The organism is Aurantiacibacter zhengii, assembly GCF_003584125.1.
GTDB classification, from domain to species: Bacteria; Pseudomonadota; Alphaproteobacteria; order Sphingomonadales; family Sphingomonadaceae; genus Alteraurantiacibacter; species Alteraurantiacibacter zhengii.
In genome coordinates this window covers 112,260-166,489 of record NZ_QXFL01000007.1, presented here as the reverse complement: position 1 = coordinate 166,489, position 54,230 = coordinate 112,260, and the positions used below count along the sequence as shown (strand labels likewise).

General features: G+C 60.2%; 65 protein-coding genes and 3 pseudogenes (2 of these 68 cut by a window edge). 23 read left to right on the top strand and 45 right to left on the bottom strand.

From position 1 onward, the window contains the following. Together D2V07_RS15085 and D2V07_RS15080 are read right to left on the bottom strand one after the other, a co-directional pair. Positions 1–817, bottom strand: the beginning of a protein-coding gene (locus tag D2V07_RS15085; protein ID WP_119587748.1) for a cytochrome c/FTR1 family iron permease. It extends 1,124 nt beyond the left edge of the window; only the first 817 of its 1,941 coding nucleotides appear in the window; its start codon is at positions 815–817; its stop codon lies beyond the left edge, outside the window. Further along, positions 814–1,476: a cation transporter gene (locus D2V07_RS15080; protein ID WP_119587747.1), complete on the bottom strand. Its 663-nt coding sequence runs from the start codon at positions 1,474–1,476 to the stop codon at positions 814–816. The genes D2V07_RS15085 and D2V07_RS15080 overlap by 4 nt, the downstream gene beginning before the upstream one ends. A gap of 85 nt (positions 1,477–1,561) precedes the next feature. Here D2V07_RS15080 and D2V07_RS15075 point away from each other — a divergent pair, with 85 nt between their 5' ends. The 9 genes and pseudogenes from D2V07_RS15075 (at position 1,562) to D2V07_RS18600 (ending at position 10,593) form a co-directional block, all read left to right on the top strand. Continuing rightward, positions 1,562–2,008 carry a MerR family transcriptional regulator gene (locus D2V07_RS15075; RefSeq protein WP_119587746.1) on the top strand — a complete coding sequence of 149 codons (447 nt, stop codon included), beginning with the start codon at positions 1,562–1,564 and terminating at the stop codon, positions 2,006–2,008. Positions 2,009–2,201: 193 nt separating this feature from the next. Continuing rightward, the gene (locus tag D2V07_RS18435) at positions 2,202–2,549 is read left to right on the top strand and encodes a hypothetical protein (protein WP_147367032.1); all 348 of its coding nucleotides are present in this window, start codon (positions 2,202–2,204) and stop codon (positions 2,547–2,549) included. Positions 2,550–2,676: 127 nt separating this feature from the next. Continuing rightward, entirely contained in the window at positions 2,677–3,864 is a 1,188-nt protein-coding gene (locus tag D2V07_RS15070) for a TolC family protein (RefSeq protein WP_233548450.1), read from the top strand. Between the two features lie 11 nt (positions 3,865–3,875). Continuing rightward, positions 3,876–4,256 carry an HlyD family secretion protein gene (locus tag D2V07_RS18935; RefSeq protein WP_233548449.1) on the top strand — a complete coding sequence of 127 codons (381 nt, stop codon included), beginning with the start codon at positions 3,876–3,878 and terminating at the stop codon, positions 4,254–4,256. Positions 4,257–4,271: 15 nt separating this feature from the next. Continuing rightward, a pseudogene (locus D2V07_RS15065) lies at positions 4,272–5,024 on the top strand (efflux RND transporter periplasmic adaptor subunit); the annotation flags it as partial. 43 nt (positions 5,025–5,067) lie between these two features. Then, the gene (locus D2V07_RS15060) at positions 5,068–8,331 is read left to right on the top strand and encodes an efflux RND transporter permease subunit (protein WP_147367033.1); all 3,264 of its coding nucleotides are present in this window, start codon (positions 5,068–5,070) and stop codon (positions 8,329–8,331) included. 163 nt (positions 8,332–8,494) lie between these two features. Further along, positions 8,495–9,124 (top strand): cation diffusion facilitator family transporter, encoded by a 630-nt coding sequence (locus D2V07_RS15055; protein WP_119587744.1) that lies wholly within the window; start codon positions 8,495–8,497, stop codon positions 9,122–9,124. Then, positions 9,121–10,143: a sodium:calcium antiporter gene (locus D2V07_RS15050; protein WP_199698807.1), complete on the top strand. Its 1,023-nt coding sequence runs from the start codon at positions 9,121–9,123 to the stop codon at positions 10,141–10,143. Before D2V07_RS15055 ends, D2V07_RS15050 begins: the two co-directional genes overlap by 4 nt. Positions 10,144–10,362: 219 nt before the next feature. Continuing rightward, a complete protein-coding gene (locus D2V07_RS18600) occupies positions 10,363–10,593 on the top strand; it encodes a transposase (RefSeq protein ID WP_158586857.1) in 231 nt (76 codons plus the stop codon). 48 nt (positions 10,594–10,641) lie between these two features. On the opposite strand, the gene D2V07_RS15040 is transcribed toward D2V07_RS18600, so the two are convergent. Beyond that, positions 10,642–11,151, bottom strand: a complete 510-nt coding sequence (locus D2V07_RS15040) for a hypothetical protein (RefSeq protein WP_233548447.1) — start codon at positions 11,149–11,151, stop codon at positions 10,642–10,644. A gap of 9 nt (positions 11,152–11,160) precedes the next feature. Continuing rightward, the gene (locus D2V07_RS15035; protein ID WP_420830054.1) at positions 11,161–11,661 is read right to left on the bottom strand and encodes an SPW repeat domain-containing protein; all 501 of its coding nucleotides are present in this window, start codon (positions 11,659–11,661) and stop codon (positions 11,161–11,163) included. A 39-nt stretch (positions 11,662–11,700) separates the two neighbouring features. Here D2V07_RS15035 and D2V07_RS15030 point away from each other — a divergent pair. After that, positions 11,701–12,558, top strand: a pseudogene (locus D2V07_RS15030) (class I SAM-dependent methyltransferase); the annotation flags it as partial. Positions 12,559–12,712: 154 nt separating this feature from the next. Continuing rightward, positions 12,713–12,847 carry a hypothetical protein gene (locus D2V07_RS19025; protein WP_267899765.1) on the top strand — a complete coding sequence of 45 codons (135 nt, stop codon included), beginning with the start codon at positions 12,713–12,715 and terminating at the stop codon, positions 12,845–12,847. Positions 12,848–13,036: 189 nt separating this feature from the next. Here D2V07_RS19025 and D2V07_RS15025 read toward each other — a convergent pair whose 3' ends face one another. The 6 genes from D2V07_RS15025 to D2V07_RS15000 form a co-directional block, all read right to left on the bottom strand. Further along, positions 13,037–14,389 (bottom strand): MBL fold metallo-hydrolase, encoded by a 1,353-nt coding sequence (locus D2V07_RS15025; protein ID WP_119587740.1) that lies wholly within the window; start codon positions 14,387–14,389, stop codon positions 13,037–13,039. Positions 14,390–14,599: 210 nt separating this feature from the next. Further along, entirely contained in the window at positions 14,600–16,366 is a 1,767-nt protein-coding gene (locus D2V07_RS15020) for a SulP family inorganic anion transporter (RefSeq protein WP_063612648.1), read from the bottom strand. A gap of 24 nt (positions 16,367–16,390) precedes the next feature. Next, complete coding sequence (locus tag D2V07_RS15015; RefSeq protein ID WP_119587739.1) at positions 16,391–16,804, bottom strand: DUF6691 family protein; 414 nt, start codon at positions 16,802–16,804, stop codon at positions 16,391–16,393. After that, positions 16,801–17,247, bottom strand: coding sequence for a YeeE/YedE family protein (locus tag D2V07_RS15010; RefSeq protein ID WP_066850797.1), 447 nt, complete (start codon positions 17,245–17,247; stop codon positions 16,801–16,803). The genes D2V07_RS15015 and D2V07_RS15010 overlap by 4 nt, the downstream gene beginning before the upstream one ends. Continuing rightward, positions 17,247–18,176, bottom strand: coding sequence for an MBL fold metallo-hydrolase (locus D2V07_RS15005; RefSeq protein WP_066850798.1), 930 nt, complete (start codon positions 18,174–18,176; stop codon positions 17,247–17,249). Before D2V07_RS15005 ends, D2V07_RS15010 begins: the two co-directional genes overlap by 1 nt. Continuing rightward, positions 18,173–18,544 (bottom strand): ArsR/SmtB family transcription factor, encoded by a 372-nt coding sequence (locus tag D2V07_RS15000; RefSeq protein WP_233548446.1) that lies wholly within the window; start codon positions 18,542–18,544, stop codon positions 18,173–18,175. Before D2V07_RS15000 ends, D2V07_RS15005 begins: the two co-directional genes overlap by 4 nt. 128 nt (positions 18,545–18,672) lie before the next feature. Here D2V07_RS15000 and D2V07_RS14995 point away from each other — a divergent pair, with 128 nt between their 5' ends. Then, positions 18,673–20,013 (top strand): dihydrolipoyl dehydrogenase family protein, encoded by a 1,341-nt coding sequence (locus tag D2V07_RS14995; protein ID WP_325049028.1) that lies wholly within the window; start codon positions 18,673–18,675, stop codon positions 20,011–20,013. On the opposite strand, the gene D2V07_RS14990 is transcribed toward D2V07_RS14995, so the two are convergent. After that, positions 20,010–20,414 (bottom strand): MerR family transcriptional regulator, encoded by a 405-nt coding sequence (locus tag D2V07_RS14990; RefSeq protein WP_119587737.1) that lies wholly within the window; start codon positions 20,412–20,414, stop codon positions 20,010–20,012. The genes D2V07_RS14995 and D2V07_RS14990 overlap by 4 nt on opposite strands. 67 nt (positions 20,415–20,481) lie before the next feature. On the opposite strand from D2V07_RS14990, the gene D2V07_RS14985 reads away from it, so the two are divergent. Next, a complete protein-coding gene (locus D2V07_RS14985; RefSeq protein WP_119587736.1) occupies positions 20,482–20,877 on the top strand; it encodes a hypothetical protein in 396 nt (131 codons plus the stop codon). After that, on the top strand, positions 20,877–21,104 hold the full coding sequence (locus tag D2V07_RS19085) for a GDCCVxC domain-containing (seleno)protein (protein ID WP_082834648.1): 228 nt from the start codon (positions 20,877–20,879) through the stop codon (positions 21,102–21,104). Before D2V07_RS14985 ends, D2V07_RS19085 begins: the two co-directional genes overlap by 1 nt. Here D2V07_RS19085 and D2V07_RS18730 read toward each other — a convergent pair. Beyond that, positions 21,053–21,280: a hypothetical protein gene (locus D2V07_RS18730; RefSeq protein ID WP_199698806.1), complete on the bottom strand. Its 228-nt coding sequence runs from the start codon at positions 21,278–21,280 to the stop codon at positions 21,053–21,055. The two genes, D2V07_RS19085 and D2V07_RS18730, sit on opposite strands and share 52 nt — an antisense overlap. Before the next feature lie 96 nt (positions 21,281–21,376). On the opposite strand from D2V07_RS18730, the gene D2V07_RS14975 reads away from it, so the two are divergent. Beyond that, on the top strand, positions 21,377–21,793 hold the full coding sequence (locus D2V07_RS14975) for an MbcA/ParS/Xre antitoxin family protein (protein ID WP_063612731.1): 417 nt from the start codon (positions 21,377–21,379) through the stop codon (positions 21,791–21,793). Continuing rightward, entirely contained in the window at positions 21,790–22,503 is a 714-nt protein-coding gene (locus D2V07_RS14970; protein ID WP_119587735.1) for an RES family NAD+ phosphorylase, read from the top strand. The genes D2V07_RS14975 and D2V07_RS14970 overlap by 4 nt, the downstream gene beginning before the upstream one ends. A 72-nt stretch (positions 22,504–22,575) precedes the next feature. On the opposite strand, the gene D2V07_RS18430 is transcribed toward D2V07_RS14970, so the two are convergent. From D2V07_RS18430 to D2V07_RS14950, 4 genes are all read right to left on the bottom strand, one after another. Beyond that, positions 22,576–22,989: a hypothetical protein gene (locus tag D2V07_RS18430; protein ID WP_063612640.1), complete on the bottom strand. Its 414-nt coding sequence runs from the start codon at positions 22,987–22,989 to the stop codon at positions 22,576–22,578. A 135-nt stretch (positions 22,990–23,124) separates the two neighbouring features. Next, positions 23,125–23,316, bottom strand: coding sequence for a DUF3008 family protein (locus D2V07_RS14960; RefSeq protein ID WP_119587733.1), 192 nt, complete (start codon positions 23,314–23,316; stop codon positions 23,125–23,127). Positions 23,317–23,385: 69 nt separating this feature from the next. After that, positions 23,386–23,751, bottom strand: coding sequence for a PRC-barrel domain-containing protein (locus tag D2V07_RS14955; protein WP_063612638.1), 366 nt, complete (start codon positions 23,749–23,751; stop codon positions 23,386–23,388). Positions 23,752–24,052: 301 nt separating this feature from the next. Continuing rightward, the gene (locus D2V07_RS14950; protein ID WP_063612637.1) at positions 24,053–24,970 is read right to left on the bottom strand and encodes a DMT family transporter; all 918 of its coding nucleotides are present in this window, start codon (positions 24,968–24,970) and stop codon (positions 24,053–24,055) included. 670 nt (positions 24,971–25,640) lie between these two features. Here D2V07_RS14950 and D2V07_RS14945 point away from each other — a divergent pair. Both D2V07_RS14945 and D2V07_RS14940 read left to right on the top strand, forming a co-directional pair. Beyond that, complete coding sequence (locus D2V07_RS14945) at positions 25,641–25,829, top strand: hypothetical protein (protein ID WP_082834649.1); 189 nt, start codon at positions 25,641–25,643, stop codon at positions 25,827–25,829. Positions 25,830–25,847: 18 nt separating this feature from the next. Further along, positions 25,848–26,024 (top strand): annotated as a pseudogene (locus tag D2V07_RS14940) (DUF3768 domain-containing protein); the annotation flags it as partial. 92 nt (positions 26,025–26,116) lie between these two features. On the opposite strand, the gene D2V07_RS14935 reads toward D2V07_RS14940, so the two are convergent. Together D2V07_RS14935 and D2V07_RS14930 are read right to left on the bottom strand one after the other, a co-directional pair. Next, positions 26,117–26,464: a helix-turn-helix domain-containing protein gene (locus D2V07_RS14935; RefSeq protein ID WP_063612636.1), complete on the bottom strand. Its 348-nt coding sequence runs from the start codon at positions 26,462–26,464 to the stop codon at positions 26,117–26,119. Then, positions 26,461–26,847, bottom strand: a complete 387-nt coding sequence (locus D2V07_RS14930) for a type II toxin-antitoxin system RelE/ParE family toxin (RefSeq protein ID WP_063612635.1) — start codon at positions 26,845–26,847, stop codon at positions 26,461–26,463. Before D2V07_RS14930 ends, D2V07_RS14935 begins: the two co-directional genes overlap by 4 nt. A 14-nt stretch (positions 26,848–26,861) precedes the next feature. On the opposite strand from D2V07_RS14930, the gene D2V07_RS18425 reads away from it, so the two are divergent. Then, the gene (locus D2V07_RS18425) at positions 26,862–27,515 is read left to right on the top strand and encodes a hypothetical protein (RefSeq protein ID WP_063612634.1); all 654 of its coding nucleotides are present in this window, start codon (positions 26,862–26,864) and stop codon (positions 27,513–27,515) included. A gap of 375 nt (positions 27,516–27,890) precedes the next feature. On the opposite strand, the gene D2V07_RS14920 is transcribed toward D2V07_RS18425, so the two are convergent. The 3 genes from D2V07_RS14920 to D2V07_RS14910 form a co-directional block, all read right to left on the bottom strand. Beyond that, positions 27,891–28,808 carry a nucleotidyl transferase AbiEii/AbiGii toxin family protein gene (locus D2V07_RS14920; RefSeq protein WP_063612632.1) on the bottom strand — a complete coding sequence of 306 codons (918 nt, stop codon included), beginning with the start codon at positions 28,806–28,808 and terminating at the stop codon, positions 27,891–27,893. Between the two features lie 8 nt (positions 28,809–28,816). Beyond that, a complete protein-coding gene (locus D2V07_RS14915; RefSeq protein ID WP_082863938.1) occupies positions 28,817–29,602 on the bottom strand; it encodes a type IV toxin-antitoxin system AbiEi family antitoxin in 786 nt (261 codons plus the stop codon). Between the two features lie 331 nt (positions 29,603–29,933). Then, a complete protein-coding gene (locus tag D2V07_RS14910) occupies positions 29,934–30,206 on the bottom strand; it encodes a WGR domain-containing protein (protein ID WP_063612631.1) in 273 nt (90 codons plus the stop codon). Positions 30,207–30,464: 258 nt separating this feature from the next. Between D2V07_RS14910 and D2V07_RS14905 the strand changes: the two genes are divergently transcribed. Further along, positions 30,465–30,680: a hypothetical protein gene (locus D2V07_RS14905; RefSeq protein ID WP_063612630.1), complete on the top strand. Its 216-nt coding sequence runs from the start codon at positions 30,465–30,467 to the stop codon at positions 30,678–30,680. Position 30,681: 1 nt separating this feature from the next. Here D2V07_RS14905 and D2V07_RS14900 read toward each other — a convergent pair whose 3' ends face one another. The 21 genes from D2V07_RS14900 to D2V07_RS18420 form a co-directional block, all read right to left on the bottom strand. Next, on the bottom strand, positions 30,682–33,501 hold the full coding sequence (locus D2V07_RS14900; RefSeq protein WP_119587731.1) for a conjugal transfer protein TraG N-terminal domain-containing protein: 2,820 nt from the start codon (positions 33,499–33,501) through the stop codon (positions 30,682–30,684). Between the two features lie 12 nt (positions 33,502–33,513). After that, complete coding sequence (locus D2V07_RS14895; protein ID WP_233548445.1) at positions 33,514–34,902, bottom strand: conjugal transfer protein TraH; 1,389 nt, start codon at positions 34,900–34,902, stop codon at positions 33,514–33,516. Between the two features lie 53 nt (positions 34,903–34,955). After that, complete coding sequence (traF, locus tag D2V07_RS14890; protein WP_119587729.1) at positions 34,956–35,768, bottom strand: conjugal transfer protein TraF; 813 nt, start codon at positions 35,766–35,768, stop codon at positions 34,956–34,958. Then, positions 35,759–36,151 carry a hypothetical protein gene (locus D2V07_RS14885; protein WP_158586855.1) on the bottom strand — a complete coding sequence of 131 codons (393 nt, stop codon included), beginning with the start codon at positions 36,149–36,151 and terminating at the stop codon, positions 35,759–35,761. Before D2V07_RS14885 ends, traF begins: the two co-directional genes overlap by 10 nt. Continuing rightward, positions 36,138–37,877: a conjugal transfer protein TraN gene (locus D2V07_RS14880; protein WP_119587727.1), complete on the bottom strand. Its 1,740-nt coding sequence runs from the start codon at positions 37,875–37,877 to the stop codon at positions 36,138–36,140. The genes D2V07_RS14885 and D2V07_RS14880 overlap by 14 nt, the downstream gene beginning before the upstream one ends. Beyond that, positions 37,874–38,611: a type-F conjugative transfer system pilin assembly protein TrbC gene (gene trbC / locus D2V07_RS14875; protein ID WP_233548444.1), complete on the bottom strand. Its 738-nt coding sequence runs from the start codon at positions 38,609–38,611 to the stop codon at positions 37,874–37,876. Before trbC ends, D2V07_RS14880 begins: the two co-directional genes overlap by 4 nt. 14 nt (positions 38,612–38,625) lie before the next feature. Further along, a complete protein-coding gene (gene traU / locus D2V07_RS14870; RefSeq protein ID WP_119587725.1) occupies positions 38,626–39,651 on the bottom strand; it encodes a conjugal transfer pilus assembly protein TraU in 1,026 nt (341 codons plus the stop codon). Then, positions 39,641–39,913 carry a hypothetical protein gene (locus D2V07_RS14865; protein WP_147367023.1) on the bottom strand — a complete coding sequence of 91 codons (273 nt, stop codon included), beginning with the start codon at positions 39,911–39,913 and terminating at the stop codon, positions 39,641–39,643. The genes traU and D2V07_RS14865 overlap by 11 nt, the downstream gene beginning before the upstream one ends. Then, positions 39,910–40,566, bottom strand: a complete 657-nt coding sequence (traW, locus tag D2V07_RS14860; RefSeq protein WP_233548443.1) for a type-F conjugative transfer system protein TraW — start codon at positions 40,564–40,566, stop codon at positions 39,910–39,912. Before traW ends, D2V07_RS14865 begins: the two co-directional genes overlap by 4 nt. Next, on the bottom strand, positions 40,563–41,084 hold the full coding sequence (locus D2V07_RS14855) for a S26 family signal peptidase (RefSeq protein ID WP_229735711.1): 522 nt from the start codon (positions 41,082–41,084) through the stop codon (positions 40,563–40,565). The genes traW and D2V07_RS14855 overlap by 4 nt, the downstream gene beginning before the upstream one ends. Further along, positions 41,071–41,622: a TrbI F-type domain-containing protein gene (locus D2V07_RS14850; protein WP_119587722.1), complete on the bottom strand. Its 552-nt coding sequence runs from the start codon at positions 41,620–41,622 to the stop codon at positions 41,071–41,073. The genes D2V07_RS14855 and D2V07_RS14850 overlap by 14 nt, the downstream gene beginning before the upstream one ends. Next, positions 41,615–41,899 (bottom strand): hypothetical protein, encoded by a 285-nt coding sequence (locus tag D2V07_RS14845; RefSeq protein WP_147367021.1) that lies wholly within the window; start codon positions 41,897–41,899, stop codon positions 41,615–41,617. Before D2V07_RS14845 ends, D2V07_RS14850 begins: the two co-directional genes overlap by 8 nt. Positions 41,900–41,955: 56 nt before the next feature. After that, entirely contained in the window at positions 41,956–44,511 is a 2,556-nt protein-coding gene (traC, locus tag D2V07_RS14840) for a type IV secretion system protein TraC (protein WP_407641604.1), read from the bottom strand. A 6-nt stretch (positions 44,512–44,517) separates the two neighbouring features. Then, complete coding sequence (locus D2V07_RS14835; RefSeq protein WP_063612618.1) at positions 44,518–45,171, bottom strand: hypothetical protein; 654 nt, start codon at positions 45,169–45,171, stop codon at positions 44,518–44,520. Then, complete coding sequence (locus tag D2V07_RS14830) at positions 45,168–46,046, bottom strand: DsbC family protein (protein WP_233548442.1); 879 nt, start codon at positions 46,044–46,046, stop codon at positions 45,168–45,170. Before D2V07_RS14830 ends, D2V07_RS14835 begins: the two co-directional genes overlap by 4 nt. A gap of 9 nt (positions 46,047–46,055) precedes the next feature. After that, on the bottom strand, positions 46,056–47,345 hold the full coding sequence (locus D2V07_RS14825) for a TrbI/VirB10 family protein (protein WP_082863935.1): 1,290 nt from the start codon (positions 47,343–47,345) through the stop codon (positions 46,056–46,058). Positions 47,346–47,350: 5 nt separating this feature from the next. Next, positions 47,351–48,148, bottom strand: coding sequence for a type-F conjugative transfer system secretin TraK (locus D2V07_RS14820; RefSeq protein WP_063612617.1), 798 nt, complete (start codon positions 48,146–48,148; stop codon positions 47,351–47,353). After that, entirely contained in the window at positions 48,145–48,708 is a 564-nt protein-coding gene (locus tag D2V07_RS14815) for a type IV conjugative transfer system protein TraE (RefSeq protein ID WP_119587720.1), read from the bottom strand. Before D2V07_RS14815 ends, D2V07_RS14820 begins: the two co-directional genes overlap by 4 nt. A 1-nt stretch (position 48,709) precedes the next feature. Further along, positions 48,710–48,994: a type IV conjugative transfer system protein TraL gene (gene traL / locus D2V07_RS14810; RefSeq protein ID WP_063612615.1), complete on the bottom strand. Its 285-nt coding sequence runs from the start codon at positions 48,992–48,994 to the stop codon at positions 48,710–48,712. An 86-nt stretch (positions 48,995–49,080) separates the two neighbouring features. Next, complete coding sequence (locus D2V07_RS14805) at positions 49,081–49,398, bottom strand: hypothetical protein (protein WP_063612614.1); 318 nt, start codon at positions 49,396–49,398, stop codon at positions 49,081–49,083. Between the two features lie 357 nt (positions 49,399–49,755). Further along, on the bottom strand, positions 49,756–50,046 hold the full coding sequence (locus D2V07_RS18420) for a hypothetical protein (RefSeq protein WP_147367019.1): 291 nt from the start codon (positions 50,044–50,046) through the stop codon (positions 49,756–49,758). A 207-nt stretch (positions 50,047–50,253) separates the two neighbouring features. On the opposite strand from D2V07_RS18420, the gene D2V07_RS14795 reads away from it, so the two are divergent. Further along, the gene (locus tag D2V07_RS14795) at positions 50,254–50,664 is read left to right on the top strand and encodes a hypothetical protein (RefSeq protein WP_063612612.1); all 411 of its coding nucleotides are present in this window, start codon (positions 50,254–50,256) and stop codon (positions 50,662–50,664) included. A 278-nt stretch (positions 50,665–50,942) separates the two neighbouring features. Further along, a complete protein-coding gene (locus tag D2V07_RS14790) occupies positions 50,943–51,218 on the top strand; it encodes a hypothetical protein (RefSeq protein ID WP_063612611.1) in 276 nt (91 codons plus the stop codon). On the opposite strand, the gene D2V07_RS14785 is transcribed toward D2V07_RS14790, so the two are convergent. From D2V07_RS14785 to parS, 3 genes are all read right to left on the bottom strand, one after another. After that, entirely contained in the window at positions 51,198–52,073 is an 876-nt protein-coding gene (locus D2V07_RS14785; RefSeq protein ID WP_158586853.1) for a lytic transglycosylase domain-containing protein, read from the bottom strand. The genes D2V07_RS14790 and D2V07_RS14785 overlap by 21 nt on opposite strands. Positions 52,074–52,166: 93 nt before the next feature. After that, positions 52,167–52,664, bottom strand: coding sequence for an RES family NAD+ phosphorylase (locus D2V07_RS14780; RefSeq protein WP_119587717.1), 498 nt, complete (start codon positions 52,662–52,664; stop codon positions 52,167–52,169). Next, positions 52,661–53,137 carry a type II RES/Xre toxin-antitoxin system antitoxin gene (gene parS, locus D2V07_RS14775; RefSeq protein WP_063612609.1) on the bottom strand — a complete coding sequence of 159 codons (477 nt, stop codon included), beginning with the start codon at positions 53,135–53,137 and terminating at the stop codon, positions 52,661–52,663. Before parS ends, D2V07_RS14780 begins: the two co-directional genes overlap by 4 nt. A 627-nt stretch (positions 53,138–53,764) precedes the next feature. On the opposite strand from parS, the gene D2V07_RS14770 reads away from it, so the two are divergent. Beyond that, a protein-coding gene (locus D2V07_RS14770; protein ID WP_119587716.1) for an SDR family oxidoreductase crosses the window boundary here: on the top strand, positions 53,765–54,230 show its 5' portion. Its footprint extends 554 nt past the window's final position; 466 of the gene's 1,020 nt are visible here — the first part of the coding sequence; the start codon lies at positions 53,765–53,767; the stop codon falls past the right edge of the window.

Sequence of the window (54,230 nt, the reverse complement as noted above, 5' to 3'; positions counted from 1 at the left end):
CAGGATGAGCCCTCAAATAGGCCATGACGGCATCGGCCCGCTCGGTTCCGATCGCCTCGCCGAGGGCTGCCGGTGTGAGACCGGATAGAGCAGCGAGATCGGGAATGCGTGCCCGGATCGCCGGTTCGTCATTCCAGATACGCCTTCCCCGCTCTACCTCCGGAAATGCAATCGACCCAGAATAATAAGCAAGGCTCCAACGATCTTCCGCCGGGAGATCGGAAAAGCCCGGCATGGCGGTTCCCTCGAGACCTTGTCCAATGACCTGATAGAGCGCGAAAGCGCTCCGCTCGCGGGCTCGGGCGACGTCGTCAAAAGCGATTGGCGGGGGATCGAGTCCCTCTGCGGCGGGGCCGGCGCCGTCTCCGCTTACCCCATGACAGCTTGCGCAGCTCTGGACGTACAGCGCGGCGCCTCGCGCAAGGTCGGGTACCGCGTCCGGGGCCAGCGGAACGGGAAAGGCCGCGATCAGCTCGCTTGCCAACCTGCGCGCGTCTCGTGCGACGACAGCAGGCTCCACTTTCGCCGAGATTGCCTCGGCAAGCGCCTCTGCATCCGCAACCAGCTGTGCACGTTGCGCATTTGCGGGTAGGGCCGCCATGCGTTCGACTATCGAAGCAGAAAATTCCTGCATTTCGGCATATTCCAGCTCGTTGGTGACTTTACCGTCTTCGACCGCTTCTAAGTAATCCACCGCGATGTAGTCGAGAAGGCGCCAACTCGTTTGGACTTCGTCGCGCGTGTCTGCGGAGGCCGGCATTGCGACTGCCATCGCCATAAGAGCGATTAGCTGGCCGACAAAGGCGCGTAGAGTCATTTGGAGACGACCCTTTCGAGAGCTGAAGCATGTTGCGCGCGAAGTTCCTCGGTTGCGCGCCGGACGATGAGGTAAGCCGAATGCAGGAAGATCAGAGCGATGATCGCCGCGACCAAAAGATCCGGCCAGGCCTGCTCGGTCCAGGCGACCAGCACTGCAGCGATGATCACTCCGACATTGGCGATCGCGTCATTGCGGCTGAACAGCCAGATTGCGGACATGTGTGCGTCGCCTTCGCGAAACCGCATCAGCACGAGCGCCGCCGCGATGTTCACCACCAGTGCTGCAGCCGCGATACCGCCCATCAAACCGGCTTCCGGCGCGACCGCGTTAAGCGATCGCCAGACCGCCAGACCGATCACTCCGAGGCCTAGTACGCCCAGAAACAGGCCCTGTGCCAGCGCGACCCGGGCGCGCGTGCGGGCAGTCCACGCAAGAGCAAGGATGCCGATGAGCGTGATCGATCCATCGCCGATGAAGTCGAGAGCGTCGGCCTTGAGCGCTTGGCTGTCCGCCAGAAACCCGCCGAAGGCCTCGAAAACGCCAAAGCCCAGATTGAGCAATACGACGATCCAAAGGGCGCGGCGATAGGCCGGGTCTGTATCTGCTCTTTGCGTATCGCCTGTGCAACCGCAATCCGATGTTTCGTTTTCTAACATAAGCCAGTAGGTAACACCTCCAGTGGCTGTAGAGGCAAGCTGAAATTGCGACACATTCGCGATATGGCGCACAAGGAGTAGATTCATGCTTATCGGAGGTTTGGCAAAGGCAACCGGAACGAAGGTGAATACGATAAGGTTTTACGAGGACATCGGACTGATGCCCGAAGCCGCACGCACGGCAGCGGGCCAGCGAACCTATACGGAGCGGGATGTAGAACGACTGGCGTTCATCCGGCAGGCGCGCAAGCTTGGCTTTTCCATCGAGGAAGCGCGCTCCCTCTTGGAACTAAAGAACACGCCAAATGGAAGCTGCGACAAGGCGGGCGATATTGCGAAACAACACCTTATGAGTGTCGAAGATCGCCTTACCCGTCTGGAGGCTCTCCGCGCAGAGCTGGAAAATGTAGTGGTGTCTTGTACCGGCGGCGACGTGTCGGACTGCAAGATTATCGAGACACTTTCCCAATCCCGACCAAAATCTGTGTCCGCAAAGCCAAAAAGGCGAAGCCATGCGTTTTCGTCTCTCTGAGCGGCGCTGCGGTGCAATTAGAAACTATGGAGAGCTGACGGATCACCTCGTGATGAAGGCGTTCCAATAATCTATTTCGCCACATTGAGAGACGACTGAAGCCCCGTAGGCGCGAAAAATCGCTTGCCCCTACAGTCGCTGGAGGGGTTATTTGGCAAACCGGATCCGGTTTAGGTTCGCTAGAGGCGCCAGGATGTTTGAGCTGCATGGATTGATTTCCTTTAGAATTGTCGCCGCTGTTTTGGCGGTGGCGGCGCTAATGGTGTCGCCGGTGGCGGAAGCCGCTCAATGCGGCGATGAAATGTCTTCGGCAATCTATGCGAACCAAACGATTGATGCGGTTACCAGTGACGGATCTGAGCGAGATAGTCCGCAGCCCCAGGTCTGCGCGCATGGACATTGCCACCACCTGTTCGCAGCGTTGGTACCCAATAGTCATAGTCAAACGTTCGGCGAAACCGTCATCGTTACTACCTCGTTTCCAGACGTGAAAATCACTGGCGAGGCGCACGGCCTGCCCCAACGCCCTCCTCGAAGCTGACGGGTTGAATCGCGCTGTGCAACGCGGCGCACACCGGATCGTCAGCAGAGGAACTATACAGAATGTCAGCCATAAGTTGGCGGGATGCCTTGACTGCAGGGCTATCCTCGTCGCCATTGCCACGCCCGTGGCAGCGCAGGAGCAGGAGCTTCTGACGCTCGAGGATGCATTGAGCCGGACAGGCGTGGTCGGCGAAACTGCAGACCCCGAATTAAACCCGCGCATCGTCGGTCCGCGGGCGGAGGCCGAGGCAGCACAGGCGCTAGTCGGTCAGGCGCGGCTGCGGCCCAATCCTGAAGTATCGCTCGAGGTTGAGAACATCGCCGGTAGTGGTGCATTCTCGGGACTCAGCGCAACCGAATATACGCTTGCTGTCGGCCAGCAGCTCGAACTTGGAGGCAAGCGTGGCGCGCGCGTGGAGGCTGCACGGGCACAGGCGCAGCTGGCAGGCTTGCGAGCCGACCTCGCCGATGTCGAGCTCAGCTTTCTCGTTCGTGAGCGCTACGTTGCGGCAGTTGCGGCTGCCTCGCGTGTCGCACTCGCTCGCGATGTGGTTGAGCGGAACGAAGAACTCGCCCGCATAGCCGGTGTGCTGGTCGAAGTGGGCCGCGAACCGCCTCTACGCGCATTGCGCGCAGAAGCGGCCCTGGCGGAAGCACGTGCCGAGCTTCAAGCGGCGCAAGCAGCCAGTCTCGCGGCGCGCACGGCGCTCGCCTCGCTTTGGAGCGACCAGGAAGCGCCGCCGCTCGTTCCGACCGACTTTCCCGAAATCGTGCCTCCGGGCATCGTAATGGCCTCGGCGACGGGGCTGCAATTACAAGTAGCGCGAGCCGAAAGCACCGCCGCAGCCGCCGAGATCGATCGTGAGCGCAGCTTGCGCATTCCCGATCCTGTCGTATCCGCCGGTGTTCGCCGCTTTGAGGAAAGCAACGACAGTGCCTTTCTTGTCGGCGTCTCGATACCGCTTCCTTTCCGCAATCGGAACCAGGGCAACATCGCTGCTGCCGAGGCTAGGCTGCGGGCCGCCAATGCCCGCGAGGCAGTCGCGCTCGCTGACTTCGAACAGTCCATAACCCGCGCTCGTGCCGAATATCTTGCCGCCGAAGCGCGCGTCGAGACACTTTCCACGACATCACTCCCCCAGGCTGAAGAGGCGCTGCGGCTCGTTCGCATCGGGTATCGCAACGGTCGCTTTCCGCTGATCGAGGTGTTGAGCGCAGCCGAAGCGCGTGACGCCATACGCGAGGCGTTGATCGCCGCGCAGCAAGACCGGGGACAAGCTGCCGCCGAACTGATCAGGCTGGCCGCACAATGAGGAACCTCCCAATGAACCGCAGAAAACTGGCGATCGTCGCCGGAATCGTCATACTCGCCGCGGCACTGCTATTATTGCTGTGGCCTGACTATCAAGCTGATCCTCTTGCAGAAAACGAAGCCGCCGAAACTGAATTGCCAGAAGGCCTCGTTCTGATCGACGAAGAACAGATTCGCACGGCAGAGATCGAGGTCGCCGCAGTGCAGGCCGGTGCTGCAGTCGAACTGGTCTTCCCAGCGACCGTTGCGGCGAGCCCGACCGCAAGTGCAAGAATCGATGCGCGCGCTTCGGGCGTCGTCCGCAGCGTTGGCAAGACGCTTGGCGACTATGTCCGCAAAGGCGAGACTGTTGCACGGATCGAAAGCGCCGATGCGGCGGCACTCGCTTCCTAGCTTAGTTCCGCCCGCGCCCGCGTGACCGAGCTTTCGGCAGCCTATGAGCGGGAGCGTCGTCTTTTTGAAGCTAACGTGACAGCGCGCCAAGATCTCGAAGCGGCGCGCGCCAATCTTGACGTTGCCCGTGCCGAATTGAACCGTGCGCAGGCTGCTGTCGCTGCAGCGGGTGTAAGTGGTGATGGACGTTCGCTTGCGGTGACGAGTCCACTCTCGGGCCGCGTCACCGCTGCCCCGATCGTGCTCGGCTCGTTCGTCGATGCCGGTGAAGAACTCTACCGCGTGGTCAATCCGAACGGCCTTCAGGTAGAAGTTGCGCTGCCTTCCGAAGATGCCGCGCGCATTCAGCCTGGCGATGAAGCCGCGGTGATCGTGGGGGATGGCCGCGAGATCGGCGCACGTGTCCGATCGGTCACGCCTTCGCTCGATCCGGAGAGCCGCAGTGCCACCGCCGTGCTCAGTCTCACACGCGCTGTTCCCGGCCTCCAGCCCGGTTCGTTTCTCCAGGTACGCATTCGCCCGTCAGGCGAAGTCGACCAGAGCCGCATCACGGTTCCAGAGGACGCCGTGCAAGTGCTCGAAGGGCGCGATGTCGTTTTCGTGCGCACACAGCGCGGGTTCCAGGCGCGTGAAGTGGCCACAGGCAGCCGGTCCGCCGGAATGGTGACGATACTGTCCGGTCTTGAAGCCGGACAGCGGATCGCGACCGACAATGCCTTTCTGCTGAAGGCCGAACTCGAAAAGGAGAACGTCGAAGATGACGACTGATCATGTATCGACGCCTTCGGATGAGGGTAGCCACCGCCATGGCCTGATCGGGATGGTGCTGGATATCGCCGTGCGTTTTCGCTGGGCGATCATCGCTCTAACCATACTTGCTGCGATCTACGGCGCGTTCAATTTGTTGCGTTTGCCGATCGATGCGGTGCCTGACATCACCAATACGCAGGTCCAGATCAACACCACCGCGCCTGCGCTCTCGCCTTCGCAGGTCGAGACGCAAGTAACTTTTCCCATCGAGACCGGACTGGCCGGGATTGAGGGATTGGAGATGACCCGCTCGATCTCGCGCAACGGCTTCAGCCAGGTCACCGCGATCTTCGAGGAAGGGACCGACCTCTATTTCGCGCGGAGCCAGGTAAACGAGCGTCTTGCACCAATCGGTGCTTCGCTGCCCGAGGGAGCGGAGCCCACCATGGGGCCGATTTCCACCGGCCTTGGCGAAGTGCTGATGTACACGATCGAGTACGAGCACCCCGGTGGCAAGGGTGCGACCACTGGCGGCCGGACAGGCTGGCAGTCCGATGGCAGCTTTATCACCGAACGTGGCGACCGCCTCGAAAGCGATGTCGCCAAGGCGGCCTATCTGCGCACTGTGCAGGACTGGGTCGTCGCACCGCTGATGCGTTCAGTCGACGGCGTCGCCGGGGTGGACTCAATCGGCGGCTTTGAAAAGCAATTCCTTGTTCAACCCGATCCGGCCCGTTTGACCGGCTACGGCCTATCCTTCGACTCCCTGATCGATGCGCTCGAGGCGGCCAATCTGGCGGCCGGTGCCAATTTCGTCGATCGCGCAGACGAGGCTCTGCTTGTAAGGGTCGATGCGCGGCTTGGCGGGATCGCGGATATCGAGCAAGCAGTCGTCGCCACCCGCGAAGGTGTGCCTATCCGTATAGGTGATGTCGCCGATGTCGAGATCGGTGGCGACCTGCGAACAGGTGCCGCATCGTTAAACGGCGAAGAAGCCGTGGTCGGAACGGTTCTGATGCGCAGTGGTGAGAACAGCCGCACGGTATCGGCTCAGGCAGCCGAACGACTTGAAGAAGTCCGTGACTCGCTCCCTGCGGGGGTAGAGGCCGATATCGTCTATAACCGGTCGTCTCTTGTCGATGCGACCATAGCCACAGTCGAGAAAAACCTGCTCGAAGGCGCGCTGCTGGTCATTGCGGTGCTATTCCTCCTGCTTGGCAACATCCGCGCCGCGATCATAACGGCACTGGTCATCCCGATATCGATGCTCATGGCAGCGGTCGGTATGAACCGGCTCGGCGTGTCGGGCAATCTGATGAGTCTCGGAGCGCTCGACTTCGGCCTTATCGTCGATGGCGCGGTGATCATTGTCGAGAACAGCGTCGCACGTCTCGCGGCGCGACAGCACCGGGAGGGGCGACTGCTCACCTTGGGCGAGCGGCTCACTGAAACACGCCTTGCGGCGCAGGAAATGATCAAGCCGACCGTCTACGGGCAGGCGATCATCTTCCTCGTCTTCGCCCCGCTGCTCACTTTTACCGGAGTCGAAGGCAAGACGTTCTCGCCGATGGCGATCACGATGATGCTCGCGCTGGCGTCGGCCTTCGTGCTTTCGCTGACCTTCGTTCCGGCGATGATCGCGGTGCTGCTCAATAAGAAGCTCACCGAAAAGGAGGTGAAGCCCATTCGCTGGGCGAAGGAGCGTTATGGCCCAGCGGTTCGCAAGGCCATTGCGCGGCCCTGGCCGGTTATCGGCACCGGTGTCGGCATCTTCGCGGTTGCAGCTGTCGCCTTTAGTCTTCTGGGGAGTGAATTCACTCCACAGCTCGACGAAAGGGATCTCCTGGTCCAGTCGATCCGCATTCCTTCGACACCCATCGAACGCTCGGTCGAAATGCAAAGACGGGTTGAAGATCGCCTCGTTGGTTTTCCTGAAGTTGGACTGGTTTTTTCGAAAACCGGTACCGCAGAAGTGGCGAGCGATCCCATGCCGCCAAATATCTCGGATGCCTTCGTCATACTTCGCCCGCGGGACGAATGGCCCGACCGCTCCAAGAGCAAAGAAGAGCTCATATTAGAAATAGAGGAGGAGCTCGGCGGTTTGGTTGGAAATCTGTATGAATTCACCCAACCTATCGAAATGCGCTTCAACGAACTGATTGCCGGTAGCCGCAGCGATCTCGCCGTTAAGATCTATGGCAATGATCTGGCGCAATTGACAGCCGCAGCTGATGACGTGGCCGATGTTGTGCGGCAGGTCGAAGGTGCGGCAGACGTTCGCGTTCAACAAGTTACCGGCTTTCCCACGCTCGACATCGCTTTCGATCGTCCGGTCATCGCACGATATGGGCTAACCGTCGAAGACGTGGCTCAGTCGGTCGCCATTGCGCTAGGCGGACGGCCTGCGGGTCTGGTGTTCGAAGGCGATCGGCGGTTCGACGTCGTCGTGCGTTTGCAAGATGCCACCCGAAACGATTTCGACCAGCTCGGCGCTCTCCCGATCGTCCTTGAAAACGGCGTGACGGTTCCGCTGCGAACATTGGCTGATTTCGCAGTGGTTGATGGCCTCGCCGAGGTCCGCCGTGAACAAGGGCGGCGGCTGGTGATCGTCTCGGCCAACGTGCGCGAACGCGATCTCGGGTCCTTCGTCCAAGAAGCACAGGCCGGGGTCGAAGCGCAGGTTGATCTGCCACCTGCATCTTTCATCGAATGGGGCGGCCAGTATCAGAACCTTCAAGAAGCACAGGCAAGGCTTGCGATCGTGGTGCCCATCTGTTTCGCTATGGTCCTCCTGCTCCTTTATCTGGCGCTTGGCGGATGGATCCCGGCCCTCGCGGTGTTTAGCGCCATTCCTATGGCGCTTGCAGGAGGCGTGTTCGCTCTGGTGCTGAGGGGCATGCCCTTCTCGGTCTCTACCGCGGTCGGGTTCATTGCGCTCTCAGGTGTGGCGGTGCTCAACGGTCTCGTCATGATGACCGCGATCCGGCAGCGTCTCGAGAGAGGAATGCCGCTCGACGAAGCTATTGCCGATGGCGCGCTTGCACGTCTGCGACCGGTGTTGATGACGGCGCTGGTGGCTTCGCTCGGCTTCGTGCCTATGGCACTCGCTACCGGAACCGGGGCCGAGGTGCAACGTCCACTGGCGACGGTGGTGATCGGTGGGCTGATCACGGCAACCGCGCTGACGCTGTTCGTTCTTCCTGCAATAGCGCGGCTTGTGCTACACCGTTCTGATGACGAGCGCAGCTGGCGCGAGAAATGGTGGGACCGTCTGCGGCGCAACGTAACGCGCGAGGAGCGGCGGGAATTAAAAAATGTAACATGACCGTACAGAGTTGGAGACGTCGAATGTTGGAAATTACCGAAGACAAACCATCGACCGGACTACAAGTCGGAGGAACATCTGAAAGTTTTGACCAAGACCTTTTTGTGGGTCGGTTCACGCCGGCTGCTGCCAAAGCTTCATGCCGGAGCGGAGGGATTACCACATGAGCGGCGAAGGAGAAGTTGAGCTCGACTCGGCCGATAAGCGACGTACACTTTGGATTGTTTTATGGCTCAATGTGGCGATCGCTATAGGTTTTTTCATTGTTGGATATTTTGCTGATTCCAACGCATTGCTTGCAAACGGCTTGGACAATTCGTCCGACGCGATAGTCTATCTGCTAAGCCTTCTGGCACTAACCCGTTCTCGAACCTGGAAGCGCGGTGCCGCGCGCTTTTCTGGTATCATGCTCCTCATCTTCGCTGGCGGCGTCATCGCCGATGCTTTCCGACGCTTTGTGGAAGGCTCCGATCCGGGCGGCGTCATGATGATGGTGATGGCGGTGGTGGCCGGCGTGGTGAATCTCGTCTGCCTGCGAATGCTTCAGAACATGAAGAAGAAGGACGTCAATCTGCGCGCTGCCACGACCTTCAGCTTCAACGATTTCATCTCCAATGGTGGTATCATTATCGCCGGGATTATTGTCATGCTGACCGGCGCGAACTGGCCCGATCTGGTGGTAGGCATCGCGGTTGCCGGCATTGCACTTTACGGTGGCATCGACATTCTGCGTGATGCGCACATGGATACGCACGAGGAAGAGGGCACAGAGCACAAAGGTTGGCGCAAGTGATTGCGGTCTGGACAGCGGTTCTACTCGCCGCCGTCTGGGCAGCGCATTGGGGCGCGGAGCGCCTGTCCGCTCCGCTCAGGAAACTGCGCAAGCAATGGGGTTTCTCCGTTGCGGCCGGAGGCGCCTTTCTTGGTCTCGCTGCCGCCTCGCCGGAGATCGGCATCAACGTGACGAGTGCGGCGCGCGGCGTATCCGACATTGGGATAGGAGCCATGCTGGGTTCAACCGTCCTCGCGATTCCGGTCATGGTGATAACGGCCTACCTAGCGACCCGCAAATCAGACCTGCAAGGTGCCGGAAAGGATCACGAGGAGCATCGGCGAGAGCATTACGTGGCGGTCGACAAAGGGGCTCTCACCGTTCAGGCGCTGCCTTATCTGGCGATCCTCGGGGTTTTCGCTCTGCTGACGCTTCCAGTCCCCTGGCGCGGTCTGCAGCCGATCGATGGCTGGATCCTGCTGGTCGCCTATCTCGCCTATCTCGTGCAGGCTCTCGTTCGGGGCCGCGAGAAGGGAGAGGAGGTGAAGTGGGGCCAGAAGGAGCGATGGACGGCCATAGCGGGCATCGGCGCGTTGGCGGTCGGCGCCTACTTCACCGTCTTCTCGACCGAGAGGATCGTGAGCGCACTCGGCATCCCGAATATCGTCGGTGGCCTTTTCATTACCGCCACCGTCGCAGCTCTGCCCGAGGTTTTCACGACCTGGAGCGTCGCGCGCTCGGGCCAGGTGACCTCCGCCACCACGAGCGTGATCGGCGATCATGTCGTGAGTATGACGATTGCTTTCATCCCGCTCACTATCATCGGAACGCCGATCGAGAATTTCAAACTTTTCTGGGTCAGCCTCATCTTCGTCGCGCTCATGCCTGCGCTGTATGCGCTGTTCCTTTCTTTGGGAGGAGACGAGAGAAGAGGCTTTCGCCGTTGGCATCTCTTCGTGTTCTTGGCTGCCAACGCAGCTTTCATCGCCGTGATACTGTTCTGGGTGCAGCCTTTACAGAGTTCTGGGGGAGCCGGGTGAGCAATGAAAACCAAAATCACGGCGAGGGAAGCGGCGATGATCACGGCGTTGAGAGTTATGAAAATCAGCCTTTCGTTCTAGGGTCCAAACCCAATCAGGCTCTTGAAAGTCTGCGTGCACATTGATCTAGGGAGTCTCCGCTGATGCAGGAGGCCGTTGGGAATGTCGCGTTCGTTGTTCTGATTGTCGGATGAAGCATGGGCTGCAATAGAGCCGCACTTGCCGAAGAACCAACCCGGAGCGCGACGCGTCGATGACCGGCGCGTGATCCCCGGCTGTCGTAATCGTAAGCGCTCGATCCTGTATGACGAACGCCGCTACAAGGATCGCTGGCGGCCCGAGGCCATGTTCTGTCGCCTCAAGGACTTCCGCCTTACCGTCACCCGCTACGGCAAACTCGCCAGAAACTTCCTATCGGCCGTAAGCCTCGCCCCCGCCGTAGCCTTTTGACTGTGATTAAGTCTCGACCCTAGCGGCCATTGGCTCAGGTCTTTCTCCCTAACCAGGGCCGACGCCCATTCTGCGCGCAAGCCACAAGGTCGCGGAAGGAACGATAACCCACATGATGATGGGGACCAGACCAATCTTGGTGCCGGGTAACAGCGGCATCAGGGAGCTGTACGTCCACCCCCAGTCAGCTCCCACGGCCAGGAGTTCGACGGCAGAGGTGACGCCCAGGCCGATGGCTAGATAAACAAGAAGGCGAGAAATCGGCCATTGGACGATCCAGGGCGCTCGACCGTTCTCCAACGAGGCGCCCAGATAGGCCGCCACCATGATACCCGCGTCACCGAACGATGCCAGACCACATCGGTATGCGACTTCAGCCGGGCCAAGCTCGCCAGTGCTGTAGAACGGGAGCTGGAACATTTCCCAGGCGAAGGCAATCAGTCCGCCGAAAATGGCGATCCACAGGGCGGGATGCGCGCCCCGCCACACTGCTTCAGACCCCCCGTATTTATAGGATCCAAGCCTCACCATCCTATTCCAAGCCTGCGCCATCGCCATGCCGATCCGTTAAACGACGAACCGGTCCCAGTTGCCATAATGCTCATCGCTCCGGCGGCCTCTCGGCAGGCTCAATCCTATCAGGAGTGCTCCGAGCACAGTACCAATGATGTCGCTCGTGATACTGGTGCTTCCGTCCATCAGCCAGGGAGCCGCCATCAGCCAGAGGCCAAACGCTACGTTCAGAAAACGCAGCGGTCTTGCGACTTCCGCCATCGCTATCACTGCGACCGTGACGACGAGCGCCCCCACCACATGATCGCTGTCGGCCAGAGGTGGTTCTGTGCCGAGAACAAGCCTTGAAAACATGAGGAAAGCACCGATCAGCACACTGATGGCCAATGTCCATGGGACCGTGACCCCGCGCGCCGCCGAACCGCCGATCGCCGCGAGCGGGGCATCGAAACCGGGATGTGAGTCCTTGCTGCCGCCTGGCAGCGCGTCGCCGCGGAAGAACGAGCGCCAGAACGGTCGCCCGCGCCGCGTGTTGAGAACCAGGAACTGGCCCATCGCGACCAGCTCGTCGAGCGAATAGGGGATCATGATCAACTGATGCTCGATGCCGAGCATATGCAATATAGCTGCGCCTATTGGGACGACGGCGTCGAGACACTGGCCGAAGCTCAGGAGGCCAAGCTTGCCCATATCGCGGCCAAGCTCGCTCTCGCGCCGGGCCAGGAGGTACTCGATATCGGCTGCGGCTGGGGCGGAATGGCGATCTATCTCGCCCGAACAATGGATCTGCGCGTCACCGGCATCACGCTCAGCGAGGAACAGCTTGGCTTGGCACGTACACGCGCCGATGAAGCAGGCGTCTCCGATCGCGTGAAGTTCGAGCTGATCGACTATCGCGATCTCGCCGCACGCGGCCAGCGTTTCGATCGGATCGTCTCGGTCGGCATGTTCGAGCACGTCGGACGCCCGCAATTCGCAACGTTCTTCCGCTGCTGCGCCAATATGCTGACGGATGACGGGGTGATGCTGCTCCACACGATTGGTCGGATCGGCACACCGGGCACAACCGACGCTTTCACGCGCAAATACATCTTTCCAGGCGGCTACATCCCGGCGCTTTCGGAAACCGTCGCGGCGAGCGAGAAATATCGCCTCATTGCCAGCGACGTCGAGATGCTGCGGCTGCATTACGCCAGAACGCTGCGCGCATGGTATGCCAATTGCGAAGCCAACCGCGAACGGATCGAGGCGATGTTCGATGCGCGCTTCTATCGCATGTGGACCTTCTATCTCGCCGGAGCCACGGCGGCTTTCGAACATGGCGGCATGTGCAATTACCAGATTCAGTATTGCCGGGATCGGCGGGCTTTGCCCTTGACGCGCGGATATATGGGCGAGGAGGAAGGGATGTTGCGGGGCAGGTGGGGCAACCTTTCGGGACGGGTTTCTTAAGATCCTTTGCTGACCTGACAGCAACCGTACGGGCCAGCAACGGAAGATCATGTCCAGATGCTACTGCTCATGGTGCAGTTCTACTTCCGCGCGAAGGAGTTGCATCATCCAATCTGGTCGAACGCAAGGCGCATATCATCCAGGCGACAGCTTCATGCGTGTCTTTCACGTGATTTTCCGCATCATCGAGAGAAACCACCATATCGAGCAGGACGTTTTCGTCGCAGCTTGCTTGACCGTCTTTGCCGACATACCGGTGTCTGACGGTCCTGATCGATCGGATCAGTGACCGGCTGCACCGGGTCCAGATCCATGAACCCGACGTATTGCTCGACGCTGCAAAAAGCCTCGCTGAGATCGGGGCGAGTCTACGATGCTCGCGTGACATACGGATGCGCGCCTTGCGGCGTTACCTTCGCAGATGCAAGGAGCGCGTTCCGCAATTGGTCAGTCGGCTATCGGGATAGGTTTTAGCAATTCAATTCTGCGCTGCTTTCCACGCGCCCATCGAACCCAGGTACACATCCACATTGTCAAAGCCGTGGGCGTCGAGCCAGCCTGCCGCCACTGTCGCCCGCATTCCGCTCGCGCACATGAGGGTGTAGCTGCGGGCCGGGTCCAGATCCTGCCAGCGCTTGGGCAGTTCGCCGACATAAATATGCTCCGAGCCGTCGATCGCGGCTGCCGCCCGTTCATCGGCATCACGCACATCGAGCAGTGTCCATTCGTTGTGTTCGCCGGTCAGCCGCCGTTCGACTGTTTCGGTATCCACCATCGGAATCGATCGCATCTTCTTGCCCGCCGCCGCCGCGGGCACCACGCCTACGTAACCACCCAGAACGTTGTCCAGTGCAATGCGGACCAGGTGTTCCATGGCAGTATTCAGCTGGCCCTGCGACGAGGCGATCAGGGCGACACTCTCCCCTTCGCCGATAAACCACCCCGCAAAGGCGGGGATCATCCCAACCGGGAGATTGATACTGCCGGGCAGATGGCCCGACGCATAGGCGAGCGGCTCGCGGATATCGACGAGGTGGTCCGCGCCGCATTCGCCTAGCTCCTGTAGCGACATCGGTTTCGGCTCAATGACCCGCGGAGCGGGACTCCCGCCCTCCAGGTTCAGCCGCTCCATCAACCTGAAATAGGGAGGCTGATAATGGTTCTCTCCCACCTTGAAGTCGATAAAGGCTTCGCGGTCCTCGATCTGCAGCCGCGGATTGTTGTGCCGCTCGTGGCCCACGCTTGAGAACTCGCGGTCGGCCATGCCCGACCCGCAAACAGAACCGGCGCCGTGGGCCGGATAAATGATGGCCTGATCGCCCAGGTCGCAGATCTTGCGCAGGGAATCATAGAGCAGGCCTGCGACCTCGCGTTTGCGGTCGGGATAGAAGTCGGTGCGTCCGACGTCGCCGACGAACAAGACGTCGCCGGTAAACACGGCAACGGCTTTCTCCGGATATTCGGTGTCGAACAATGCGTAGGCGAGATGATCGAATGTATGGCCCGGCGTCTCCAATACGCGGAATTCGAGCTGGCCGACGCGATAGCTGTCGCCCTCGCACGTCGTTTGCGCATAGACGACTTCGCCATCGGCGTTCGGGCCGTGCAGCACCTTTGCCCCGGTCATGTCGGCCAGGACCGCTGCGCCGGAAACGAGGTCCTCATTACGATGCGTCTCGAAAATATGCGTGATCGCCAAGCCTTCGGCGCGGGCCTTCTCGATATAGATGTCGCAATCGCGGCGCGGATCGATCACTGCCGCCTGCCCGCCGGACCCGACGAGATAGGACAGATGGGATAGGCCGGGTGTCTTGATTTTTTCGAGAAGCATGATGAGTTTCCTTCTGGTCGGTTTACGAGGGGATGCGGTCAGGCCGAAAGCAGGCCTCCGAGCAAAACGGTTGGCAACCGTAAAGGATTGCGAGTTCACAGGAAAAGTGCCGCCTGTGCGGACGATGAGGAAAAACAAGTGCGTCGAGAATGCCTATAGCGATGGACGCCGAGAGATATGCCAATCTCGATTTCCTTTTTGGATATTCGTTCATATCAAACCTCGAGCGATATCGTCGGGCAGAGACGGATCGGCATTATCCCGCGACAATTCGCGAAACGCGCGGTTCTGCGACAGGAACACACGCCCGCCGATTTTCTCGAGAAATTCGGTTCGCTTGAGCCGATCCATCACCGGGCCTTTAACTTCCGATAGGTGGAGGTCGATCCCGCTATCGGAGAGCCGGTGATTGATCGCCTCGAGGCTTTCCAGGCCCGAGGCGTCCACTTCGTTGACCGCACTGCACATCAGGATGACGTGGCGCACCTCTGGCTGGTCCGCGACGCGCTCGAGCACATATTCCTCCAGCCAGCGCGCATTGAGATAGGTCAGGCTTTCATCGATACGGATCGACAGGACGTGCGGAACGGTAAAGACATCATGCCGCTCCACATTACGGAAATGTTCGGTTTCCGGAACACGCCCGACGATAGCCGCGTGCGGCCGCGATGCGCGCCACAGATACAGCAGCAGACCAACCACGACACCGGTAATCACGCCCAGTTCCACGCCAGCCAAGAGAGTGGTGACGATGGTCGCCAGATGCGCTGCGAAATCCGCCTTGGAATAGCGCCACAGCTGACCGGGCGTCTTCAGATCGACCAGGCTGAGCACCGCGACGATAATCGTGGCCGCCAGCGTGGCGATAGGCAGGCTGAACAGCAGCGGCGTAAGGAACAGCGATGCCAGGGCGATCCCGATGGCCGTATAGGCGCCCGCAGCCGGCGTTTCCGCGCCGGCATCGAAGTTTACCACCGAGCGGGCGAACCCGCCCGTCACCGGATAGCCGCCCGAAAAGGCGCTTGCGATATTCGATGCGCCCAAGCCGATCAGCTCCTGGTCGGGCGCAATACGCTGGCGTCTCTTGGCGGCCAAGGTCTGCGCGACCGAGACGCTCTCCACGAAACCGATCACCGAGATCAGCAGCGCGGGCACCCATAGCTGCGCGATCAGGTCCATGTCGGTCGACGGGGTGGCGAAAGGCGGCAGGCCCTGCGGAATGGCCCCGACCAGATCGACGCCCTTTTCCGCAAGATCGAGCATAACGGCCGCGAGAATGGTCAGCGCCACCGCGATCACGGGCCCCGCCTTAGCAGCGATATCGGCGGCGCGCGGTTTCAGGCCGATCCTCAAGAGGGCTGGTTTCAGTCCGCCCCTGACCCAGAACAGGAACAGCGTCGCCGGGATACCGATGGCCAGCGTCCACGGATTGGTCAGGCCTATATTGGACGCAAGCGATCCCAGCATCTCCGGCCAATTGTCGCCGCCGCCCGAAATCCCGAGAATATGCTTGATCTGGCTCGTGGCGATCAGAATGCCGCTGGCCGTGATGAAGCCGCTGATCACCGGATGCGAGAGCAGGTTGGCGAGAAAGCCCAGCCGAAGAAAGCCCAGCACAGCCAGCATGATGCCCGACAGAGCGGCCAGCGTGATCGCGGCTTCGAGATATTCGGCCGTGTCCTGCGCAGCGACAGCGCCCGCGGCCGATGCGGTCATCAGTGACAGGACCGCGACCGGACCCACCGCCAGCGTCCGGCTCGTCCCAAACAGCGCATAGGCCACCAGCGGCAGGATCGAGGCATATAGCCCGACGACCGGTGGCAGCCCGGCGAGCAAGGCGTAAGCCAGGCTTTGCGGGATAAGCATAATCGTGACGATCACCGCCGCCACCAGATCGTTCGTCAGGACAGAACCATTATAGGTGCGCCCCCATTGCAGAATGGGGAGGTAGCGTGCCAGCAAGGTGGGTTCGGCCATGGCTTCGATTGCTCCGACGACGCTTTAGCGCTGCGGCTCGAACAAGCGTACGATCAGCATTCCGCCCAGCATCGCCACCACGAAAGCCGCCGCCTTTGCCGGTTCGATCGCCAGTGCAGCGAATCCAGGTCCGGGACACAGGCTGGCAATTCCCCAACCGGTGCCGAACAGCGCCGCGCCGCCGATCAGACGGGGGGTCAGGTCGGTCCGGTCGGGAAGAGCGAACGTCGCGCCAATCAAAGGCTGCGCCATGCGTGCCTGGATCCGCCAGGCAATCGCCATCACGATCACCGCGCCGCCCATCACGAAAGCAAGAGTGGGATCCCAGTGCCCGAATATGTCGAGAAAGCCGCGTACACGCGCCGGGTCGACCATGCCGCCCAGCGCCAGCCCGCCGCCGAACAATGTCCCCGATAGGAGCGGCACCAGCCGCGTCATGACAGCACCTCTGGCCCCAAGGCGTTCATGACGGCGACGGTCGCGATCCCGGCCGCCATGAAGGTCGCCGTGGCAACAAGTGAGCGCTGCGACAACCGGCTGACGCCACATACGCCGTGGCCGCTGGTGCAGCCGCTGCCGATCCGCGCGCCGATGCCGACCAGAAGGCCCGCCACGATCAGCGGTACGTAACCGGCAAAGCTTGCCTCGATTCCGCCGGTAATCCAGGCGATCAGCATTGCGCCAATCGGCAGGCCCAGGACAAACGCCCACGCTGCGGATCTGGGCATACCGTCCCCGCTGATGCCGCAGGCGCGCGCGGCGATGCCTGACACACCGGCAATTCGCCCTGCGCCCAGCAGCATCAGCGCGGCCGCGAGGCCGATGAGCACGCCGCCGAGCAATCCGGCCACTGGTGCGGCATCGGGAAATCCGGGCAGCATCACAGCTTGTTCACCGGCATCTTGAGGTAGGACGTGCCGTCATCTTCCGGCGGCGGCAAATGGCCGCCGCGCATGTTCACCTGGATGGCTGGCAGGATCAGGCGCGGCATCTCCAGCGTCGCATCGCGCTGCGTGCGCATCTCGACGAACTGATCTTCATCGACATCTTCGTGAAGATGCACATTGGCTGTGCGCTGTGCGAGCATGGTGGTTTCCCACACGAATTCGGTGCGATTGGGCGCTTTGTAATCGTGGCACAGGAATACCCGCGTCTCGTCCGGCAGGCGCATCAGTCGCCGGACCGAGCGATAGAGGTTGCGCGCATTGCCGCCCGGAAAATCGGCCCGCGCAGAGCCATAATCGGGCATGAACATCGTATCGCCGATAAAGGCCGCATCGCCCACGATGTAGGCCATGTCGGCCGGGGTATGGCCGGGAACGTGGAGCGCGATCAGCGGTATCTCGCCGATCATTAATTCGTCGCCATCCTCCAGCAGGCGGTCGAATTGCGAGCCGTCGCGTTCGAATTCGGTGCCTTCGTTGAACACCTTGCCGAATACGCCCTGCACGGTGACGATCCCGCGCCCGATGGCCATTTCGCCGCCCAGCTTTTCCTGCAAATAGGGCGCGGCCGACAGGTGATCGGCATGTGCGTGCGTTTCCAGAATCCAGTCGACGGTCAGGCCTGCCTCGCGCACATAATCGATGATCTCGTCCGCCGCTTCCAGGCTGGTGCGGCCCGAGGGCTGATCGAAATCCCAGACGCTGTCGATAATGGCTGCGCGCTTGGTCTGATCGTCGCTGACGACATAGGTCGCGGTAAAGGTCGGCTCATGGAAGAAGGTTTTGACGTGAGGCGCTCGCGGATTGCCGGCAAGAACGCCGTTCACTTGTGCAATGGCCTTTTCGATATTCGTGTCGTCACTCATACTATCTCTCCGATGTCGTCGCTCGGCTGGGGGGATTGGCCGAGTTCGGGGCAAAAGATGTCGTGCAGCAATTCGAGAACCCGCTGCGCATTCGGGTCGCACACACGGTAGAACACCGACTGGGCCTCCTTGCGGGTCGCGACGAGATCGTCTTCGCGCAATTTTGCGAGGTGCTGCGACAGGGCGGACGGGCTCAGCCCGACTCGCTGCGCCAGATCGCCGACGGACAACTCGCCTTCCTCAGCCAGGAAGCAGAGGACCAGCAGGCGCGATTGGTTGGCCATCACTTTCAGCAGGCGGCTGGCCTCGCCAGCCTGGCGAATGAAATCCGTTTCTGAATGCCCGTCCTGGCCCATAATCTTCTCCATTAGCTATTACTAATTTAGAACTATCTGAGATATGTTCAAGGAAGGACTTTTGCCTTTCGCCAATCTTTCGATGGTGGCGTTGGAACCTGTAGCCGCTCCAGCTTCGTTGATCGGACAGGAGAGTGAACATGAAATACGATTTAGTCGTAATCGGCACGGGGACGGCAGCCATGGTTTGCGCCATGCGCGTTGTGAAAGCTGGCTGGAAAGTCGCGGTCGTCGACGAGAAGCCGTTCGGTGGCACCTGCGCGCTACGCGGCTGCGATCCCAAGAAAATGCTGGTGGCCGGCGCAGAGGCGATCGATGCAAAACAGCGAATGACAGGGCACGGGATAGAAGGGGGTCTGCACATCGATTGGCCCGACCTCATCCGCTTCAAGCGCCGCTTCACCGACCCCGTGCCCGAAAAACACGAGCGGCGATATGAAGAGGCCGACATCGTGACCTTGCATGGAACGGCAAAATTCAGGGGGCCTGATCGGCTGGCCGTAGGCGACCAGGAAATCGGATATCGCAAAATCCTGATTGCGTCGGGAGCCAGACCGATACCTCTAGCCATCCCGGGCGAAGAGCACCTGATCGACAATGAGGGCTTTCTCGAATTGCCCTCGCTGCCGAAGCGGATCGTGATGGTCGGCGGCGGATATATCGCCGCCGAGTTTTCCCATATCGCCGCCCGCGCGGGAGTCGAGGTAACGATCCTCCAGCGGGGACCGCGCATGTTGACACAGTTCGAACCAGAACTGGTGAGCTGGCTCATGGATGCGATCAATCGGATCGGTGTCCGCGTGATTACCGATACGACCGTCGATGCCATTCGAGAACGGGACGGAGAGTATGCGGTCCATGCGAGTGGCAAGGAGGGGCCGATCGAGGTTGCGGCCGATCTTGTCGTTCATGCGGCAGGACGGGCCCCGGCGATTGAGCGGCTCGATCTCGAAAAGGGCGGTGTCGCAGTCGAAAACGGAAAGCTGAAGCTGAACGAATTTCTGCAGAGCGTGAGCAATCCGGCCGTCTACGCTGCCGGCGATGCTGCCTCGAACGGGCCGCCACTCACGCCCGTTTCCAGCCATGATGCAAAAGTGGTCGCGGCCAATCTCGTCGAAGGCAATCACCGCGAACCCGATTACAGAGGAGTACCGAGCGTTGCCTTTATTCTTCCGCCTATCGCCCGGGTTGGGCTCACCGAGGCCGAGGCGAACGAGGCGGGGCTGAAATTTCGAACAAAGTGCGAGCGGACCTCTCAATGGTTCACCGCCAGGCGGGTCGCCGAACCGGTCTACGGCTATAAGACACTGATAGATGAGGAGACAGGAAAGATACTGGGCGCCCACCTCGTCGGACCCGGCGCAGATCAGACCATCAATATTTTCGGACTGGCGATCCGCCATGGGCTAACCGCTGACGATCTGAAGACTACGATGTTCGCCTATCCAACCGGCGCGTCTGACATCGGATGCATGGTCTAGGGCCGTGCGGTTTCCAGCATGTCTATGACGGCGCAGTCGGGCACATGACCGCCCGAACACTGCTCGACGGTAGCGGAAAGGTGTCGTTCCAGGCGAGTGAGATCGTCGATCTTGCGCCGCACTTCTTCGAGGTGATGAACTGCAATCTCGCGCACTTCGTCGCAGCATGCTTTGGCAGGACCGCCCAGATCCAGAAGTGTCCGCACCTCCTTTGGCGCAAAGCCGAGCTCGCGCGCCCGTTTGATGAATTTGAGTGTGCGGAGGTGACCGTCGTCGAAAACCCTGTGACCGCCTGCTGTACGATCCGGCGCACCGAGCATGCCGATCTTCTCGAAATAGCGGATTGTCTCGACATGGACGCCAGTCTTGCGCGCCAACTCACCTATCGACAGGCCACCCATGCCGAATCTCCTTGAACCTATATCTACTACAGGACGTACATAGAGTTCGAATCGAGCGGAGGCAAAGATGACCGAGCAGGCTATCCAATACGACGAGCCGAAAAGCGTGAGCGATCGTGGGGTTGCTGGCGTCGGAGTGCTGGCGAGTGCAGCAGCGCTTCTCTCCGCAGCCGCTTGCTGCGTCCTGCCCTTGGTCCTTGTCGCTGTCGGGCTCGGCGCTGGAGGGCTCGCATGGTTTGTTCCTTTCCATTTGCCCCTCACGGTCGCGGCCTTCGTCCTCGTGGCCCTCGGGTGGTTCCTTCACTTGCGCAAAGCGCGCGTGTGCAGTGCCGAAGGCTGTGAAAAGCCTGTCCATAACGGGGCTACGCGACTGGTATTGATGATTGCCACGGCCATGATCGTCCTGTCCGCGCTATGGGGCTTTATTGAACAACCGCTGATGCGTGCGCTCGGAGGAGCCTGATGCAGACTGTCTCCACGATCACTTGCCCCCAATGCGAAGCGGCCACGACCGAAACCATGCCGAGCAACGCATGCTGGTTCTTTTACGAGTGCCCGCATTGCCAGAAAAGGCTGAAGCCGCTGGCCGGAGACTGCTGCGTCTTTTGCTCTTATGGAGATGTGCCATGTCCGCCCATTCAGGAGGCGCGCGAAAATGGCGGCGGTTCCACTTGCGGCGCGTCGCAGTAGAGGACCGCATCACCCACGGTGCGAACGAGATGTCTGTTCCAGTCGTCGAGGGCTTTGCCCTTTTCCTGTTTCCAGTTGGGGCGCTGGTAGGCGCGCGCAACGCCTGCTTGCGAACCGCTCACATGGTTCACCACCGCCAAGCCAGCTTCGGGTAAGGATACCGCTAGCGATTTCAACGAAAATAAATGCAAGCGACAAGAACCCCGATATTACAAACGAAGGTTGCCAAATGGCCCTATATGGCCCATACGATGCCATATAGGAGTATCATGATGACTGCATTTCAACCTGTAGACACCGCAATTCGCGATTTTCGGCCCGTCCCGATTACCGATGACGAGGCCGCTGCGATGTTTCGTGCGGTGGTAAACCTGTTCGGAAAATGGGATGTGACCGACGAACAGGCATCCACACTGCTTGACGTCCCCGTGCGGTCTTACCGCCGCTGGAAAGCGGACGGTGAACCCGGCCGGATCGACCGCGACGGCAAGGCGCGATTGTCCAACCTGATCGGTATTCACAAGGCGCTGCGCTATATCTTTCGTGAGACACGGCGCGCCCATGACTGGATCAAGGCACCCAATAGCGCATTTCAGGGTCGCTCCGCGCTCGATATCATGCTGGGCGGCGAACTGACCGATCTGATGCGGGTGCGCCGCTATCTCGACGCCGAGCGTGGCGGCTGGTGATCGATCCCGACACGGTCCCGGTTTCCACCATTGAATGGCAAGACGCGGTCCGTATCATCCGCAGCATCCATCCGCCGATCGATCTGTTCGAGGATATTGCCGATCCTGCCGACTGGCCGCTGCTCATCTCGGCGGAGCAAAAGACCAATCCGCGATTGATGGAAAATATCGGCAATCTCGACCTCGTACCGCAAGAACGGCGTGTCGGCGGACCGGGGGCGACGTATCTTATGGCACCGTTCACCCATGTCAGCCCCGACCGCCCGACGCGATTCAGTGACGGCAGCTATGGCGTGCTCTATGCGGGCAACAGCTTCGAGGTCGCGCTGCTCGAAACCATTCATCATCATAGCCGCTTCATGGCGCGCACGAACGAAGCACCAGGCTGGACTTCGCAATTCCGCGAGGTCGTGATGGACATCAATGCGCGGTTGCATGATCTCCGCGCGGATGAGGGACGATTTAGTAAAGCCGCGGATCCGAATGACTATTCGGCAAGCCAAACGCTGGGAGGGCAGTTACGGGCAGCCGGGTCCAACGGCGTGGCTTATTCCAGCGTGCGCCGCAAAAGTGGCGAGTGTGCTGGCCTGTTCTATCCCGACCTCGCCTCAAATGCGATCCAGGGTCGCCATCTTGATTATCATTGGGATGGGGAGCGGGTTGATCTCTACCGCGATACCAGGACAGGGGAAGTGTTTCGGATCGTGTGACATGTGAGATGCAAATTTTCGGCGGAAATTTTGGAAGGGACGCGGCGCTGACCATACGCCGACAGCTCTGGTCTAATATTGCTGTGGGCGGCCTGTCGATATCCCCGCGACCGCCTGTTCCATCATCAATCGTGTCGAACGCAAAGCGCAATTCAACAAAATGCGATCTTCTTGAGTGCAGCCGATATAAATTCGCGCGTCTTCGGGATCGACGAGCATATCGATCAGAGCGGTTTCGTCGCCGCTTCGATCGCCATCTTCGCCGGCAACAAAGGATCGTTTCATAGCCGCTTCGCAAAGGGTCATCAGGCTATCAAAAACCGGGACGAGAATTTCAAGCCGATGCCGCGCCAGCGTCTGGTATATGTAGGGCTGAACCGCTTCGCCATGATCCTTGGCATCGCGCCAGCATCGCATGACGTCCAGAATTATGCTTTCCGGCATATCCAATGCTTCATCAAAGCGGACCGCCTGAGCCTCCGCCATTGTTTAAAGCCTCTCTAGTCTCTCGAACAGAGTCTTGGATCAGGACGCGCGGAACCAATTTATTGTATCACATACCGAGCGGGGTGGGCGAGCGGTCGCCTGATCGACAAAGCTTCAGTACGGCGATACCGGCGATCAACCATCCTTGTCGGCGTGCTCGGGTTTCCCTTGGCGCTCGCCCTTGGCGAAATCCTCAAGCTCGTCCTCGCTCATCGAGTCGTACATGTCTTTCGAAGCGCCTTGCAGATCGCTCACCTTGGTATCGCCGCGCTTCGCAGACAGAGCTGCTCCTGCGGCTTTTTGCTGGGCTTTCGATTTTGTCGGCATGGTATCTGCTCCTCGTCTCCACTCAATATGCTTCTCGCCACTTCGTGCGCGCTCGGTTCGTGGCTTCCGTCACCAGTAAGGTGTGACCGCCCAATAGTCGTACGACCGCGTCTGGTAATCGCGGTCATAAGCGGTGTCGCGCTCACTTTCCTTATAGGTCGGCGCGCCCTTCAACTGATCCTCGGTCACGTCGAGCTGATAGCCACCCAGATCGGTATTGTAGTCGAACTTCTCCCAAGGAAGGCTGTGCAACTCGCCGCCCATACCAAGGAAGCTGCCCACCGAAATCTCGACATCGCGGGCCTGACCACCGCGTTTTTCGATCAGGACACGTTCGACAGTACCGATCTTGTCGCCATTGGACCCATAGACCGCCGTTCCTTCGACGCGGTCGCTGCCAATCAGATCGCTGCTCCTTACGTTTTGATGCGACATCGTGATAACTCCTTTCCGACTGAAATTGACCAAGAGTGACTTGGTCACAGCGGAGTAACGCTCGCACCGCGACGATAGTTTCTCCGCTCGTCGCAAAAATCCTCTTTGATAACAAAGGTTAGTCACTGAAGCAGTAGGCTGATCGCCATTTAATATGAGCAAGGCGCTCGAACGGCCCGGCGGTTTTCTCGTCGAGAATAGGCTGGCAACACGGCAGGAAACCGCGTCAAGTTTGCGCGCAACTTGCTGGGGGGCGCTGCGGGATCACATTATGGCGGCTCTGGGAATCCCGGTCCGGAGCCTAATCTTCCGACTTCGAATGCTCGACTATCATCAGAACAAGCCCTGAGAAAACCAACCCAAAGCCCAAGAGGTGAGACCAGCGAAAAGGTTCGCCGAGCAACAAATAAGATAGCACAAGCGCGCTGAGGGGCATGACCGCCATAGCACCTGCCGTGAGTGCTCCCGGCGCTTTGCGGGCACCATTATACCATAAAACAGGAGCAAGCCCCGCTGTAGCCGCGCCCCAGAAGGCTACCGCAAACCACCCAGTCTGACCTACGTCGGAAAAATCGAACGGTTGGGGGTCGAAAACGATAGCCAGAACAACAAAAACCAACGCAGCAATCAATGAGGCTGCCAGCGTGGCCTCCAGCGAGCTTATACCGTCGGACAGTTTCCGTGAAAGCAGGGTGTAGGCTGCCTCGAAACACACGGCCATTGCGACAAGAGCTGCGCCGAGGATCGGAGCTTCCGTGTCTCCGCCTCCTTCCGTTCGTAGCAGATTGATTGCTACTATCCCCGCGACCGCAAGGGCCAGTGCTCCCGACGTCCGCCAGTTCATTGCGGCACCGAAGAAAACTACGGCCGCGCCGGCAGTCACTGCCGGTGTTGCGCTCATGATCGTCGAGCCGATCACGCCTGTAGTGAGACGCATACCAAAAAGCATGGCTGCGGTGAAACCGACCATCCCGAATAATGAAATCGCGACAATCACCCACCAGTCCGACCGCTTCGCACCGGCAAACCGTTTCGTCAGCAGCCATGTAAATGGAGCAAGGACCAGACAAGCGATCAGCATTCGCATGCATGATGCCGTGAAGACCGAGAACTGTTGCCCGATTAGCTTGCTGAGCGGCGTCGCACTGCCAAAGAGTGCCATGCCCAGCAAAAGCTGCACAACAATCGCAGGAGCGGTCGAGCGTCTTTCGGATGCCATGATACTGCAAAAAGTTAGCATGCCGGGCTCCGCTTGGAAAACATAGTCTTGTTTCCGTTTCGCGGGCGGCGTCTCGTGTCAGATAGCTCAGTTCTTCAAGGATCTCGTCTATTTCTTATGCTGCGCCAGAGCCCGATCGCACGTATTCGAGCGATGAGAATTGGGAGGTTGGGAGTGATACGGACGTGACCCGCTCATCCGGCGACCGACCGAGATCAGTCCTTGGGCCACGTGCGCTACTTGGTAGCGGATCCGCGCACAAGCTTTCCTGGGAAGGGTTCCGAAAGGCAGGCCGAGCTGATCCGCTAGAATGATAATACTTCTTATGTTAAATCCGATACTTATTGTTAGCATATCAGAGTGCATGTAAAGTTCGCTGACGCAAGAGCGTCAGCCTTAGAAAACCGAAGGCCCTGTTAGCAGTGCCGGGTTCCATTTGCTGGTTGACCTCGGCAAACCATCTGGTGGCGTGCTCTTCATTGAGCTCGTCGATGCAGAGACCCGGAAAAGCCTCCTGCAAGTAGAGCCGCCGGTAGCAGCCATTGATGTTCTTGGTCTTTGGGACACCAGCGCATTGCCCATTTCTCCCAGAACTCGTCGAGGAACTGGGTGAGCAGAAGGATTTCGGCGAACTGATCGACATCTGCGAAAGTGGCGGGAGGGCGGTGTAATGACCGCTGGCACACTTTCACGCACCGAGAAAATTGTCCGGCTCAATGACCGGGCGCGGCAGGCGATGGGGCTGGCCGGTGTTGCCGTGGCGACAGAGGGATTCCGGGCCTTGCCCGAGGCAGATCGGTCTCGGGTGCGTGAGTTGATCGAGACCTTCGACGCCTTCGTGCCGGACAACGATCCGTAAGGCGCGCGTGATTTCGGAACGATCTATCAGGGCGGCGATGGAAATTGGACGATCATGCGACCGGCACAACTTGCCGAAACCGTGTTCTGGAAGATCGATTCCTACGACCGCGATTTGCGGTTCGGCAGCGAGAACCCGGCCAACCTAGCGACTGCCCGTCGAGTGCTGACGATCATGCTTGCCAGCGAATATTGAGGGGTGGAGCATGACCAGGCGCAATCCACCGGTCCACACCGCCGGACCCGACCCCGACCAGATCACCATGCCGGGCGTGCGCCCGGCCACTCTTAGCGAGATGTTGCAATGCCGCGCCGACATGCCGCGAGGTGCTCGGGCCGTGCAGCAACCGATACCTTGACGCGAACATCGCGGTCGAGCCGGTCGAGGATGCGCATCAGCCGGTCGACGGTGAAGCGGTCGAGCTTGACCTGGCGGATGCGCGAGAAATCGGCCGCCGCGATACCTGTGCGGGCCTGGGCATCGCGGACGGTCAGTTTTTCCTTGTCGAGCGTCTTGACCACTTCGGCGGCGAGGATCGCGCGGAGCTGACGCAGGCTCGCATCGGCCACGTCGAAATCGGCAAAGACATTGCCTGACCCGCGCACCAGTTCGATGTCGTCCTTCTGTTCGGTCATTCCAGCATCTCCTTCAATCGTCTGATCCGCTCGCGCACGAGGTCGATCTCGCGCTGCGGCGTCGATATTCCCTTCGTCGACTTCTTCTGGAAGGCATGCACCACCCAGATATCGTCATCCAGTTGCAGGGCGTAGACGACACGGTAGGCATCGCCGCGCTCCTTGATCGCCAGCTCCCAAACACCGGAGCCGAGACCAGCGAGCGGCTTGGCGATGTCCGGCGCCCCGCCATCGGCCACGATCGTCAGCGCATCGAGCGCCTTGTCGATCGCACGGGCCGGGAACGCCCCGAAATCCTTGCGCGCTGCCTTGATCCACGAAATCGGTCGAAGCGTTGGGGCGCGACATGATCCTATGTAGTCATATCTGACAACACTTGTCAATCGGGTATGTCGGGATGTTTGCCAGCGTGATCGAAGCGAAGCTTTCGTCTAACCATGTTTTCGGATTCATCCTGGTAGGACGTTCCCCACCTTCCCTGACCGCCCTCGTGCCGTGCGGAGATCAAAACCGAGGCCTTCCATCCGGCTCCGCAGACGCCCTTGGCGATGCCGAACGGCAGCCAAAGGCGCTGCCAATTCCTGCGGTGAATATAGACGTCAATCTCCGCATCGCCCAATATATGCACGGCAGTTCGTGTGGAGATTGGGGAGTCTATTCTCCGCCAAACGCATCGAACCAGAGCGACCGGATGCGAAAAGTCGGTCGCTTAAGCCTTTTCAACCGACCGATATGCCACTCCGATCCGGTGCCTGGCGCTTCCGCGTCGGAGACGAACTGCATCGAAAAAACGCCGCGCCGACGCCGCATTCGAAAAGCTGTCGCGCGCGCCCTTTCCTTTACAACCTACGCGACTCCTGTGACGTTCGACGACGGTCCAGCCAAACAGATCGAGCGTGACCGTGAGCTGATAGTCGCGTGGGACGTTGCGCGCAGTATCGAAAGCCCGCCAGTGCTCGCGGCATTCGAAGTGCTTTGCCATGAAAAAGCATTGCTCACACCGAAACCCGCAAATCCAACGCAGAAATTGAATCACCGCCCTGCCCTGTGATTCAAATCTTCGATTAAGCATCGCAGGGGCCCTGCTATCCGAGCTTGGGCCACGCGGCCTGACATTTTCCGCGAGGACCTAAAGCATGCGGCGGAGGCCGCGCTTTCGCCGTCGATGCGACAAAATGATGACAACGTGGGCTATCTGAATTTGATCTCATCCCACTCGTTGAGGGTTGGCTTGACCCAGGATCTGATCGCGTTGGGCGCTGACGGTGTCGCGATCTCGAATGCAATGCTCTGGGATTCTGCATCGACGGTGCTGCGATACGGCAGGAAGCTGCGGGCATATTCAAGCGCAACCGCACGGTTTCTGGGAAACGATCCGCAATAAGACGAGGGATTGATTCCGGACAACGAAGTTTCGATACTGGCTTTATTGAAACAGCATCTTCTCGAGTGCATCCGCCAGTTCACATCGCTTCTTGGCAGGGAGCCGGTCCAGATTGCGTTGCTTCCATAGGACGGCAGGCAGGTGCCAAGCTTCCGGTATGCCGAGAAGTTGCCAGTCCGGCTCTCCGCGTTTGAAGCCGACCAGAAACCGCCGATGCGCATCGGGCATGTCGGCAACCATCGCAGCGATGGTTGCCTCGCGCGCTTCTTCAAGATCGGCCAGCGCGATCGGCTCATGCGTCATTCCGACAAAACCGCGCTCGAATTCCTCCACAATCGGTTTTCGTGTCGGGGCAAGAACTTCGCCAATCGGGCGATGGTGACTGATGACGTAGACAAGGAATGCGCGCCGCAGCTCGTCGCTTATACCTTCGTGCGCCAGGAGATCGCGCACGTCGAAAAGGTCGCGAGGGTGCTGGCGGTCAAGCGCCGCGACGATCTTGCCCGCATAGAGATCTTCGAAGGACACGATCTGCATCTCGGCAAAGCCAAAGGCGTCTTCGACTGTTGGCACAACGCTCCGCAAGGCAAGATCGTAGACGGTGCCGCGCAGTACCGGCGTTACCTCGATCTTGATCTGCACGCCTCCAGCGCGGACGAGCAGCTTGGTGACGATTTTCTCGTCGGCCGAGCGCGAAGCATGGACCTTCGCATCCGGTATTTTGCGTTCGATCCGTTTCGCTATTCGCAGCATGGCCGCGTTGATCGCGGCAAGCGACCTGGCGCGATCCTCGACCGGCAGATAGGTCAGGTCGATGTCCACCGACAGGCGCGGCATGTCGCGCACGAACAGGTTGATCGCGGTACCGCCTTTGAGGGCGAAGGCTTCTTCCTGCGCTACGAAAGGAATGGTGCGGATGAGAAGGGCGACCTGTTGCCGGTAAGAGTCGAGAAAGGCCATGATGCCCGCTACCCCGCCAGATCGGACGGCACGGTTATGTGGTAGCCGGGGTCGAGCGTGCCACCTTTGACCAGGACGCGCTTCCCCGATCCAAGATCGACACGGGTCACATCGAGACGGGATCGCCAGGCATGCCGGTGGCGGTCGGCGAAGAACAGGAATAGCCGTTTCACCTTCACGCTGGCGCAGGTCTCCAGCAGGGTTTGCAGGCGACGCGGGCTGAGATCGCTCAGCCCTTCCATCAGGGCATCGACCTGATGGAAACTCTCATGTCTGGGCAACTCGTCGAGCAATTCGAGCGCGGCACGTTCCTTGCTCGCATAGCGGATGGGTAAGCTCAGATCTGCGGCGCTGACCATGACGGGGCTCGGCTCCGCTTGTGCGCCGGCATCGCCGGGAAACAGACGCAGACTGTTGTGCCAGCGGAAGGCTACGTCGAGCGGCAAACTGTCCAGCCATGTCGGCGGTCGCTTCGGCCCGTAGAGGTGAACCTCGCGCATCTCCGCCGAAAGGTAATGGGCATAGCCTAGCTGTTCGAGTGCGGTGCGCCCGCCGACGGTCAGCGGCAGGTCCAGCACGGTCTGGAGCGAGATAACCACCTGCGGCCATGTCAATGGCGCGCGCGAGCGACGATAGACCCGCCGCGCCGGACTTTCGAGCCAGCCAGCGCGGACATACTGGCTGCGCAGCGCCGATGAATAACCGTGCGCCTCCATCCACGCGGCATCGGCCAGGAGTCCCTCAGGGAGTTCCCGCTGAAGCCGGTTTAGCTTGCTGTCAGAACGCTTAGCCATGATTAGTGTTTTGGCATATCTTCAAACCAAAATCCAGTTTGAAGCTTTCCGCTTTTGCCAAGCCAAGCTTGGTGTTTGGCGCAGTCTACAAACCTTATGCTCGGACTCAGGGCCCAAACCTGCGGTCGAACTCACGCCTCAGCCGCGAGATCTCGGACGTCTAGTCTGCGAGATATCCGCGCTGACAACGTTTCGGCATCCCGCTCAAAAGCAGACCAGTTCTCCTAATCTCCGCATTGCGCAATACATTCGCGACAGTTCATGCGGAGATTGGAAAGCCTATTTTCCAATCTCCGCATGAAACCATGCCTACGGGATGTGAGTCGCTCGCCTATGCTTCTTCAACGGACCGATATTCCACTCCGATCCGGTGCTTGGCGCTTCCGCGTCGGCTACGAACTGCATCGACAAAACGCCGCGCCGACGCCGCATTCGGAAAGCTGTCGCGCGCGCCCTTCCCGTTACAACCTATGCGACCCCACTGACGTTCGACGACGGTCCAGCCAAACAGGTCGAGCGTGACCGTGAGTTGATAGTCGCGTGCGATGTTGCGCGCGGTGTCGACAGCCCGCCAGTGCTCGCGGCATTCGAAGTGCTTTGCCATGAAGAGACATTGGTGCACCGCAACTCTCAAATCCAACGCAGAAACTGAATCACCGCCCTACCCTGTGATTCAAATCTTCGATCAGGCATCGCATATGCACTGCTTTCAGACCATGGCCCACGCAGGTCTGGAATTGTCCGCAAGGTCTCGCGCATCAAGAATTCCGTAACGGATTGTCCAACTTGATTTAAACGCAGCATCCGGTCAGTCGTTGTATTTAGCGTCCTAAAATGCTACGGCTAGCCTAGGAGAATTGCGATGAGCTTCGACGATCAACCTGGAGAATCTGGAGTGGTCAAGGCAGCCGCGAAGTGGGATCCTTCAGGCGGAGTGAACCCAGAGTGGCTCTATAAGACCGGGGATGATTTCCTTGGCCACGATTACGAGCCATCGCAGGGACGAGTTGAATGGAATTCTATTCTCGGATTGATGTTAGCAATTGCATTCATCTTTATCGCTATTTTGAGCTGGTAACTCATTCGTCGTCACCACGAAGGCGTCTTTGAATTGTGTTACGCTCCCGCTGGTCGTGATCATAGAAGCGCTCGTTAAAGCGATCGTTTGCTCCACCCAAGCCTTCTCGGCGCTCCTCGAACTCCCGCCGCTTGTCGCTGTAGCGAGATGTGTTGGCCTCATAACGATCACCAAGTGACGATGCGCCTTCGTCGATCCGGTCTCCGATAGATCCATCACTCGATCCATTCACGAGGTTTCGTGGCCCACCAACATTTTGGCGCGGCGTGCTGGCGCGAAGGTCGGACTCGCTGAAATCGCCGGGCCCAGTGACATTGCCGACCAAGGAGCCGCGTTCAGGGATGAGATCATTGAAGGGGGCAACGCGAGCATCGTAATAATCGGCGATAATTTCTCTCGCTACAAGCTCATAGGTTGCCTGCTCTTGCGGATTGTAGTCGGTGCGGGCCAAGCTCGGGGCCGTCACCCCAAGTTCCATGGCCTTTTCCTGATACCTTGATGCAACAATCTGAGACATATCGAAGTTGAGGTTCGCACCGTACCCTTCGCGATTGGAGGTATTGTTGCTGAGGGACGTCGAAACTTCATCGATTGCAGCAATGCGCTCATCAATGCGCCGGATCTCTTCGAGAGCTTGCTCACGAGAATAGGAATTATCCGAATAGCCCTCGCTTCGATTAAAGCTGCCGCTCTGCGAGTAGCTGCCATTATCCTGTGTAGCATTCGACCCGTTGGAGCGACCGTCAGAGGTCGACGAATCGAGTCCGTTGCTTTGTATACGATCGTTTCCACGGTTCACGAGGTCGGTGCGCAACCGTCCTCCATTGATGCCAGTTTGGGCGCCGGCATTAATACCAAGGCCAGAGCCCCTGCGAGGACTTCCTCCAGAATTTCCTCTACCGGCAGTGCCAGATACGCCAATACTCCCGCCACGAGTAGTCTCAAGACGATCAATGTTGGTTTGCTGATCGCCCGAAGAGCGCGAAATCCTGTCACCTTCGCTTATACCGTCTCTCGAATCGAGCGACTGATTGTCAAACCTCTGAAAATTTTCACCAGAGCGATATCCTGCAGAGTTTTCGCTTCCGCTCGAGTTGCGGACGCCGGTCGTTTGACGTGCCGAGGTTCGGTCGAGGAACGAAAGCGCACGCGAACGCTCCTCGGTGAGGCTGTTGCGAGCCGTCTCGAGCTCGGAAAGCGTCTGCTGGCGCTCGGAATTTGCGAACTGGCTCAAAGAGGCACCGAAGGCGAGGCGGCTCATTCCGGGTGATGTATCGAAGACGGTAGAACCGTCAGCCATCGTCCGCGTGAAAGTACCGTTGGGATTGACGGTCGACTGCACAGCAACTCCACCCGTGAAGGATGGCGCAGTGTTCCATTGGTTAGACTGCCGGTTGAAGCTCGACAGGTTCATGAAACTTTCGTTTCCGTAGGAGTAGTTGCCCGTCGTCCGTTCCACGGCCGCCGCTTCCGCTGCAGCCTGTGCTGGAGCGAGCATGGAGGTCGCCTGCGACGAGACGGCCATCGCTCCCCGCGCCATGCCGGCAGCAAGGAACGGGATCGACATCATCAGGAAGCCTGCGATCGTCGCGGTATCCGCGTTGACCGCATCGATACCGGCCATGCCTGCCATCGTGATGCCGCCCGGTGCGGTCGCATTCAGAGAGTCCGATGCGCGGTCCATGATGAACATGTGCAGGACCACATAGAGTGGCCCCCATGCGGCCAGATAGAAGAAGCCGGTGAAATAACCTTTCAGCGCGGTTACCCCTGTGCGCGGAAGAAGGAAGAGCGGAAAGAGGACCGGGAACATCGCATAGAAGACGACGGTCAGCACGATGTTGAGAAGCGGGACCCACGTCATCGCTTGCTGTGTGATCGACGTGTAGGTGTTGCGCGCCTGTTCCTCGGCGCGGAGCATGGCGAATGTATCGCCATCAGCCGCACCGAGATTGGCTCGCGCTTCGAGGAAGGCACTCACCAGCGAGCGTTGATGGAAAATCTGTTGTGCGGTCTGACTGCTACCGTGGAACTGATTGGCGATGACTGGGAGGTCGGCGATCAGTTTGGCGCGAGCTGCTGCGGGAGTGAGGCCTGGAAAGAGCTTGCGGCCCTCCTCCTCGAGCTGCGCATCGGTATAGGTGATAATCCCGCTCTGAAGGCTCGTGTATCCTGCCTGGCAAGTCACGATCGTCGGGGTGCCCGTGGCAGGGATCCACTTCATACCCCGCGCCGGCGAGCCGGGGCCCATATCGGTCAGGATGTCGTTCGAGTTGGCGATCGTGTCGAAAGACATATGGCCGAGCAGGATGTCATAGAAGAGGCACTGCTTGAAATACTCCTCTAGATTGGCGCTGATGCGGGGATCGCGAATCTGGAAATCCCGCGTGCGATCCCAGAGCCTCGCTCCATAGATCATACCGTTGTTCGACATCTGCAGGGTGCCAGGCATCGTGAAAACCGTCTCGGCCGTGCGGGTCAACCAGTCGCCGGCAGTCGAGCTGACCGAGGCGATGAGGGCCAGACCAACCGGGACGTTGCCGACCGTCGAGGGTGCCAGACTGGGATTGAGGCGATCGGTGACTTGCACGGTGGTCGTCGGGACGATGAGTGCCCCGTACATTAGCGTCGCACCCAGAAACCAGTTGAGCCAGGCGCGCCAGTTCAAACTGAAGGCGACGATCAGAAGCGTGTATATGAAACCCATCACCATCACGACCCGGAGAAGCGAACGGAAGCCCCCTCCCCCCGTCCATGCGGAGACGGCGTTGAGGACGTTGACGATGTATTCGCCGCCGCCGATCGTGTAGATCTCCATCATGGCCCCTGATCCTTACTGGACGCCTTGGTTCGACAGCGACGTGCTGAAGGACAGCGCCGCCGACATCTGCGGGGAGAGATTGTTGCGGAGCGTGCCTTCCAGGAAGACCGCGCGCTGGATGACGTGCTGCGTTCGATCGAGGCGCAGGTTCATGCCTTGGGAATATCCATCGAGGACGTGGCGCACGGAGACGATCTGGTCACGCCATTGCGACAGCGCTTCCTCGTTCGCGTTCTGGAACGTCCCGACACCCCGGGATGCGTAGCCGTAATATTGCTGCGCAAGCGCATCGAGCAGATCCATCGACACAATCTCGGCCAGATCGTTCATGTCGTTGGCTGTCATTCCGCCAAGCGTCGCTGCCGCGTTGACCGAAATGATCTTGTAGAGCGGGATCGTCGTCGCGCCGAGCAGTCCGATCTCGTCCGACGTCAGCGCGGTGTTCGACCGGACCTTGGCATTCATGCTCTCGATCATCGCACGGACGCGAGGCTTCAATGCCTGCGCCTGGTCGACCGACATGGTCTGAGTCGTCGGATTGAGACACTTGTCGGTCGTATCGCACTTCAGCATCGTGACCGAGTTCGTGCCGTCGAGAAGCGCCGTCAGGAGCGCGCGATCGCCTTGCCCGAAGAACTGGTAGCCGCGCTTTCCGCTCGCATCGCCATCCTGATAATAGATGACGGTCCCCACGAACGTCATGAGGTACTCACGGAATTGGGGAGAGAAGCTTGGATAGCTCTGCTTCAGCATATCCCACGTGAAGTTGTAGCTTTCCGACGGAATGTTCGGATCGCTGTTCGCAGCGATCGTCGACTCCCGCTGACCGCCGGTCCCGCATTCGTGACGGCCTTTCGCCCAGTCCGAGAAGAGTCCCTGGCTGTTGCCGATCGACTTGCAGATCTCCGACGACATGCGGTCCGACTTTCCCCACAGACCGCCGACGAGATTTTGAGCGGTCTCGCAGCTGTTCATGTTGAACTGGTTCATCTGCTGAGCCTTTTGCGCCATCTCTTCGATCGTCGAGGCGATCTGCGGGCTGATCGACTTGATGGCGAGCTGGAAGGCGAAGCCGAGCGCATTGTTGGCGGTCGCCTTCAACATCGCGACGATCTCGTCGGTGTTGATGAAGGAGAAGCTGCCCGAGAAGACGTCGATGCCGCCGCAACCCGCCTTGATCGAGGGCAGTTGCAGATTGACCGGGTTCACGCTCTTCTGCGGAAACCGTGTCCAGATGTTCCCACCCGAATAATAGCCCGCGGATTGGCCCTGATAGGCGGTCGGCCCGGTCGCGTTGGCCGCCGCGCCCATGTCGTTGAAGAAATCGTTGAGCTCGGCGCCAACCTGCGCGCTGACCGGCGCAGCGGCCATGCTTGTCGCCGCCAGCGCGCAGAGCGCCACACAGGCGGGTTTTGCGAAACGGACGGCGATGCCGCCTCTCGTCCGAGTAGACATCAGTAATCGCTCCCTGGCTCGATCTGCGTGAGGTAGAAGATGCGCTGCATGACTTCGTCGGCCGCCATGACGCCGTAGCCGATCGGGATCGGCTGCTTGGTTTGCGTGTCGAACAGAACGATCGCCGGCACGGTGCCTCCCTGGAGACCCATTCGCTGGTACTGTCCGCTGTCGATCACGTAGTTCGGGAAGAGCTCATTCGGACCGCCGTCCATTGACACCGCCAGCACTTCGAGGCCGTAATTTTCGGACAACGCGCGCATGACCGGCGAGAACGTCCGGCACGCCGAGCAGCTCGAAGAGTAGAAGTAGAAGACGCCGTAGCGCTGCGTGAGCGCCTGCATCGATCCCTCGCGCTGGTCGCGGCGGTCCGTGAGCCAGGTCTGCTTGGCCAAGGTGCCCACTGGCCGTTCGAGTGTGTAGTCGAGCTCGGGGTTCTGCCAGATCGACCTGCTCCACGTATCGGCGAAGGTCGACGCACGATCGAGCTGCTCACGCTGGAAGCGGATGTAGTTGACGATGTTCTCGGAGGTGGGTTCGAGGATCGCGAGCGCCTTGAGTTCGTCGAGCTGCTTGGTGATCGCCGCCATTCGCTCCACGGCGGGTACGGTTTGGGCGGGCTGTTGCTCCCTCTCCCTCGACTCGCGCTTCACCTTCTCGGAATTGCAGTAGAACCACGATCCGAGCTTGCGCTCGTCGCAGTAGAAGGCATCGCGCTGGGACGCCGGGTCCGCCGTCTGCGCCAAACCGGGAGCGGTAGCCGCGGCGATAACGGCCGCAAGACTGAGCAAAGCGGGCTTGTTCACGAGCATTTCCCTTCGTCGAGGTCGAGCATCTGCAGGAGGAAGGCGGTCTTGAGGTGACCCCGACCACGGTCGATCATCCGGATCATTCCGCCGGACAGGGTCGTCGCGCCGTCGAGGCCGGCGTCGGTGAGGCAGAAATCGAAGGCGCTATCGCCCGCCCGGGAGATCCAACCGCGTTCGAGCAGTCGGCCGATCGCGGCCACAAGCTCCGCCCTCGATGCTGGACACAGGAACCAGTCCTGGATGCGCGAGAACATCTCATCCTCGCTGGCAGCGAGATGGCGCCCGATCGCGACACTGATCGCCAGATCGAGCACCTCGGCAACTGGGAATCGGTCCCCTTTTTGAAACGTAGTGACTTCGCCGCCCGACACTTCAAGTCCCTCCATTCAGAGTGTAGTAGTCTTCGATCTTGGTCTGGATCTGGATCGACATTTCGATCTCGTCGGGCAGCTTGGCCGCATCGACGAACTCAGCGTAAACCTCGCGGAAATCCATCCGGCTGAGGTCGAGCTGCTGGAACTGGGCAATGAGGAAACCCTCGCAGTCGGGCTCCTTGGCCTCGCCCCATCGCATCCCGAGCTGGGCCTTGCCTTGCTCGTTGAGGATGCGGACCAGCTTGCTCCCGTAGCAGCAGTAAGATTGCTTGCGCGTCACGCAGACGCCGAGGATCTTGTCCGAGCAGTAGGTGCCGACATAATGGCAGAGCCCGGCGTCATCCCTCTTATCGACGTCCCGATCCTGGCTGTTGCAGAGCCACGGCGTGAGAAGGGGAACGCCCTTCCCGCTGCAGCAATTGGACAGCCCGAACACCTTCTTCGTGCATTTGAGGTTCTCGCCGCTGAAGATCTTGAGCTGGTTCGGATCGAACTCGTCCCTGAGTTCGCCTAGGACGTTCATGGCGACCATCGCGTCCTTGAACTCGGTCGAAGCCTCGCGCGTGACACTCGTGCACTCGCCGTCGATGCAGTAGAGGTCGCCCGCGCAAACGTAGGCAGGCGGCGGAGACGCGCCCGTGTCCGGTGTCGTGCACTGGAACCAGCGATCATAGACGTTGCAGGTGATGCCATTGGCGTCGTAGCTCAGACATTCGTCATGGCTGAGCGAGCATTCCGGACGTGCCTCGAGCGCAGCACAGTCGTTCGCCGGAAGCAAACCCTGGCACTGATACGTGCGGCTCCACTCCCAGCACGGGCGGGTTACGGGCAAGCCATTCATGACGCGCGTCTCGTTGGGAGCCGTGCAGGTCTCGCTTTGGAGCGAGCACGTCGCTCCACCGATCGTGGCTTCGCATTGTGTTTCGTCGACGGACTCGCTGACAATCGAAATCGTGTTCCGCTCAATGCCGCCGGAGACCGCAGTTTGCGCGGGGCAAGAATAGGTCAGACGGTAAATTGGGTCGCCGGGTTCGGAGCAGTAGCGAGTGCGTCCATTGTCGTACCACTGGAGGCACCCTTGGCCTATCCGGACCCGGTTGATCTCCTGACAACCGCCGACATCGAGCTGGCCTTGAATGGCGGCGCATTGCCGCGCGCCTAGATTGACATCCCTGTCGAACCCCTCATCGCAGGTGTACTCCCAATACCGGGACCCCTGTGTCTGAATTGTCAGAAGAGCCCTGCACGTCCGCGCTTCGTCAAAAGGCTGCGAACCCTGGTTGCAACTCTCGAGATAGGTGGTCGATCCACCGCCCCCGGGAGGCAGTGGATTGCATGAACCGCTCGATCCACCCGGGCTAGCGCCGGGACCGAGATAGGTGTCGGGATCGCTTTCGATGGCGGATGCCGCGGAGAGATCGATCGCCGCAGGATCGACGACCTTGCGGTATGGATCTACGACGACGCGATAGTCCTGCTGATAGCGCTGCGCTTCGCCGGCCGTCGTCAGGCCGATCGCATCGTCAGCATAATCGAGCGATGGCAAATCGGTCCCTCCGTATGTCGGGACGTTCGCTTGCGCACCATCGGCGAGGATGGACCCGTTCGTGGCATCGCGGACGCCCTCCCCGATCGCCTCGCCCTCTGCGCGCGCATCGGCCGAAGTCATCTGGGCATGGGCGAGCTGACCCGTCGCAACGAGAACGGCACAAGCAAGAACGAGGCCGCGGATGTTCACCGCTCAGACCTGTAATTGGCGAGCGCAACCCGCGAGACCGGCGCGCCGGGGCCGTTGGCGTTCGAGAAGGTCTCTAGCACGTAGCCAACGCTGACGTTGCCGGCGACCCGGTTGTGCGGAGGCGGCGTGGTCACGCAGTCGAGCTGGTCGCAGGGTTCGAAATCGCTCGAAAGCGCGACGTAGGTCGGTACCCGGTCGACCCGAAACGACCGGAACAGCCGCGGATCGATCGCGACGTTGCTCGCGCCAGCCTGGTCCACAACATTGCGGATGCCGGTGATGAACGCCTGCGGGTTTCCGGCCGAGAAGCCACGGAACACGACGACGCCACCAGCCTTCGTCGTGTCCTCGATCATCTTCGCGAGAGATTCCTCGGGCATCGAAAGGCTCGCGAATGCGATGAACAGTGGAGCACCTTCGGGATTGGCCATGCCCGCTTTCGCGCCGACGACCATTTCGTCGAAGTCGAAAGGCCCGTCACCGCCCGCAATATCGGACACATCGAGACCTTCGATCGAAGCGTAACCCTCGTTGACGATCGTCTGCGCCTCTTCCTGATGTTCCTCGCCATTGGAGGTCACGTAGTCGAAGAGTGCCTGGGCATCCTGCTGGAATTCGCCCGCGCGCGCTTCGATGGCCTGCGGATTGAACCCGTCGGTGCTCTGGGCGAAGACTGCGGTTACGCAGCCGATGAGGCTGAATCCGGCGAGCGACATGGCAATTCTGCGGTTCACGGCGGTCCTCCGTCCTACAGCACGCAGCAATTGCGCTTGCGCCAAAGGAGGAAGCCGACGTCCTCTCCCTTGACCGGGTAAACCTGCCCAGATCTGGGCAGGATGGTTGTCGCCCCGATCGGCGAGCAGCTTTCGCGTCCGCTGACCATCGGCGTCGGATTGACCTGCTGAAGCCGATACTGGCTCTTCTTGAGGATTGGCATGATGTACTTCGAGCAAAGGGCCTTCGAGCCGCTGGTCCCCCAGGCGAGGCCCTGACGATGCATCTTGTAAATCATTCTCTCGGCCGCGAGCCGCGCCGACTGCTTAATGCCGACATTGGCTCCGATATTGCCATTCATCGGATACATCGGACCCTGGCAACCCGAACACCAGAACAGCTCATCGATAGGCAGCTTGGCGGTCGAGGCGATGCAGTCGGCCGAACACGCGGCCTGCGCGATCGGCGAGGTGAAGAGCGCCGCTTCTGGATTGAGCAGCGTCGTCAGCTCGTCGTCCTGCCAGAGCGGATCGATCTCGCTCATATAGGCAATGTCGAAGGAGCTCGCCTCAAGGCACAGGAAGTCGGTTACGACCTCCAGCCAATAGAGGAGCGGATAGATGTAATAATGAACGTGATATTTGGCGGTGTTCTGCGATTTTCCTCCGATTTGCGAAGAGTTCGACGCATAGCCGTTACCGATCGGGAAGCCCGGGTCGAGCTTGATGCCTCCGAGATTTGGAAAGCACCACGGTTTTGTCGAGACATCGACAAGGCGCACGGGTTCCCAGAATCCCATCGCAAGACCGACGCGCGGCACGGGCGTTCCGCACGCGCAGATCGGCAGATCCGGATTCTTGGTATCGGCGCGCGAGGACGGCCAGATCTTGAGCGATCCGAGCGAAAGGGGAAACATGCAGCCCCAGCACACATCCGTGATCGGATTGACGAACGATCCGGAACAACGCCCCGGGCCGGAAGGGAGCCCTTGGGCGGACGCCGGCGCAACGAAAGCAAGGGCGGCCAGCGCCCCAATCGCGGCAAGCCACCTACGCAACATCGTCGGTCTCCCTGAAGAGCCACGCATCGTCCGCGGCGTTCTTCAGCCTGGCCCATGCCCAGCCCTGAACGGCCAAGAAGGTAGAGGCCGCGGCCAGGCTCGGGAGAGCGGCGGACCCGATCAGCTGGCGAAGCTCGCCAAGGAACAGAAGTGCGGCAGCGAGAACCAGGCCGGCTGCGATGACGCGGAAGCGCGCAGCCCGCAGCTCCTTGGTTTCCGGAGCGGCCAGCGGAACCGGGATCATGTCGTGCCAGGACGTCACGATGGCCCCCGGGGGATAGCTTGTTCGGTAATCAGCAGGAGATCGCCCTTCGCCTCGACGAGCGCGGGCGTGCGGGTGATGCCGAAATGACTGGAGAGCTTGCCCTCCTGGTCGAAGTAGAACCGGCGTTGGTGGGTCCTCATGGATTCGAAGGGCGAACCGTCGACGAAGATGATCTTCGCGCGTTCATCGGGTTCGTGTCCGAGCGCCCATTCAACCTCGGCGGGATCGTCGCCGTCCACGAAGACGAGCTTCTTGGAGAGCCCCGAAGTCGCGAGCGGATTAACCTGCTGACCACGCGCCGCGATCAGATTGCCCTGGTGGTCGCGAATGTCGTTCTCGACCACGATCGCGGGATCGAATTCCCACGAACGCGTCTCTTCGGCACGCGCCATTCCCGGAACGGGAACCGGACGCATGACGCGATCCTTCACTTTCGCGGCGAACTGCTGGTTCATCTTGTCGAGCTTGCCGGTCGCCTGCGCATGATCGAGACGCGCCTTGATGACGGACAGGAGGTCGGGCTCGATGACGGGCCAGGTCTGACCCATCTGGCCATGATCCTGCGCCTGCGCCTGCGCAGTCGGCATCGACGGCGCCGTCGCAGCCGCGGTGACGGCGGCGCATGAGAGGATGACGAGACGATACCTCACAGGATCGCCACTCCCGTTCCAACGAGGCGGTCGCGGCACACGAAGCCGATGTGCGAATAGCGGCTGTCGAAGCCATCCTTGTGGTGAGTGGCCGCGAACACGCAGCCTTCCGGAACGACGCCGAGAGGACCTTCGGTCAGGGGATCGCCCCGTTTGGTGAGCGGCTTGATCGATGCGATGCGCTCGCCATTGACCAGCACGTCACGGCCTTCGCGGGTCACGAAATCGCCGGGCAGACCGAAGGCGATCTTGGCGAAGGCGCCAGGCTCTTCGCCGAAATACTTCTGGGTGACCGGATCATGGCCCGGGTGGAATATCACGTAATCCCCGCGGTCGGGAAAGCGGCCACTTTCGACAAGGAACGCCCAGTTCGGCAGCGAATCCGTTGCGTTAATCATGAAGGCATGGGTCTCGCTCCATTGCTGCAGGGACGTCACCGCCGTTCCGACGCCGAAAAGCGCGGCGATCGCGAGTAGCTTGCCCTTGGTCGACAGCCGCTTGGCTCTATTGTTGAACACCGCCCTGCCCTCCCCCGTTCGCGGCCATGAACGCCTGCATTTCCTGCTCGACACGCGCGTCTTGCGTTTGTTGCATGTCGATCGAAGCCTGGGCGATTTGCGGGCGCGGCACCTTCGCGTAGACAGCCGCCTTTACGCTCTGGGTGACATCCGGAACCTCGCCGCCGATCACAGCCTCGTGCACGAGAACGACCTTCCCGCTCTTCGACAGGCCGGCGACGGTCCGATCGAGTGTAGCCATGAAAACGGCCGTTTCCTGGGCGGCGGTCTGTTCGTCGGAACTCGATCGCGCCTGGGCCTGCAGATATTCGCCGATGATGCCTTGCAGCTGAAGCTGCACGAACTCTTGGCGTCCCCCATCTTCAGAGACGAGGTTCTTGGTGACCCAGGCTCCCCAGATGAAGATGGCGGCGGCGGCAGCGAGCAGCGCGATCTCCCGGGGTGAAAGACCCGCGAAAGCGCGTTTGGCAGCCACTGTCTTGGGCCTGCGAACTTCGGCGGTCGCCGCACGATCGGCATTCTCGAACAGATCAGTCATTGTCACCTCCAGCGACTTCGAAAACGGAGCGAAGGCTCGCGCGGCGAAAGAAAGCGATGAGAACCCAGGTGCCGCCGAGGACCGTGAATACGATCGTTTGGAATTGCGCCTGTCGAGCCGCGTCGGCCGCGAGGAAGCGCGCGGTCAAATTGTCCAGCTGAAGCATCGTCCCAGAAAGGGTGAAGCTGCCGAGGAGGACGAAGAACAAGGTCGCGACGCCAAGGGTCGCGAGGCCCGTCGTGGCGAACCACCCGATCAGGCGGAGCGCAACGGCCATTGCGTCTTGGCCGCGTGCGATCCGGGTGTGCGGGGATCCGGCGTGTGCAAACGCGTTCATTCCGCGGCCTCCAGCATATGATGGCTTTCGGGAAAGGCTACTGCCTCGATCGCATCGTGCATCGGGAAGCCAAGGTGGACGTAATCCTCGATGTCGGCGAAGACGTCGGGGCTCGAGGAATAGAGCGTTGCCGAATACCGATCGAGGACGAGCCGCCCGATGCTCTCGGTGTCGGGCCCCCGGATGAACACGTCCGAGTAGTCCACGCCGTTGCGCTTCAAGGACCGCAAGAGCGCCTCGGTCATGTTGTCCATCTCGAAGCGATCCGAATTGCGAAAGTCGGAGATCGTCTCGCCCTTCTGCTGAAGGATGAGGAACCAGTCGGAGTTCTCGAGCGCGGCGCGCGACCCCTCCGACTTGTAGTAATCGTGGATCGATTGCGTCGCCGTGATGAGCGAACCGCCATATTTGCGGCAGGTGCGCGAATAAGTCTCGACGAAGTCTGCCATCGCCCCGCCCTTCAGCATCTGCCAGGCCTCATCGATGATAAGCGGCTTAGGGATCGAGCGGTCCATCCGGCGCATCACCTGCGAAGCGATGAACATCACGGATGTCAGCACCACGCCGCGCAACTCCTCGCGCGTCGCCAGATCGGAAAGCTCGAAGACGGTGAGGTCGGCTGACAGGTCCAGATTGGCATCGCCGAGGAAGAAGCGACCGAATGTCCCGGTCGAGGCGAACGGCAGCAGCGAGGTCGCAAGATCGTAGGCGAAGGGATGTTCGGGCTGCTTGAGCGCCTCGATGATGTGGTCCACCGTTCCATCGCGACCCTCTGCTTCCCAGACGGCGTTGACGGCCTGGTCGATGAGCCCGCGCTCGGTGTCGTTCAGTCGGGTCTCGTTCCGCGCCATCTGCGAAATGATCGACTTCAACATGGCGAGGCAGTCGACCAGATAGTCGTCGTCGCCCTGGGCCAGCTCTTGGTCGATCATCCGGAAGGGGTTGATCGAAATGCCCGAAGAGAGCTTGAATTCGGTAAAGGTGCCGCCGAGCGCCTTCGCCATGTGCTCGAAACTGCGACCGTCATCGATCACGATCGTCTTCGCGCCGACGCCGGCGAAGCTCGCCGTCAGATCCTGAAGGAGGACCGATTTCCCCGAGCCCGACTTGCCGGCGATTGCCACGTTGTGGTTGCCGGCACCGTTCTGGAACGGCGACCAGAATTGCGGTTGCCCCCGGCGCCCGATGAACAGCAGATGCGGAATGTTGCCGCCTACATATTCACCCTGGATCGGTGCGATGGCCGCGACGTTCGTGGAGCGCATGGTGCGCAGCCGCTTCATGCGCTTGTAATCGGAATCGAGCCCGTCCGCGAGCATGAGCGGGAAATGGGCCATGAAGGCGGGCAGCTGGATATGGGTCTCGTCGATCAGGTCCCACCCGCTCGCCTTGTAGAGCGCCTTGAGCGTTCGCTCGCAGGGCTCGCCACGTCCCTTGGGCGCGAGGATCGAAACCGCATAATAGCATGAGACCAGCTTTTCGCCCTGCTTCACACGGTCTTGGATGAACTGCCATTCGGCGGCCTCTGTGCGAAGCTTCGGGACGAGCTTGACGCCCTTTCCCTCCGCCAGCGAGCTCGTGCGCGCGAACTTGTATCCCGCCTTGCTTTCCGAAGACTCCTGCCCGGGGATGACCCCGCACACGGTCTGGAGGACCGGGCACGGCAAGTTCAGCTTGGGATTGAAGATATCGCCGATGATCTTCTGCGTGTCCCACGGAGCCCAGCGATCGGGGAAATTGCGTACCGCCATCGTCCGGATGTCGAAGCGCTCGGGAACGAAATCCTTCATCTCCGGCACGCCCTCGACAGAGGCACCCGTTGGGCGGAGCGACTGCGCATGAAGGATAAGACGATCTTTCTCGACATGGGTGACGAGATCGCGGCGGACGCATTGTTCGTTGATTGGGTCGAACCGGTTGTACCCCGGAACCTCGTCTCCAGCTCCGGTCGATGGAGCCAGGATCTCGTCGAAAAAGCGGATCAGATCGGTGGGCTCGAATTGCTTGATTGGAACGTCGATCGATTCCAGCGCCGAAATGGTTCCGTCGCGCATCGTCACCAGATCATCGGTCGTCAGCCCGGAGCCCTGACTGACGCCGACCGACATGACGACACGGTAATTGCGGACGAAGAAGGGGCCGTCGCTCGCGAGAGTCGACCACGCGCCGTTGCGGAGCTTGTCGAGACGATGTCGGGCAAGGGTCTGGAAGACGCCCGAGGCGCTGAAGCGCGGTAGCGCCCAGTCCTGCAGCTTCTCCGCGACGCGCGGAGAGGAATAATTGGTTACGCTGAATTTGGTCCCGGGCAGGAGGATATCCGAGAACAGCGAACTTATGATGTCGTTGACGCGATCATTGGCCCCGACCAGCGGCGCAAGCTCGAGGATGAAGCCTTTCGAGCGGACCTGGTGGAAGACCCGCTTGTCTTCGTCGTAGGAGCGATAGCCAAGGTAATGCGACAGCATCGGCACCTGCGGCGGGTTCGACTTCTGCTCGGGTTTCCGGCTGTCGCCGACCACCAAGTCCACGATGTTGCTGAATGCTCTCATCATCGCGCTTCACTCCACCACGCCGGGAAACGATGCGGCCTGCCGCCGCGGCTTCGCCTGCTGGCCTGCAAGGCGTTCGGATACCTGCGCCTCGATCGCCGCGATGGGATCGGTCCCTGTCGCGACGGCGACTTCCTGCGGCTTTGCCGTAGGATCAGCCGCGGGCGGGAGGATATCGGGGGTGATCGCGAGGAACGGCGGGGCACTCTCCGCAGCGGCAAGCAGCCCCTGGTTGCGCGTGGGATTGCGCCCGCGCATCGCCATCGCGTCCATCGCATCACCGCGACCGGGCAAGACGGCCTCGGTCCTGACGGTCCGCCGTGCGTGGATCATGCCCGTCGCATCGGTGTAGCCCGGAAAGACAACGGCAAGCTCATAGCTCGGGGCACTGGTCGCCGTCATGGGAGCGGACGCGAGAACGGTGCTGTGGACCGGAGCATCGATCCCGTCATCCATCTGGTAGGGACCGGCGGGATTGAGCAGATCGGTGGAGCTCGTTTCCTCGATCCGCGATATCGCGTTGTCGTCGATCACGGTGGAGGGGGCGCACACACCGTCGGGAGCATCGCACCGGAAACTGCCGCTCACATTGGTGCCCAGTGTGGTGCAGGCCGAGAGCGCGCCGCCAAGCGCGGCGATGGTGAGAATGGCTTTGCTGTTCACGATGCACTCCCTTGGATCCAGCTTTCGAGGAATTCGCGGGGGCGGTAGCCGTGAACGACGGCACCATCCTCGCGGACGATTACGGGGGTTCCATTGAAGCCATGCTGGCGCGCGAAAGCTTCGTTGGCATCGAGCCCCGACGTGTCGCATTCCGATCCGGCGGTGATCGACCCGCCATCATACGCCTGATTCACGGCCCGGCGCTTGTCGGGAGAGCAGATCACGGCTTCGGAAATCGGGCGTGTGCCGAGCACCGAGATTGGGCGCTCGACGACCTTCACGTTGAGCGTCTCGAGGGTCTCATGAAGCCGCTTGCAATAGCCACAGCGGAAGTCGCTGAAGACGGTGACCGTCTTTGTCCCCCGGCCCATCACGACCGCGCCGTTCTGCGGCAACGCAGCCAGCGCGCGAGGGTCGATCTGATCGTCGATCGAGCCGCCCGTGGCATCGCCTGCGGCGGGCGCTTGCATGTCGGCGCTGGCCGTTGCCGATTCTCCGCCGCCTCCCCCAATCAGCATGTCGGGGTTCATCTCGAGCAGCCGCGCCGCCGTCAGATCCTGCTTGGTCTCCATGTCGTAGACGCGGCCGATAATGAGATAGCGAGCGCCGTGATCGATGTAGAAGAGGTTCTGCCGAGCCTGCACCTCGCATACGCCCTCGATCTTCTCGCAGTCGATCGCGGTGATCTCGGTCTTGGGCAGGCGTTCGGCGAGAGCCTGTTGCACCGCAGCGTCCGAGGAACTCTGCGCGAGAGCCTGGGCTCCAAGGGCAAGAACGCCTCCCGCGCCAAGGATCCCGACTGCTTGAACAGTCCGGACGAGACCGGCTTTATGATCGCCGTGCATGAGCCGCTTGAGGGTCAAATTCTTCAGCATGATTGCCTCTCAGTTCCTGATGAAGGTGCCGTCGAGGAACACGACCTCGACACTTGCGCCGGTGGGCATCTCGACGACGGGCTGATATTGCTCCGCGCGCTCGATGAGATATTCGGAGAGGGTCGTGCCGGCCTGTTCGGCACCGCCGCCAAGAGCGCGCAGTCCGACCTCACTTGCATCCGGGTCTTCGCGACCCCCCGAGATGATGGGCGCGTTGAACGAGCCGTTGAGGGCGGTGCCGGCGCTGCTGACGAGACCAGCGAGGAAGGCCTGAGTCGTCAGAGACCCTTCGCGGCTGACCACCCGGCCGCGAACGCCGACCTTGCCGCCGAAGGCGATGAAGCCCTTCACCTCCGACACCGCGAAGCGGCCGCCAGGCTGCGCGCAGGTCATGCGCTGGAGCTTTACGTAGACCTTCTCCGAGGAAAGGTCGCCGTAAGCCGCGCCGTTCACCATGCAGCCCTGTACGCGAGTGGCGAGAAGGCGGCCCTCGCTGTAGACCGAGCGCGCTGGTCCGGTGATGCGGAGAAGCACCGGGAGCGGATCGCTCTGGCTGCGTGTGTTGGTGGTGGCGTCGACCCCCACGACCACCGTCGCCTTCGCGATCGAGTTGGGAGGCAAGTAGTTCGGAGAGTCTGTGTAGATGGCGGGCGACTTGGAAGCGTCGATCCGCGAACCCGTGCCACCATTCGCCGTGAAAGAAACCATCTGCACATCGTTGGCGCGCCGCGGCGGCTGCGGCGGCGCCGCGACAGGCGATGAGGAGGGGGCGACCCCCAAAGCCTGTGCAGCGGCGACCGGACCCGGAGCACTCGGGCGGGCGTTCCCGCGGCTCGCCTGCTGGCGTAGCTGCTCGTTCTCGCGCTCATATGCTTCCAGAACACGCTGGCCATCGCGAGCCATCGCGGCGTTCTCGTTGCGCAGACTCTCGACCTGCGACTGAAGCTCCATCATCTGGCCGGCCTGCGCCTCGACGCCCTTCAGCCGCTGCCCCTGGGAGTTGATCTCGCCCTCGTACATGGCGACCCATTCCTGGTCGACACGCTGGCGGTTCATGAGGGCGTCGGTCGAGACCGTGGTCTCGGTACCGTCGTCCATCGCCTGTTCGATGGTATCGTCGGTATCGAGGACGTACATCGAACCCGCGATCGCGATGACGCCCACCAGCCCGTACATCAGCATCTTCTGACGCTTCTGGGTCTGGTCGTTCTCCGCGATCGAACCCCTCTCGTCGAGCTCATCGTGCTCGTCATATCCGGCGGCATCCAGATCCTTGGGTTTGCGCTTCAGGAGATCCATCTCAGTTACCTTCCTGTGGGAACGACGACATAGACGGCAGTCGCCTGTCCACTCGCGAGGTCGCGGTTTGAAATGCTAACGGCGATCGCACCGTCGCCGGCGATGAGCTCTTCCTGCAGCGTCATGGGAGCGGCTCCGGTGTTCTCGATCCGAAGAACCTTGCCCGTCATGGTCGGGCTGCGATATTCGCTGACCAGCTGGACCTTGATGTCGCCGACGTTCACCGGCGCGCGAGCGGCGTCGCTGATCTCGAAGCCCGTCACGGGACGCTGTTCGAACATCGCCCGAACGAGGCCCACCGCACGATCGTCGAGCGAAGCAGCTTGCAGCGTTTCGGCCTGCGGCTGCGGATGCTCGATATCCGCGTTGGCCACGAAGACCTGCAACGCGCCGTCACCCGACACCTGACAGTCGAACTTGTAGACGTATCCCTTCTGCGTCGTGCCGAAGAAGGAAATGTTCGGCTTGGTGTAGCCTCCCGGCACCGACAGATAGATGTCGCCGCGCGTGGGTTCGTGGACAATCGAGAAGTCCTCGGCCTCGATACCGCTCTGGACGCGCGACACGGCGACGAACTGATCGTCCTTGAGCGCGATCCGGGTAAGGTCTGATTTCGACGCCTGACAACGTACCTCGCCGTTGTCGACGGCGAGAATGTGTTCCTGCGCGAGTGCGGGCGCAGCCGAGATGACGAACGCGCCTGCGATGAGCGCCGCGCCGCTCAAGCGCGTAAGGTAGCAGTCGAGACGCGAGGCCAACAGCCCGCCGGAGACGATCATGAGCGAGGAAATGACCGGGTTCATTCTTCCTCTCCTTCTTTCACGACGACGCCGAAGCCCTTCAGACGGAGCGAGACGCCGGTATATTTCCAGTGGAACTCGAAGACCTTGTGTTCGCGGCGGACGTCGCGCGAACCGACGATCGTATGGAGCACGCCGCCGACCTGGCTCGTGAGTTCGTCGGGGTCGGTCCTGATCCAGTCGATGGTGACGAACTGCGTGACCTGAGAGCCTTCCTGCTCGGCCATGATCTCCATCAGCTTGGCTTTAAGCGCGCCGCGCGACTCCGGCGCGGCGATGGCGACGATCCCGTCGAGCCAGTACTGGAGGGTTTCAGGCGAGCGATTGAGCGCAAGCTGCGCGGTGTCGCGTGTTACCGCCTCGAGATACTCGGGCGTGACCGACGAGGAGCTAAGCGTCATTTCGCTCGGGAGGATCGGCTGCAGGACGACCTCCCGATCGCGCGTCGAGGCGGCCGTGAACATCACAACCACAAGGATGCCGAGAACGATGCAGATGAGCGCGAGGAGATTGCGCTGTTTCAGCGTCCGTTGCGACGCCTCGTGAGCAAGAGAAAGTTCCATTTCAGCCCGCCATCACACGAAGATGAGAAGGCGGAGCGACCTTCAGACCAAAGAACCCACCCGGCAGATGCCAATAGGCAAAATGCACAACCCAATACATCGAACGCCCGGCTTTTATTTTGCGATAGAAAAACCATGCAGCGACACTGAAGAGAAGTCCGATAACGATGTGCTGCGCAAGAATTCCCCATCCGAATGGAATCAACATTATGAGGAATTCATCAAGCGTCCAGAACCCGATCAACTCGGGATCGTCGAGGTGTCTTGGGATTGAATACTGGTCCAAAGGTCGTCACCGCCAATTTGGGGGGCGGCTGCGTCTCGCGAGGCAATCAGCAGGCCGCATCCCGTGGTGAGAGTCCGATCGAAAAATCAGACCGTGCCGGTAATCGTCGAGGTGACGATCGGCACGCCCGTGCCGGCACCGACCCCCACACCAACCGGGATCGCGACCTGGCCAAGCGAAAAGCGACCGGAGGCAAGCGCCACGATGCCGCCGGCAAGCGACAGCACGGTGATGATCTTACCGCCCGAGCCTTCGAGGAAGTTGGTGAACTGCGTCAGCGCGGTATCGAACGTGGAGTCGGTACCGGCCATCGCGGCATCGATTCCGAATACGCTCATCCCGGCCGCTGCAGCCAAAGCGACGGCAAGGTTCGCGCCGCCCTTCTTGAGGTCGAGTGCTTTCATTGTCTTTCCCTTCTGGTTTGACGAATGGCGCAATGCGCCAAGACCAGAAGGGGAGATCGGGAACCATTTCTCAACTATTGCGTGGGTATCTTTAGCTTTACCCGACTTCGAATCACCGTTTGCATGGCCGCTCGGCATCGAAATTCGTCCCTACCGGGTGCAAAAACGAAGCCACTTGGCTACGCCAGTGTGCCTACCTGGCAAGAAATCGGGCCCACGATGGACCGAATACAGAGCCAGCTGGCCTGTATGCAGAGCCACCTCCCCCATCTAAACACAAAATCTGATTCTCTGACCTTTCGAGCCGCTGACAGGGCGCGCCCGCACAAAGATTTGAGGGGGCGAGGAGCTTCTATGTCAGACGACAGCGAGGTTGTGCATGAGTTGCTGATGGGCGAGCAGCCCTTCGCGATAATCGCGGACGCGATCCGAATCCTCACGGTTGAAAGGTTGAAGTTTCAGCGCCTGAAAGACGTGATTATTGAGGTCATCAACTCCCGCCCGAAACCTACCAAGGAACAGCTCAAGCTTTTCGCGGGACAGCTCCCGCTGGACGGCCGAGTGCGGATCTATCTTCGCCTTTCGCGCCCACTCAATGCCAGATTGGACGAGATAAAGACTGATTTGAGTGAGCGTCTCGGCGGCCATTGCGGTGTCCGGGAGGCGGTTGTTTTTTGCGCGCTCGTAATTTCTCAACGATAAAGTTTGACTTGCCAAACATCGCTACCCTCTTCCAAGGTATGCGTATGCATAGGGCGGGGCATCGGAGGAACTATGTCCGAGGGGTCACAGCGAGCTGAGATTAAAAGTTGCACTCAGCTTCAGGAGGAATATTCGGTCCTCATCAGAGATCAGATGCAGAAGCGCGGCGTGAGCGTGCGGAAGCTGGTCAACGAAGGGGTCATCCGGCGTAGCCATCGCAACCGCTTCTTCGAACGCATTGCCGAAGGATCGCTCCCGATCGCTGAGTTCCATGCCGTGTCTGCACGACTCGAAATCGATCCGATCCGCGCTGCGATCACAGTTCAGTGTTTCTCGGACCCAGCTTCCTATGAAGATCCGTGCTGCGAGACCTCGGCTCTCGTTGCGATCGCTATGGCCACCCATCTGCCAAGCGAGCTCGCTGCCTGCGAAGGCACCTTCGAGACCATTCGCGACGAACTCTGCAACGGAATTGCAAAAAACACGTCTTCCGCAATCGCAAAATACCACCGCAAGCTCGAAGACCGACGCAACGGTGGAGACTTCGATTTCGCCTACGGTTGAGCGTTGCTCGGACTACCTGGGTGGTCTCTGCTGGCCATCCGGCGCCCCACATGTCGCAACATAGCGCTCTCATTGCCGAACAGGGATCTGGCGCAGAATGAAATACGGAAAGCAGCGGAGGTCTAAATGAAAGCCCTCGTCGTCAATCAAGCGAAAAGCGGCGATGTCAATTTCAAGCATACGCGGTTCGGACGGAACGAGGCGATGTTCGGTGAGCTGGATCGGACAGCTTCGGGCTCGGTCACCATATGCAAGAGGCACGCTGGTAGCCAGGAATCATGAAGCAAGAAGCTCTCATCGCCTGGACGTCGCTCTACATTGCCGTCGGTATCATGGCGCTGATGTGCGCTGTCCTCGCTGTTCTGGTAACCGCACACGATTGGCGCGCCGGAAGGTGGCGTCCCGCCCTCGCCACCCGTCTCGACAAGACGCTGCTTCTGCCAAAGATCTGGCTTCGCTGGCAGATCAACTATCTCAAAGGCGCACCGGTCATCGTCGCGGTAGCTTTGTATTACGCCTGGAGCGTGGGGTTCTCAGTTTTCTGGGATCTTTGACGGCCGAGCGAAGGAAACCAGCTTTGTCCTCCTGAACGGGTTGGCAGCGAGTAACGGCGGAGACCGCACTTCGGGAGCCGCGCCGCCATCGAGCGTCGACATGATCGTTCGCACATAATTGCGGGTCTCCCGGAAAGGCGGGATCCCGTCGTACTGCTCAATGCGGCCCGGACCGGCGTTATAAGCCGCCAGCGCAAGTTCCCACGAACCAAACCGATCGAGCTGCTCGCGCAGATAGCGCGCGCCGCCAGTTAGATTCTCGCGCACGTCCCACGGGTTGCGGACATTCAGATAGCGCGCGGTCCCCGGCATGAGTTGCGTGAGTCCCATCGCGCCTGCATGACTTCGCGCGTGGGGACGATAGCGGCTCTCTTGCGCAACCAATGCGTCGAAAAGCGTTACGGGAACTCCGGCTTCGCAGGCTGCTGTAAGAATATTATGGAAGTAGAGGCGCCGGCGCGTTTGGGCATCCGCGCTGATGCCCTGACGAGGAAAGTACCCTGTCGTGAGGCAATCCGGATCAGGAAAGTATGCTCTGCGGCGATAGACGCTATAGTCGAATTTCGGGCGCCCTCCCCTCATCCAATCCGGCACGAAGGTCGCTGTCGGAACAAGGTCGAGTGACGGCTCGGCCCCGGGCTCCATAGTCGCGTTGAGGTTCGCGAAGTCGGCCTCGAGTGCCGAAGCTCGTGATGGCAGAGCCTGGGAATCGTTGAAAGGCGAAGCCGCCGATGGAACACCCGGTATGAGCATTACAAACGCGGACGAGCGTTCTGGCGAGAATGTTTGCAATTGCGCTTGCTGCGCGGATGCCGGGACAGACAGGAAGAGGATTGCAACCAGTAGATTTTTCATAACCATACCTTTCGGCATGGTTTTTCTATCGCTTCGCTCTTCTAGATGCGCCCAGACTGATAGGCAATGCTCCGCAATCGATCCGCTCTCATATCACGGGTGAAGCCGCGTATCGAGCGCGAAGCGTTCCTGCTCGACCAGTTCATAGGCACCGGCTGCTTTCACGGGATCGAACATCAAGTTCCAGCTTTTTGACGACACGGCGCTCGGTATCAGCAAGAATGCATGGTTCTCGAGTAGTGCGTTGCCGAACGTCTGCTGTCCTGCACTCGGTATCCCAGGTGACAGCCAGTTGGGATTGGGTACGTCGCCCGGTTGCACGATCTTTACCGTCGAGGGATCCTTAACGCGCAACGCAGTCAATACGTGTGGAACGGTATCAAGCACGCGGAAGGTCTTATGGACCGCAACCTCAAGAATAGCGGTAGACGGATCTATCGCGCAGTAAACCACTCTCTTGCCTGGAGCATTCCACCGGCCTCCGACGCGATAAGCGCCTTCGCCACTATTCCATGTCGCTCTGAAATCGTCGTGGTCGAGACGCCAAGCGTGGATGTCCTCAGACCCCAGCCCTCCCGGCAGCGGCGTCACGCGTATACGCCATATTTCAGTCGTTCAAGGTGGGTTTCGACTAGCTCCGTGCCTGCCGGCGTGCTGAGAAGATCGATCGGCAGACGCTGATTCAGCCCCAAGGCTGGGCGGTTGAAGAATGCCTCCGCGTCCTCTTGATTTCCGAACACCTCGATTGCTTCCTCGAGCAGCTCAGCGAATTTCCACGCCCGTCCGCTTTGTTCAAGGCTCAATCGCTTTGGCGAATCCTCCCTTTTTCGGCGCTGCAGGGTACGAAGACTGATACCCATCGCCTTCTCGAAAGCGCCGGGCTGCTGCAACAAGGCAACGTTCTCGGACAAAAAGATCAGTGCTCCGCCGGGGAAACCCTTTTCGATCACCTCGTGCGCGTCGAGACGATTGCGGAGCGGCCGCTTGAAGGTTGATTTGCCCCCAAGCCGGCGGCCCGCTCGGGTAACGATCGCATCATCCTCTCGTTCAATCACTGTCGCCATATGTCACCTGTCGTTTGTAGAGCGACATATGGCATCGAGAGCGATCTTGTCAATTCACTGTGAGCCCCAAGAGACTGATGCGTGCAGGCGATTTGGCAGGGTTTCAGTCTCGATCAGTGCCTCACACGGCCGGGTGCAGAATAGCTGGCGTCAGGCTTTTCGTTTCATAAAGCTGACTTCCACCGCTGCGTACGGTGTGCTTAAAGTCCGCTCCTTCACCCTACTCGCTGAGAGCACACCGACCGTAAGCCAGTCGCTCTCGGTATATAAGTGGTGGCTCAAAATGGGCCGGATGCGGTCCGTCCGCTTATCGCGTGATACAGACAGAAAGCCGTCATTCCACAGACGACCCAATAGCGGCCATTCGCGATGGATCAGTCACACTTCGGCTTTGCGCCTTCTTCGCGAACATTTAGGGCCGTGAGAGAGAAACCTGAAAGCCGCCGTATACTGCGCCAAGATTCCGGTACTTTGCTAACATTGTCTAAGCCGAAAGAGGTCTCATGCTTTTTGACGATGTGCCGACGTAATTTTTGTCAGGGACGATCGGCAGGCCAATTTGGAACCTTACCCTCGCGCCGTCCGTAGGACTTTCGACTCCCCCACCCGGATTTGGAAAGGGCGACCATGGCAAATCAGTTAAAATTGAAGCCGCTTGACGAGCAAGTTATCGTGATCACCGGAGCAACATCAGGGCACGGCCTCTGCGCCGCGCAGATGGCTGCATCTCAGGGAGCCAGGGTCATGCTCGCCGCGCGCGACGAAGACGCTCTGAAGCAGGTTTGTGCGGAGATTCGGGCGAGTGGCGGGACGGCAGACTATGTCGTCACCGACGCTGGGAAGGAAGTTGACGTCCAGAATCTTGCCGACCAGACGATTGATCGCTTTGGCGGTTTCGACTGCTGGGTAAACAATGCCGGGATCGGCGTCTACGCTGAGGTTCTGGATCTGGAGATAGAAGATCACCGCAAGGTCTTCGAAACCAACTACTGGGGCGTCGTCTATGGTTCGATGATCGCCGCGCGTCATTTAAAGAGTAAATCGGGCGGAGGCGCGCTGATCAATATCGGTTCGATCAATTCGGATCTGCCTG

Excerpts from the sequence above, each read along its gene's own strand:
- D2V07_RS15080 (WP_119587747.1), bottom strand. The coding sequence starts at position 1,476 with ATGTTAGAAAACGAAACATCGGATTGCGGTTGCACAGGCGATACGCAA.
- D2V07_RS15075 (WP_119587746.1), top strand. The coding sequence starts at position 1,562 with ATGCTTATCGGAGGTTTGGCAAAGGCAACCGGAACGAAGGTGAATACG.
- D2V07_RS18435 (WP_147367032.1), top strand. The coding sequence starts at position 2,202 with ATGTTTGAGCTGCATGGATTGATTTCCTTTAGAATTGTCGCCGCTGTT.
- D2V07_RS18935 (WP_233548449.1), top strand. The coding sequence starts at position 3,876 with ATGAACCGCAGAAAACTGGCGATCGTCGCCGGAATCGTCATACTCGCC.
- D2V07_RS15055 (WP_119587744.1), top strand. The coding sequence starts at position 8,495 with ATGAGCGGCGAAGGAGAAGTTGAGCTCGACTCGGCCGATAAGCGACGT.
- D2V07_RS15040 (WP_233548447.1), bottom strand. The coding sequence starts at position 11,151 with ATGGCGATGGCGCAGGCTTGGAATAGGATGGTGAGGCTTGGATCCTAT.
- D2V07_RS15035 (WP_420830054.1), bottom strand. The coding sequence starts at position 11,661 with ATGGGCCAGTTCCTGGTTCTCAACACGCGGCGCGGGCGACCGTTCTGG.
- D2V07_RS19025 (WP_267899765.1), top strand. The coding sequence starts at position 12,713 with ATGCGTGTCTTTCACGTGATTTTCCGCATCATCGAGAGAAACCACCAT.
- D2V07_RS15025 (WP_119587740.1), bottom strand. The coding sequence starts at position 14,389 with ATGCTTCTCGAAAAAATCAAGACACCCGGCCTATCCCATCTGTCCTAT.
- D2V07_RS15020 (WP_063612648.1), bottom strand. The coding sequence starts at position 16,366 with ATGGCCGAACCCACCTTGCTGGCACGCTACCTCCCCATTCTGCAATGG.
- D2V07_RS15015 (WP_119587739.1), bottom strand. The coding sequence starts at position 16,804 with ATGACGCGGCTGGTGCCGCTCCTATCGGGGACATTGTTCGGCGGCGGG.
- D2V07_RS15010 (WP_066850797.1), bottom strand. The coding sequence starts at position 17,247 with ATGCTGCCCGGATTTCCCGATGCCGCACCAGTGGCCGGATTGCTCGGC.
- D2V07_RS15005 (WP_066850798.1), bottom strand. The coding sequence starts at position 18,176 with ATGAGTGACGACACGAATATCGAAAAGGCCATTGCACAAGTGAACGGC.
- D2V07_RS15000 (WP_233548446.1), bottom strand. The coding sequence starts at position 18,544 with ATGGAGAAGATTATGGGCCAGGACGGGCATTCAGAAACGGATTTCATT.
- D2V07_RS14995 (WP_325049028.1), top strand. The coding sequence starts at position 18,673 with ATGAAATACGATTTAGTCGTAATCGGCACGGGGACGGCAGCCATGGTT.
- D2V07_RS14990 (WP_119587737.1), bottom strand. The coding sequence starts at position 20,414 with ATGGGTGGCCTGTCGATAGGTGAGTTGGCGCGCAAGACTGGCGTCCAT.
- D2V07_RS14985 (WP_119587736.1), top strand. The coding sequence starts at position 20,482 with ATGACCGAGCAGGCTATCCAATACGACGAGCCGAAAAGCGTGAGCGAT.
- D2V07_RS19085 (WP_082834648.1), top strand. The coding sequence starts at position 20,877 with ATGCAGACTGTCTCCACGATCACTTGCCCCCAATGCGAAGCGGCCACG.
- D2V07_RS14975 (WP_063612731.1), top strand. The coding sequence starts at position 21,377 with ATGACTGCATTTCAACCTGTAGACACCGCAATTCGCGATTTTCGGCCC.
- D2V07_RS18430 (WP_063612640.1), bottom strand. The coding sequence starts at position 22,989 with ATGGCGGAGGCTCAGGCGGTCCGCTTTGATGAAGCATTGGATATGCCG.
- D2V07_RS14960 (WP_119587733.1), bottom strand. The coding sequence starts at position 23,316 with ATGCCGACAAAATCGAAAGCCCAGCAAAAAGCCGCAGGAGCAGCTCTG.
- D2V07_RS14955 (WP_063612638.1), bottom strand. The coding sequence starts at position 23,751 with ATGTCGCATCAAAACGTAAGGAGCAGCGATCTGATTGGCAGCGACCGC.
- D2V07_RS14950 (WP_063612637.1), bottom strand. The coding sequence starts at position 24,970 with ATGGCATCCGAAAGACGCTCGACCGCTCCTGCGATTGTTGTGCAGCTT.
- D2V07_RS14945 (WP_082834649.1), top strand. The coding sequence starts at position 25,641 with ATGACCGCTGGCACACTTTCACGCACCGAGAAAATTGTCCGGCTCAAT.
- D2V07_RS14935 (WP_063612636.1), bottom strand. The coding sequence starts at position 26,464 with ATGACCGAACAGAAGGACGACATCGAACTGGTGCGCGGGTCAGGCAAT.
- D2V07_RS18425 (WP_063612634.1), top strand. The coding sequence starts at position 26,862 with ATGTTTGCCAGCGTGATCGAAGCGAAGCTTTCGTCTAACCATGTTTTC.
- D2V07_RS14920 (WP_063612632.1), bottom strand. The coding sequence starts at position 28,808 with ATGGCCTTTCTCGACTCTTACCGGCAACAGGTCGCCCTTCTCATCCGC.
- D2V07_RS14915 (WP_082863938.1), bottom strand. The coding sequence starts at position 29,602 with ATGGCTAAGCGTTCTGACAGCAAGCTAAACCGGCTTCAGCGGGAACTC.
- D2V07_RS14910 (WP_063612631.1), bottom strand. The coding sequence starts at position 30,206 with ATGGCAAAGCACTTCGAATGCCGCGAGCACTGGCGGGCTGTCGACACC.
- D2V07_RS14905 (WP_063612630.1), top strand. The coding sequence starts at position 30,465 with ATGAGCTTCGACGATCAACCTGGAGAATCTGGAGTGGTCAAGGCAGCC.
- D2V07_RS14900 (WP_119587731.1), bottom strand. The coding sequence starts at position 33,501 with ATGATGGAGATCTACACGATCGGCGGCGGCGAATACATCGTCAACGTC.
- traF (WP_119587729.1), bottom strand. The coding sequence starts at position 35,768 with ATGCTCGTGAACAAGCCCGCTTTGCTCAGTCTTGCGGCCGTTATCGCC.
- D2V07_RS14885 (WP_158586855.1), bottom strand. The coding sequence starts at position 36,151 with ATGGAGGGACTTGAAGTGTCGGGCGGCGAAGTCACTACGTTTCAAAAA.
- traU (WP_119587725.1), bottom strand. The coding sequence starts at position 39,651 with ATGTTGCGTAGGTGGCTTGCCGCGATTGGGGCGCTGGCCGCCCTTGCT.
- D2V07_RS14850 (WP_119587722.1), bottom strand. The coding sequence starts at position 41,622 with ATGACTGATCTGTTCGAGAATGCCGATCGTGCGGCGACCGCCGAAGTT.
- D2V07_RS14845 (WP_147367021.1), bottom strand. The coding sequence starts at position 41,899 with ATGGCCGTTGCGCTCCGCCTGATCGGGTGGTTCGCCACGACGGGCCTC.
- traC (WP_407641604.1), bottom strand. The coding sequence starts at position 44,511 with ATGATGAGAGCATTCAGCAACATCGTGGACTTGGTGGTCGGCGACAGC.
- D2V07_RS14830 (WP_233548442.1), bottom strand. The coding sequence starts at position 46,046 with ATGCTGAAGAATTTGACCCTCAAGCGGCTCATGCACGGCGATCATAAA.
- D2V07_RS14825 (WP_082863935.1), bottom strand. The coding sequence starts at position 47,345 with ATGGATCTCCTGAAGCGCAAACCCAAGGATCTGGATGCCGCCGGATAT.
- D2V07_RS14820 (WP_063612617.1), bottom strand. The coding sequence starts at position 48,148 with ATGAACCCGGTCATTTCCTCGCTCATGATCGTCTCCGGCGGGCTGTTG.
- D2V07_RS14815 (WP_119587720.1), bottom strand. The coding sequence starts at position 48,708 with ATGGAACTTTCTCTTGCTCACGAGGCGTCGCAACGGACGCTGAAACAG.
- D2V07_RS14805 (WP_063612614.1), bottom strand. The coding sequence starts at position 49,398 with ATGAAAGCACTCGACCTCAAGAAGGGCGGCGCGAACCTTGCCGTCGCT.
- D2V07_RS18420 (WP_147367019.1), bottom strand. The coding sequence starts at position 50,046 with ATGGCCGCCGAGACGCTCACTCAAATCAGTCTTTATCTCGTCCAATCT.
- D2V07_RS14795 (WP_063612612.1), top strand. The coding sequence starts at position 50,254 with ATGCAGAAGCGCGGCGTGAGCGTGCGGAAGCTGGTCAACGAAGGGGTC.
- D2V07_RS14790 (WP_063612611.1), top strand. The coding sequence starts at position 50,943 with ATGAAGCAAGAAGCTCTCATCGCCTGGACGTCGCTCTACATTGCCGTC.
- D2V07_RS14785 (WP_158586853.1), bottom strand. The coding sequence starts at position 52,073 with ATGAAAAATCTACTGGTTGCAATCCTCTTCCTGTCTGTCCCGGCATCC.
- parS (WP_063612609.1), bottom strand. The coding sequence starts at position 53,137 with ATGGCGACAGTGATTGAACGAGAGGATGATGCGATCGTTACCCGAGCG.